Consider the following 57,671-nt stretch of genomic DNA (forward strand, 5'->3'; position numbering starts at 1 on the left):
ATAGCTGTAGAACGTGTTTTTACGAAAGAGATTTTAAAAAGAGCAGCGGGTTTGTTTCATGTAACAGTAGAAGAAAAGCCACTTGGAGATTTTGAGAATTATATTTTTAAGGCGAAGGGTGATAATGATGAAGATTATGTATTACGTTTAACACATTCTTCTCATCGTTCTAAACAAGAGGTAGAGGCTGAACTAGATTTTTTACGATATGTTGCGGAGAATGGGGCAAAGGTAGCAGGACCTCTTTATTCAACGTCTCGAAATCTCGTAGAAGAAATCGCAGCAGAGGATGGGACTTTCTTTTTCGCTTCTTTATTTATATATGCAAAAGGTGAGCAAGTAAAAGGAGCAGAATCGCCTTATTGGGGAGATGCTTATTTTGAAGCGTGGGGAAAAGCGATTGGGCAACTGCATCGCCTTACAATGGATTATCCTAAAACAGACTACCGTGATACGTGGGAAGAAGACGAAAGTGGAATTGTTAATGAATTAGAAGATGGTCAAGTGAAAGAGATTGCAGCGGTATTAATGGATGAAATTAAGGCTCTTCCAGTTGAAAGAGAAACGTTCGGTCTTATGCACGGTGATATTCATCAAGGTAATTTTCATTATGATGGTAAAGAGCTAACAATCTTTGATTTTGATGATGCTGCTTATAATTACTTTATACATGATTTAGCGATGGTTTTATACTACTCTGTTCTATTTACACCGTGGACAGCAGAAGAGAAGACAGATTTTGCTCGTAAACAGTTACAAGTGTTACGAAAAGGATATGAGTATGAGCACAGGCTGGCGGATAGTTGGTATGAATCGTTACCACTATTTTTACGTTTACGTGATATAGGTTTATATGGAACGCTTCAAAAGAAGTTTAAAGGGAAAGATATGCCTGATAACTTTTTGAAATTATCAGAAGAGCTATACGAAAGAATTATAAAAAGAGAAGCAATTGTGAATATATAATACATTTAGTTCAAAACAAAGTATATAAAACAAATATATACTTTGTTTTTTTATACAAAAATATGTTTACTTTATTAAAATAATATTGTCCTAGACTCAGTATACACTTATAATTTTATATATATTCTGAATATTCTTTATAAAGAAGGAGGGGGAATGTTGGAAACTTTCGTAAATTGGTTAAATAATATTGTTTGGAGTCCAGCACTTGTTTATTTATGTTTAGGAGTAGGTTTATATTTTTCTATTCGAACGAAGTTTTTACAAGTAAGACATGTAGGAGAAATGGTGAAGCTGACATTTCAAGGAGAAAAATCGGATGCTGGTGTTTCTTCATTCCAAGCGTTAGCACTTTCGTTATCAGGACGTGTTGGAACAGGAAATATCGCTGGTGTAGCAACAGCCGTTGCATTCGGTGGACCAGGAGCTGTATTTTGGATGTGGGCAGTAGCCTTTTTAGGAGCAGGATCAGCTTATGTAGAATCAACACTCGCGCAAATATATAAGACGAAACATCAAGGACAATTTCGTGGTGGACCTGCTTATTACATTGAAAAAGGTTTAGGTGTGAAATGGTATGCTTTAGTATTCGTTGCAGCGACAATTCTTGCAACGGGGCTTTTACTACCAGGTGTGCAAGCAAATAGTATTGCTGTAAGTTTAGAAACTGCTTTTGGTATTAATACTACCGCATCAGGGGCTATATTAGTTGTCGTATTAGCTCTTATCATTTTCGGTGGAGTAAAGCGAATTGTTAACGTAGCGCAAGTTGTCGTACCGTTTATGGCAATAGGCTATATTTTAGTAGCTTGCGTCATTGTTGCTATGAATATTGAAAAATTGCCAGAAGCATTTATGTTAATTATAAGAAGTGCATTTGCATTAGAAGCTGCTTTCGGTGGTATTATCGGTTTAGCAATCTCTTGGGGGGTAAAACGTGGTATTTATTCCAATGAAGCAGGACAAGGGACTGGACCACACGCAGCAGCTGCAGCCGAAGTATCACATCCAGCTAAGCAAGGTTTAGTACAAGCATTTTCCGTTTACATTGATACATTATTTGTTTGTTCAGCAACAGCATTTATGATGATTATTACAGGCATGTATAACGTATTTGATGCAAGCGGAAAAAACTTTATCGTTAATAAACTAAACGGCGCTCAGCCAGGACCAGGATATACACAGGCGGCGGTAGAATCTGTTTTCCCTGGATTTGGAAATGGTTTCGTTGCAATCTCGTTATTATTCTTCGCGTTTACAACAATTATGGCGTATTACTACATTGCAGAAACGAATATTGCGTACTTAAATCGCGATAAAGACCGTCCTTGGATGTCTATGGTACTAAAGTTTGTATTTTTAGGAGCTGTATTCTATGGATGTATAAAAACAGCAGCAACGGCTTGGGCTTTAGGCGACATTGGGGTGGGAATTATGGCATGGGTAAATATCATTGCGATTTTATTGTTACAAAAACCTGCATTAGTCGCATTAAAGGATTATGAAAAACAGAAAAAAGAAGGAAAAGATCCAGTATTCGATCCAGGGCCATTAGGAATTAAAAATGCTGATTTTTGGGAGCATGAATACGGGAAAGATAAGAAAGAAGAAGTATCTTAATCGAATAAAAATGAAGAAGCAAAGGGGAAACCCTTTGCTTTTTTTTATGGACAAATTGAAGCTAAAAGTTATTTTTGGGACTATTTTTGAATATAAAAAGAATGTACATGCATTGTTAGGGGAAGGGGGAGTATGTTGATAGAATTTCGTAATGTAAATAAATATTATGGTAACTTTCAAGTTTTGAAAAATATTAATGTGCAAGTGAAAAAAGGGGAAGTGGTAGTAGTTGTCGGGCCTTCAGGATCAGGAAAAAGTACATTGCTTCGATGTATAAATCAATTAGAGGCAATTACAGATGGAGAATTAATTGTACAAAATACAGAGGTACACAATAAAAAAACGGACATGAATGAATTGCGGCGAAATATTGGGATGGTCTTTCAACATTTTTATTTATACCCACATAAAACAGTTCTGCAAAATATTACATTGGCACCGATTAAAGTAAATAAAGTTTCCAAAGAAGAAGCAGAGAAAACAGCGATGTTTTATTTAGAGAAAGTAGGAATCCCGGAGAAGGCTAACGTATATCCGCATCAATTATCCGGAGGACAACAGCAACGGGTGGCAATTGCTAGAGGACTTGCAATGCAGCCGGAAATTATGCTATTCGATGAGCCTACGTCTGCTCTTGATCCAGAGATGATCGGGGAAGTACTTGATGTTATGAAAACGCTAGCTAAAGAAGGGATGACGATGGTCGTTGTCACGCATGAAATGGGATTTGCGCGAGAAGTAGCTGATCGGATTTTATTTATGGATGATGGTGAGATCATTGAGGATACAACACCGGCGCAATTTTTTGCGAGTCCTGAACAAGAAAGAGCACGTTTATTTTTAAGTCGAGTGTTAAATCATTAAAGGAGGAATTTTATGCTTAAAATGAAAAAGTTGTTCACCTTAATTGTATTTTCATGTTTATTCGTACTTGTCGTTGCTGGGTGCGGAAGTAAAAAAGATGAGGCGAAAGAAACGAATACGAAGCAAGGCGGGGCCGTTGAGCAAATTAAGAAGCGCGGGAAACTAGTAGTTGGGGTGAAGAATGATACGAACTTATTTGGATTGAAAAACCCTTCCACAGGGCAGGTAGAAGGATTTGATGTTGATGTTGCAAAGGCGCTTGCGAAAAAAATCCTCGGAGATGAAAAGAAACTAGAATTAAAAGAAGTAACGTCTAAAACGCGTATTCCACTCCTGAAAAACGGTGACATTGATGCAATTATCGCAACAATGACAATTACGGAAGAACGTAAAAAAGAGGTTGATTTTTCAGATGTATATTTTAAAGCAGGGCAGTCGTTACTCGTGAAAAAAGGGAGCAATATTAAAAGTATTGATGATGTGAAAAAGGGTGTGAAAGTGTTAGCCGTAAAAGGTTCAACATCGACAAATAACATTCGCCAAAAATCACCGGAAGCGACTGTTTTAGAATTTGAAAATTACAGTGAGGCATTTACGGCGTTAAAAGCAGGAAAAGGTGATGTTTTAACGACAGATAATGCAATTCTTTACGGCATGGCAAAACAAGATTCAAATTATGAAGTTGTAGGGAAAATTTTTACGGATGAACCATACGGAATTGCAGTGCAAAAAGGTGCAGATGATTTGACGAAAGAGATTAATAGCTTACTAAAAGATATGAAAGCGAATGGAGAATACGATAAATTGTATGAGAAATGGATTGGTCAAAAACAAGAGAAGTAAAGTGAAACTCTAATTAGTGGGGCTTTATTCTTATTGAAGAGTAAGAGGATGAGGGATGCTCATCCTCTTCTTGTAAAGAAAGAGGGGAGAATATGTGCCTGATTTTTCTATACTAACGAATAACATTGATATGTATTTAGAGGGCTTTAAATATACAGTGATGTCTAGTGTAATTGCATTAATAGGAAGCTTTATTTTAGGAGTAATTTTGGCGGTAATGCGTATTGCACCGATTCGCATTTTAAATTGGTTGGGAGCTGCTATTGTAGAATTTGTAAGAAATATTCCGCTCGTATTAATTGCATTTATATTTTATTTCGCTTTACCTGTAGTAGGAATTACTTTAAATGGTTTTGTAGCAGGAACAGCTACGCTTACCGTATATACGGCAGCTTTTATTGCTGAAGTCATTCGCGCTGGTATTTTATCAGTTGCGAAAGGGCAAATGGAAGCTGCTCGCTCTTCAGGGCTAACGTATGTGCAGGCGATGTATTATGTTGTGTTACCCCAAGCTGTGAAAATTGTAATTCCCCCTTTAGGAAACCAGTTTCTCAATTTAGTTAAAAACTCCTCAATACTTGGAATTATCGCTGGTACGGATTTAATGTATCAAGGAGATTTAATTTCAACGAAGACATTTGTTACGTTCGACGTCTATATATTTGTCGGGATGTTTTATTTAATATTAACAATTCCGCTCAGTATGCTAGTGCGTTATTTAGAAAAACGCTTAGCAAAGGAGGCGGTATAAATGGATTTTAAGGGAGCAATTACAGGAGATCATATTCTCTTTTTATTAAAAGGATTACTTATAACGTTAGAGGTAGCGCTCGTAGCAATTATACTTAGTTTTATTATTGGTAGCGTAATAGGAATATTGCGCTACATGAAAATCCCTGTCGTCTCACAAATATTAGGAATTGTCGTTGAAGTGATTCGAAACTTACCACTACTTTTAATTATATTTTTCACGTATTTTGCACTTCCAGAAGCAGGATTGAAATTAGAAATTATAACAGCTGTAATTGTTGCTTTAACAATATTTGAAGCAGCAATGATATCTGAAATTGTTCGAAGTGGCCTATTATCTATTGAAAAAGGACAGATTGAGGCCGCAAGATCTTCAGGATTAACGTATGTTCAAGCACTTTGGCATATTATTTTACCGCAAGCATTAAGAAGAATGGTCCCGCCGCTTGTTAGTCAGTTTATTTCATTGCTGAAAGATACATCACTAGCAGTCGTTATATCACTGCCAGAGCTTATGCATAATGCTCAAATTATTAGCGGACAAAATGTGAATTATACGATTCCAACGTTTATAGTAGTAGCTTGTATGTATTTTATCGTAAATTATAGTTTATCAATTTTATCGAGAAGGTTAGAACTCCGTTGACTCTTACAATATATGTAAGGGTTTTTTCCTTGTTTCTCCTTATTTTCCTCTAAATAGAATCTAAATCTTGCAATAATTCGATTTTTTATATTATTTTATCAGAAAAGTTTTAATTTTATATAGAAAATGTAATCGCTTTCGTGTATATTTTTATTATCAGAAAATTTTAACAAGATATAGGGGTATTGGTAGGGGGAGGATTTAGATGCAGCAACCAACGAATGAGAAATTACATCGTACGATGAAGAGTAGACATTTATTTATGATCGCACTAGGTGGTGTAATCGGAACTGGTTTTTTCTTAGGTTCAGGTTACACCATTAATCAGGCTGGACCAGGGGGAGCCATCCTTTCATATTTAGTAGGCGGATTTATTATGTATTTAACAATGCTTTGTCTTGGAGAGTTAACGGTAGCAATGCCAGTTTCAGGATCTTTCCAAAAGTATGCGACGAAGTTTATTGGACCAGGAACGGGTTTTATGATCGGCTGGCTATATTGGCTTGGCTGGGCAGTAACAGTAGGATTAGAATTAACGTCAATCGGTTTAATGATGAAAAGATGGTTTCCGAATGTTGATGTTTGGGTATGGTGCCTTGTATTCGGCGTTATTTTATATGCTTCAAACGCAATTTCGGCGAAAAGTTATGCTGAATTAGAATTTTGGTTCTCTAGTATTAAAGTAATTACAATTCTTGCATTTGTTGTTCTTGGTGGTAGTGCATTATTAGGGTTTATATCATATGACGGAAAAGAAGCAGCACCTCTTTTCTCTAACTTTGTAAGTGATGGTGGATTATTCCCGAATGGACTAGCTGCTGTATTACTTACAATGATTACAGTTAACTTCTCGTTCCAAGGAACAGAGTTAATCGGGATTGCAGCGGGAGAAAGTGAAAATCCAGAAAAAACAATTCCACGTGCGATCCGTAATACAGTATGGCGCATTATGTTATTCTTCATTTTAACAATGACGATTTTAGTAGGATTAATTTCTTGGAAAGAAGCAGGCGTAATTGAAAGTCCATTCGTAGTCGTATTTGATAAAATTGGTATTCCATACGCAGCTGATATTATGAACTTCGTTATTATTACTGCGTTATTATCTGTAGCGAACTCTGGATTATATGCAGCGACGCGTATACTATGGTCACTTGCAAATGAAGGAATGGCACCAACTTCCTTCCAGAAAGTAAATAAGCGTGGTATTCCAATTACAGCGCTAGTTGTAACGATTGCTGTAGCTGGCCTTTCTTTATTCACAAGTTTCCTTGCAGAAGATACAGTATACATGTACTTATTATCTATAGCTGGTTTATCGGCTGTTTCAAGTTGGATCATTATTGCTTTATCGCAACTTCGCTTTAGAAGTCAGTATATAAAAGGCGGAGGAAAGTTAGAGGACTTAAAGTATAGAACACCACTATACCCAATTGTCCCAATTTTAGCCTTAATTACAAATAGCATCGTTGTTATTAGTTTAGCGTTTATTCCTGAACAAAGAATGGCGTTATACTGTGGTATTCCATTTATCATTTTCTGCTATATATATTATTATATTAGTAAGAAACGGCAGAAACCGATGAAAGTGGAGATGGAAAAAACAAATGAAACTAACAATCAAACACGATGATATAGAAGCAGATTTATCGTATGGTCAATTAGCGATTGGAAAAGAAAACGGGTATTCACCTTTACAATTACTCATTTCTTCTATCGCAGGATGTAGTGCAATTGTCTTTCGAACAATTTTAGAAAAGAAACGTATTCCATATGATACGTTTACAATCGAAACTGAAATTGGTAGAAGTGAAGCTTTATCGAAGCCAGTTGAAAGTGTTCATTTGCACTATAAAATTAAAGCGCAAAACATTACAGAAGAGCAGCTGGACAAGGCGCTGCAACTTGCAGTGAAAAATTGTACGATTGTTCAATCTGTAAAAGATAGTATAAAGGTTACGGAAACAATTGAATTAATAAAGTGAAACTGTAATCAGTGGGAGTGTTTATCCCCCACTGATTACTAGTTGAACCAATCGGGCTTTTACGGGCAGTTGATCTCCTATTTCACTTCTTTGCTTTACAGCAGAATTTTGAGATAGGGATCTTACTGCCCGTTAATGCGGGATAAAATGAAACATAAAAACGTGAGAATACGGCTCTCACGTTTTTATGTTTTTAATAAAGGGAGAAAGTATGATGGAATGTTTAGGTTGTAAATTAGCAAACGAAGAGGAAAAAATATATAAAATATATGAAGATGACTATGTAACATGTTTTTTAGATCATGAACCTTTCTATCCGGGACATACTTTAATTGTGCCGAAGCAGCATGTTGTAGAAGTAGACGAATTAGATGATGTTGTAGCAAAATCCATTATGGATGCTTCTAAGCTGATTGCAAAAGCGATTAAGGTATTATATAAACCTGACGGAATTACGATTTGTCAAAATGGTGGAATCTTTAATGAACTTACGCACTATCATATGCATGTTGTACCAAGATATAAAGAGCGTTCATTTGCTGAGTTTTATACGGTACAATCGGGAGAAAAGAAGAATCATAATTTGGAAGAAATAAAGACGTTGTTAAAAGAAGAGATAGAGAAAATACTGCACACTAAAAAGGCGTAAGAGAATTTCTCTTACGCCTTTTTAGTCTTCATACATACTTAAAACTTCTTTCGCACGCATACGTAAACCATCTATCAATTCTGTCGGTTCTAAAACTTTTGCATCTTTTCCGAGTCTATAAAATAAAGGGGTAATAAAATTGATTTCTCCTTTATCAATTGTTGAATTTATATATCCTGTCCCATCCTCGTTTATTATAACGAATTCCTCAAGATAAGGGACGCTTTTACATTGGCGTACGCCTTCTGTTGTCAGTAAAACATGTAACTGAGTAGGGATGTGTACTACGTTAGAGTTAGAGGCAAACCACTCTTCTAAATTCATGAATGTATCCTCATTTTCTTCCGTTGATAATATGGAAAGAATACGATCGATGCGATACAGTAATACTTTTTTTCTACTGAAGTCATAGGACGGTAAATACCATAGCCCGTCATGAGCATATACACCGATAGGATGAACGTGTTTTGTTTTTAACCCCGATTTAGATTCGTATTGAAAGTGTAAATTTTTATTTTCAATAGCCGCGGTTAACACTTCGTTTAAAAGAGGTGTATCAATTGTGCGCTTAGGATTCCAAAAAGCGATGTAAGAACGTATTTTATCAACTTTCGTTTTTGCATCATGTTGTAGGGAGCTATACAGTTTATGTGTAACGGAATTGATTTCTGTGTTAAAAGGTAAGTCGCGATAGTAACTTAAAGATTGAAAAGCAAAAAAGATAGAGACTGCTTCTTCTTCCGTAAATAAAATAGGCGGAATTACTCTATTCGTTAATACTTTATAGCCGCCGTTACGACCTTGTTCTGCGTAAATGGGCAACCCCATATCACTTAAATCTAAAATGTATCTATGGACAGTACGAACGGAGATATTAAATTCATCAGCTATTTCTTGCGCTGTAAATGTCTTTTTGGCAGAAGCAAATATAAGAATATCTAATAAGCGTTTAGCTTTTGACAAATGTATCACCTTTTTTCTTTTTAACATGACATAAATTGTCATGTTTTATTGTTAGTATATTGTTTACATCATATGTTATCAAGATGAGATGCAAGGAGGAAAAGATATGTCACGTGAAATAGTTTTATTTATTGCGGCGAGCTTAGATGGATATATTGCGAAAGAAAATGATGATTTAGAGTGGTTAATGGAAACAGAAGGAGAGGGAGATAACGGTTATACAGAAATGTATGAAACAATTGATACAATAATTATGGGAAAGAAAACGTACGACTATGTAGTAGAGCATACGGAAACATTCCCGTACTTAGATAAATCATGTTATATTTTTTCTCGTTCAGAAAAAGGTTCAGACGGAAACGTAGAGTTTGTAAATGAAGATGTAGTGGAGTTTACAAAAAGGTTAAAAGCAAAAGAAGGATCTAAAATATGGATGGTTGGTGGAGGAGAGCTACTGAGAGAATTCTTTAAGAATAATCTAATTGATGAATATATTGTTACGATTACACCGCATATATTAGGTTCTGGAGTTCCGTTATTTCAAGACAAGAACCCAGAAATTAATTTAACTTTGACGGATACGAAACGTTTTGGGCAATTTGTAAATTTATATTATAAAGTAAAATGATAAAGTGAAACTTTAATCAGTGGGGGTTTTGTTCATCTCCCACTGATTATTAGTTGAACCAATCGGGCTTTTACGGGCAGTTGATCCCCCACCTAACTTCTTTGCTTCCGCTGAATTTTGATGTAGGGGTCTTACTGCCCGTTAATGCGGGATAAAGAAACACGACTACTGATGGTAGTCGTGTTTCTTTACAGATGGTAATGAAATGATAAAACAAGATCCATGATCAACTTCACTCGTGACAGTAATCGTCCCGCCGTGTAGCTCTACAATTTCTTTCACGATAGATAGTCCTAAACCAGTTCCGCCTGTAGCTCGTGATCTTGCTTTATCAACTCGATAAAAGCGTTCGAAAATGTGAGGGAGGTCTTCAAGCGGAATACCTTCGCCTTCATCTTCAATTGCAATGGAAATATGTTTATGTTCTTCTGTAACAGAAATGTTTATATGAGAATGCTCTTTTGAATGTCTATAAGCGTTATTTAAAATATTCACCACAACTTGTTCGAATCGTTGTTCATCTAAGTTTACTAGCAGTGTAGGAGGACAAGAGAAAGAAACTTTAATGTACCTTTCTTTATACATGGCGTTTACTTTTTCACATATACGCGTAAGGAAGGTGTGTAAATGCACTTCCTTTACTTGAATAGAAAAGTTATGTTGTTCCATTTGTGCAAGTGAAAATAAATCTTGAACTAAGTTTGTAATGTAATCAGACTCATCTTTTATAATTGATAAATATCGCAAACGTTGTTCAGAAGGGGTGCTTTCTTTTAAAGCAATGTCAGCATAACCTCTTACGTATGTTAACGGTGTTCGTAATTCGTGAGCAACACTTGCTAGAAATTCACTTCGCTCTGTTTTCATATAATGCAAATCATTTGCGAGCGTTTGAATAGATGATGCCAGTTCACCAATTTCATCATTACGAGTAGTCGTTAACGAAACGGACAAATCGCCTTTACTCATTTTTTCAGTTGCATGTTTCATGTGTAACAATGGTTTTGTTAATAAACGTGATAATAGGAAAATTGTGATGACTGTGAGTAGAAATGTGATGGCACCAGCAATAATGAATTGTTTCGTTAATCCATTAACTAACTTTTCAATTGATTCTGTTCCAAGAAACATGTACACATAGCCTTCATGTTTTCCATCTACTACAATGGGGCTAACTGTACATATATAATTAGATGTTTTCCAATGATTTTCTATAATCGCTCCATTATGGTCTGTTCGAGTTTGCATTTTACTAATATGATCGTTTATAGTCGTGTTTATTTCGTTAGATTTAGCTAGTATTTCTTTATTTGCATTTGTAATAACGACAGTTGTTTCAGCTTCAGATTCCATTAATGCTACGTGAGAGATGGTTTGCTCATCGTAATATTTTTCAAGTACATCTCGATGACTATTTCCTCGCTTTAATAAAGCTGTCATTTCTTCATTTACTCTAGTGTTGACAAGACTATAATAGAGCAAAATAAAGAGAACACTTTCAATTAAAAGTGTAACAATTAAAAAATAAAATCCGAATTGAATTGAAATTCGTTTCATCGTTTTGCCCCTTACTGTTCAGTATCAATCCATCGATAACCTATTCCATACACGGTTTTTAAATGATGATCAATAGGGAAATTTGCTTTTCGCAATTTATCACGTAAATTACGAATATGTGAATCGACTGTGCGATCTTCTGTATTTGTGTTTAATCCCCAAATTCGTTCGATGAGCTGATCACGGTTTAATACGTAGTTCACATGGCGTAAAAATAATCCGAGTAAAGAAAATTCAATTGGTGTGAGAAGGAGTTCTTCATTATGGACAGAAACGAAGTGTTTTGTTTCATCCCATACAATACCGTGATATTGGATTTGTTTATGTTCATTTGTACGTCTTAAAACGGCTTCAATTCTTGCGAAAAGTTCTTCTTCATGGAAAGGTTTCGTTACGTAATCATCGGCTCCAATTTTTAATCCTTGAACGACATCTACTGTTTGATCACGAGCTGTAACCATAATAATAGGAATGTTACTAAAAGATCGGATTTTTTTGCACGTTTCCCATCCGTCCATCTTTGGCATCATAATATCGAGTAAAACAAATTTAAAGTTTCGATTTTCTATATGTAAAATAGCTTCTTCTCCTGAAGTCGCACATACGCAGTTATATCCAATTGGTGTAAGATAAAGCGTTAATAATTCAAGCATTCTCGGTTCATCGTCTACGAGCAGTATATCAATCATAGAGAGCCCTCCATATTTATAATCGTTACTTAAAGTGTAATGCAAAATCATGAAGAAATGGTGCAGATTATGATGTGTCTGCATAATTTCTTCAGAATTGCTTGTTATTGTGGAGTTGAAATTACATTTTAGGTAATCATATTGGCTCAAAAATGATTAATACGGAGGCGGTATAGTGAAAAAAATGACCCGAATTTTTGGGATAACAATAATTACAGCAGTTGGTCTTGCTGCATGCGGACAAACGAATACAGACCATAAAAACCATGAATCTACAAAAGAGAAGAAAACAGAGCAAAAGGAAATGAAAATGCATCAGGAGGTAACGGCGCCAAAAGAAATGAACCAAGGTGCATCTAATGATTTATTAACGACAAGTTTAAAAAATGTAACGAGATTAAACACAAATGATCCTTCGCAAATGGCAGTATTAACTTCGCAAACGATATGGCCAGCAACTCATAAGGAGAACCAGCCAGGTGCTGTTATTTTAGTACCAGCAAGCGAGTGGCAATTAGGTATTGCGAGTGCAGATCTTATTCATCATCCGAATAACGGGCCCATTTTATTTATAGAAAAAGAAAAGATACCGGAAATGACGTTAAAAGAAATAAAACGATTAAATCCAATCGGAACGAAAGATGGAACACAAATTATGGTGATGGGAGATGTGGGTACTAGCGCGCTTGAACAATTAAAAGGTTATAAAGTAAAACAAATAAAAGAAACGGACCCAGCTATATTTGCGAAGGATGTTGATAAGGAGTATGCCGATATAACAGGAAGCTACCCAAATAGTGTTATTATCGGTTCGTCTGCAGAAGAAGGACGTTTATATACAACCCCCGCTGTAAATTGGATTTCTCATATGCCGGAACCACTACTCTATACAGAAAAGAATAAAGTGCCAGAAGCGACAATAGAGGCACTAAAAATGAGAAAAGATAAAGCAAATATATATGTATTAGGGCCAGAAAAAATTGTTTCAAAAGAAGTAGAAAAAGAGCTAAGCAAATACGGGAAAGTAACGCGTATTAGTGGAGAGACCCCTACAGAAAACTCGATTGCGTTCGCTAAATTTAAAGATGAAAAAACAAAATTTGGCTGGGGATTCACAAAACCTGGTCACGGTTTATCATTTGTTTCAAGTAAAACACCAGATTTAGCAGTTGCTGGGGCACCTTTTTCACATATGGGTAAACATGCACCTGTTGTATTATTAGAAGAAGGTAAAGCTTCACAACCAGTGTATGACTTCCTTGCTACTATTCAGCCGAAATTTAAAGATGATCCAACGCTTGGACCGTATAATCATGGTTTCTTATTAGGAAGTACGAGTGATATTTCATTTGAAACACAAAGTATATTGGATGAGAGGTTAGAGATTGTACAAGAAAGTGGTCAAGGGCACGGTGGACATTAATGAAATGAGAGAAGACGCTATGAAGGTAGCGTCTTTTTTTAGGAAACTTTTACATAGCGCAAAATCCTCTACTCGTTATATAATAGCCTTCGTGCAGTCGGCTTAGATTTTCTTATGGAGAAAATCAAATGAGAAAAGAGTAGAGGAGTGGTATTTTGTTTCAAACGATAAAAAATGATTGGTTCTCCAACGTGAAAGGAGATGTGCTATCAGGAATTGTCGTTGCTTTAGCGTTAATTCCTGAAGCGATCGCTTTCTCAGTTATTGCAGGTGTGGATCCGACCGTTGGATTATACGCAGCCTTTTGTATTGCAGTTACCATTTCATTTGTTGGCGGAAGAACTGGGATGATTTCAGCTGCAACAGGTGCAATGGCATTGTTAATGGTGACGCTCGTGAAAGATCATGGTTTGCAATATTTATTTGCTACAACGATATTAACGGGGATTGTCCAAATTATTTTTGGTGTGTTCAAACTGAGCTCATTTATGAAGTTTGTTCCGAAATCTGTTATGAGTGGTTTTTTAAATTCACTTGGAATTTTAGTTTTTACAGCGCAATTGCCACATTTTAAAAATGCCGCTTGGCAAATGTATGCACTTGTTGCATTAGGACTTGTAATTATATATGTATTCCCACGTATTACGACGGCTGTACCGTCTACACTTATTTCTATTATTATTGTGACAAGTATTGCAATTATGAGCGGATTACAGTTAAAAACAGTAGGGGATATGGGAAGCTTGCCGAAAGAATTACCGTTCTTTAGCATGCCTGATGTGCCTTTTACACTTGAGACATTAGGGATTATTTTACCGTACGCAGTTATGCTTGCAATTATCGGTTTACTAGAGTCTTTATTAACAGCGTCAGTTTTAGATGATATGACGCATACGGAAAGTAATAAACATAAAGAAGCACGTGGGCAAGGTATTGCAAACATTGTTGCTGGTTTCTTCGGAGGAATGGCAGGATGTGCAATGATTGGACAATCTGTTATTAATATTAAATCAGGTGGACGCGGTCGTTTATCAACATTTGTAGCAGGCGGATTTTTAATCGTATTACTATTCGTTTTAGGTGACTATGTCGTGCATATTCCGATGGCAGCATTAGTTGCAGTTATGATTATGGTTTCAATCGGAACATTTGATTGGAACTCTGTAACAACGATTCATAAAGTACCAAAAGGGAATGCATTTGTTATGATCGTAACAGTTGTGATTGTCTTAATTACACATAATTTAGCATTAGGTGTAATTATCGGAACAGTAATTAGTGCGGTTTTATTTGCATTCAATATGGCAAAGATTCACGTGAAACATTTATATATTGAAAATAAGAAAATATACGAAATTCATGGTCAACTTTTCTTTGCATCTACAGCGGACCTTATAAATCACTTTTCATTTGAGAAAGATGTAAAAGAAATTGAGTTGAATTTTACTCGCGCACACGTATGGGATGATTCAGCGGTAGCAGCAATTGATAAAGTTATTATGAAGTATGAACAAAGTGGCGTGAAAGTAAGTATAACGGGATTAAATGAACGAAGCTCGAAGATTATTTCAAATTTAGCTACTTATAATAAAAGAATTGCTAGTTAGAAGCCTCCTTTTTAGGGGGCTTTACTATATAATATGAGTAGGATAACGAAAAGGGGATTCAGCATATGTACAAACAAATTATATTAGCATGTGACGGTTCTGAACATGCACTTCGAGCAGCGGAACATGCAACATATATTGCAAAATGTAGCGAAGAAACAAATGTTGAAGTTGTGTACGTAGTAGATAATAGAACGGCAAAATCAGATATTATACAAGGTCAAACAGATTTAGAAACAATATCAGCTAGTCGAAAAGATAAATTAAAAGAGATTGAAGGTTTATTAAAGAAAGAGAACATTTCTTATACAATTACGATATTACATGGTGATCCTGGAGATACAATTGTTCAATATGTAAATACAGGAGATATAGATCTTGTCATTGCTGGAAGTAGAGGGCTCAATACACTGCAAGAAATGGTGCTGGGAAGTGTAAGTCATAAAATAGCAAAGCGTGTGAAATGTCCAGTGATGATTGTAAAATGAAATAGAATGTAACGAAGATCTTAGTATAACTGAGGTCTTTTTTTATGTATAAATGACTCTTATTTGTGGAAATACTAGATATATAAGTTGAAAAGATGTTAACTTACAAATTTGTAAGTTAGTTGTTAGAGAAATCGATGTTATGAGATTTTTCCCATTGGTAAAATAAAAGTATCAAAGGGGAGATAGGGAGGATGGAAGTAATGAAATCATTTCAAAATTTGTCATATAGTCAAGGGGTAAGCTTAATTTGTCTAGGGGGATTTGCTGCATCTGTTACGTTAGCTGTTTTAATAAAGGTGTTTCATCAAATCTTTTAATTTTATAGTAGGGAAGGAATTGGTTGTTATCATTAGTAGGAACAGCAATGAAAATAAAAAATAGCTCTTAGCATGTATGTAAATGCTAAGAGCTATTTTTATGCTTGTTATATGTTATTTAAGCTTGCTTTTGTTTTACTGACCCTGTATTTAAAGTAAGAGCAAGGAAGAACATTGCAAGTACGCAAGATGCAAGTAATAAGATGAATCCGCCATCCCATCCGAATGCATCTACGATAAAGCCCATAGCTGCACTAGCGAAAGCAGCTCCGCCTAAGTAACCGAAGAATCCAGTTAAGCCTGCTGCAGTTCCAGCAGCTTTCTTTGGTGCTAAATCTAGAGCGTGTAGACCAATTAACATAACCGGTCCGTAAATTAAAAATCCAATTGCGACAAGTGCGATACTATCAACCATTGGATTACCAGGAGGGTTTAACCAGTAAACAAGAACTGCGATAAATACACCAACCATAAATAAAATACCAGCAGGTGCACGACGTCCTTTAAATAGTTTATCACTCATCCATCCGCAAAGAAGTGTACCTGGAATACCAGCCCATTCATATAGAGCGTAAGCAGTACGTGAGCTACTATGAGTAAAGCTTTTTTCTTCTACTAAATAAGTAGGAGCCCAGTCTACAACGCCGTAACGTACGAAATATACGAAAACGTTCGCAATAGCGATGTACCATAAAAACTTATTGTTTAATACGTATTTAAATAAAATTTCCTTTACTGAAAGCTCGCGTTCGCGGTCTTTTACTTTTTCATCTGGTGGATATTCTCCAGTATGTTCTTCAATAGAAGGTAGTCCACAAGATTGAGGCGTATCTTTCATCGTAATTAATACATAAATACCAACTAAAATTGAAAGAATACCTGGGAAGTAAAAAATACTTTTCCAGTCATCTGCGAAGAAGTATAAGCCTAATGTTACAAGTGAAGGCATAAGCGCTCCGCCAACATTATGAGCGACGTTCCAAATAGACATTTTTGTACCACGTTCGCTAATAGAGAACCAGTGAACCATCGTACGACCACAAGGAGGCCATCCCATACCTTGTACCCATCCATTTAAAAACTGAAGTACAAACATAAGTATAATGCTCGTTGTAATGAAAGAAAATGAGCCGAAAATAATATTAATGATACCTGATAAAAATAGCCCAGCTGCTAAAAAGTAGCGAGGATTACAACGATCGGATACGATACCCATAAGAAATTTACTTAATCCGTAAGCGATAGAAACTGCTGAAAGGATAACCCCAAGTTCCCCTTTACTAAAGCCTTGCTCGATTAAGTATGGCATTGCTAGTGAAAAGTTTTTTCGAACAAAGTAGTAACCTGCATAACCGATGAAGATACCTAAGAATACTTGTAAACGTAATTTACGGTATTCGCTATCAACGCGATCAGCTGGTAAGCGTTCCGCGTGGGGCGCAGGTTTAAATAATTGTGTGAAAAACATAAAATGAAAATCCTCCCCTAATTAATTCGAAGCGTTTTAAGACAGAGAACATAAAAAGGCCATGAAATATAAAAAAGTTTCCTTTTTTATGATTCATAGCCGTGTACTCCGTTTCTCCGTGACTGTCAATATTAACTTCGTCGAAAATTATACAACTTTGTGACAAAAATGTAAACGTTTTTATGAATAAAAGTATTGACGGATTTTGTTCGTGGGATTAATATTTAAATACATTAAATATTTTATTGTTTAAATAAGAGGTGGATAACATGCCAAATGATATGACGCATATCGATAAAATTCAAGCTCTTGCCTTTTCGATTGGAAAGAAAATGCAGACGGAGTTATTAGAACAAATGCAAGCGACAGGACTTACACCACCGCAGTTTTATATTTTAAAGATTTTAGATCATTATGGGGCTTCAAGAGCGACAACATTAGCGAAAAAGATGTATGTGAAGCCTAGCGCGATTACAGTGATGATTGATCGTCTAATCGATCAAGAACTTGTAGAACGCTATCACGACAAAGATGACCGTCGCGTTGTCATCATCGAGTTAACAAAAAAGGGGAAAGCTAGAGTAGAAGAGGCAATGACAGCTCGTAACGAGCATATTGCAAAATACTTTTCACATTTAGAGTTGCAAGAAAGAGAAGATTTATTACGTCTCTTTGAGAAGTTAGAAACCATTATTTGCGGGACACAAGAGAAAAAAGAGAATAACTAAGAGGAATTGAGGAGATTACATGGAGCAACAAGAAAATCAAAATAGAAAGTTGTTGTTAATCGGTTTAGTAATCGCGATGCTATTTGCTGCATTAGATGGAACAATTGTTGGTACAGCAATGCCACGTATCGTCGGTGACCTAGGCGGATTAAGTTTAATGACATGGTTAACGACAGCTTATATGTTAACATCAACGACAGTTGTACCAATTGCAGGTAAATTAGCGGATTTACTTGGTCGTCGTAACGTATATATAACAGGGCTAGTTATTTTCATGATTGGTTCGGCGTTATGTGGTATGGCAAATGGTATGACAGAATTAATTATTTTCCGTGGTATTCAAGGTCTTGGTGGCGGTATTATGATGCCAATGGCTATGATTATTATTGGAGATATGTTCACGGGAAAAGAACGTGCGAAATGGCAAGGTATTTTTGGGGCGTTATACGGCCTTGCTTCTGTAATTGGACCACAAGTTGGTGGTTGGATTGTAGATGCAGTGAACTGGAGATGGGTATTCTACATTAACTTACCGGTTGGTATTTTAGCAACAATCTTTATTGCAATGGGATTAAAATCACATAAACAAACAGGACCAATTAAAATTGATATCGCTGGAATCTTTACGATGATTCTCGGTGTTGTAAGTTTATTACTTGCGCTAACGTTTGGCGGAAAAGATTATGCATGGGATTCTTGGCAAATTATCGGTTTATTTGCACTAGCTGTAATTGGTATCGTTAGCTTTGTTATCGTTGAAACGAAAGCTGAAGAGCCAATTTTACCAATGCACTTCTTTAAAAATCGCACATTTACAATACTGAATGCGATTGGATTCTTTATGAGTATTGGAATGTTCGGTGCGATTATGTTCGTACCATTCTTCATGCAAGGGATTGTAGGAGTAAGTGCTGCTGAATCAGGAACAATTATGACTCCAATGATGATTACAATGATTGTGATGAGTATTATCGGTGGGCAACTTGTATTAAAAGTTGGTGTAAAACCACAAATTATCGCAGGTATGCTTATTATGGCCGGTGGTTTCTGGTTATTAACAACGATGGATATGCACACAACGAAGCTTACAGCTACTTCTTATATGATGGTTATCGGTTTAGGAATGGGTCTTGTAATGCCTACATTAACATTAGCGTTACAAGAAAGCTTCCCGAAAAAAGACCTTGGTGTCGTAACGTCATCAAGTCAATTCTTCCGACAAATCGGTGGTACATTTGGTATTACAATTTTAGGGTCAATTATGAATAACACTTCAGGTACGACATTAACAAAAAATTTAGTACCTGTATTAGATACATTCCCGAAAGAAGCGGGACAAATGGTAACGAAATTTAAAGATATGATTCACACAGATCCACAAGGTTTATATTCAATGCTATTTAGCCCAGAGGCATTAAAACAAATGCCAGAAGCGTTCGCTAACAGCATTGTACCTATTTTGAAAAACTCTTTAGTAGACTCGCTTCATACTGTATTCTTAACAGGATTAGTATTTATCGTAGTAGGTGCCATCTTTACGATTTTCTTACAAAAAATTAAATTATCAGATCGTAAAAAAGATGCTAAAGAGCCTGTTGTAGAAGAAAAAGAAAAAACTGTATCATACTCGTAATGAAGAAGCATCGCCTTATGGCGGTGCTTTTTTGAGTATAACCTTAAAAGCTTTTTAGTGAGAAATGATTGACGTATTTTTAGAAATACGTTATATTATTTTCTGTAAACGGTTACATGAAATGAGGAGAAAAGAGAATGAGTACGATCAAAGACGTTGCGAAATTAGCGGGAGTATCTGTTGCGACCGTTTCCAGAGTTCTAAATAAAAATGGATATGTTCACGAAGATACATTAAAAAAGGTAGAACGTGCAATTGAGATGTTAGATTATAAGCCTAGTACAGTAGCGCGTTCACTGTATAATAAAAAGTCTCGTTTAATTGGCTTAGTTGTTCCAAATATCGTGAATCCATTCTTTCCGGAAGTTGCACGTGCCGTAGAAGATGTAGCACATAAACAAGGTTACACAGTTGTCCTTTGTAACTCTGATGAAAGTTTAGAAAAAGAGAAACAATATATTGATGTACTTAGACAAAATAATGTAGATGGATTTATTGTAGCAACGAATCCACAAAATAGTGTTAATTACATGAATTTATCTGTTCCAGTTGTTGCGATTGACCGTATGTTTAATGAGCGTATTCCTACTGTATATGCAGATAACTATGCAGGAAGTCAGGCTGCGACAAAGTTGTTACTAGATAAAGGATGTAAACATATTGCACATATTCGCGGTCCACGTGATGTGAGTACTGCAAATGAACGTTTTGAAGGTTTTGTAGACGTTATTACGCAAAATAATCTTTCGTATATGATTGCAGAGAGTACGTTTGATCCAGCAAATAGTGAGCGTGTAGCGATGGAATTATTAGAAGAATACCCGCATATTGATGGTATTGTCGCTGGGAATGATTTAATTGCGATCGGTATTGTAAAGGCGGCACTTCAAAAGGGGATTGCCATTCCAGATGATTTACAAATTATCGGATTTGATGGCATTTCTTTAACGGAAATGATGTATCCATCTATTACGACAGTTGCACAACCGATATATGAAATGGGGAAAATTGCAACAGAGTTGTTGTTAGAGCAAATGGAAGGAAATACATTAGAAGAGAAACATTATCGTTTGCCGATTGAAATTATAGAACGAAATACAACGAAGTAAGGAGATGAAACAGATGCCAAATATTGCAGTAGTAGGAAGCATTTCAATGGACTTAGTGGCTGTTTCAAAAAAACGCCCGAAAGCAGGAGAAACAGTAATTGGTGAAGCGTTTCATACAATCCCAGGAGGGAAAGGGGCAAACCAAGCAGTTGCTGCAGCTAGGTTAGGAGCAAATGTAGCAATGGTTGGAGCGGTAGGAAATGATGATTATGGAACAGTAGTTAGAAAAAATCTAGAGAACGAACGCATTTTTATCGATTATGTGGTACCGGTTACAGATGGAACGACAGGAATTGCTCATATCGTTTTAGCAGAAGAAGATAACAGTATTGTTGTCGTACAAGGGGCAAATGCTCTTGTAAATAAGTCAGTTGTAGATCGCTCCAAAGACCTTCTTGTAAAAGCGGATATGGTTGTGCTTCAACTAGAAATTCCACTTGAAACAGTAAAATATGTATTGGCTATTTGTGAGGAACATAATATTCCTGTTATGTTAAATCCAGCGCCAGCACAAGTTTTATCAGAAGACATTTTAGAAAAGGCAACTTATATTACGCCAAATGAACATGAGTGCCGCATCGTATTAGATGATTTTACATCACCAATTGAAGATTTATTGGCGAAGTATCCCAATAAATTATTGATGACAGAAGGTTCTAACGGTGTTCGTTTCCATAATGGCACGGAGATTGTACATGTTCCTAGCATTGCTGTTGATGTAGTGGATACAACTGGAGCTGGTGATACATTTAATGGTGCGTTAGCAGTTGCACTTTCTGAAGGAGAGACACTTCAAAAAGCAATTCGTTTCGCGAATATTGCCGGTGGTCTTTCTGTAACGAAACTTGGAGCACAGGGCGGTATGCCAACGAGAGATCGAGTACGTGAAGTGCAGGTGATTGTTGGATGAAAAAGCATGGTGTATTAAATAGTGAAATCGCGGCAGTCCTTGCTTCACTTGGGCATACAGATACGGTTGTAATTGCTGATTGCGGGTTACCGATTCCGGATGGAGTAAAACGAATTGATTTAGCTGTTGAGATTGGAAAACCGAGTTTTTTAGAAGTGTTACAAGTTGTAGCTGATGATATGGCAATCGAAAAAGTGACGTTAGCAGAAGAAGTCATTATAAATAATGCGGCAGTAAATAAAGAGATCGAGCAGAAATTAACAGAGCCAGCATTTGAGTATGTATCTCATGAGCAATTTAAAGAGCATACAAAGAAAGCGAAGGCGATTATTCGTACAGGCGAGGCTACGCCTTATGCAAATGTAATTTTACATGCAGGCGTGATTTTTTAATAAAGGGAAGTGATGGGAATGCATATTGAAATGAAAAACATTTCAAAGGCGTTCAATGGAAATCCTGTTCTGAAGAATGCACAGTTTATGATTGAAACAGGAGAAGTCCATGCATTGATGGGGGAAAATGGAGCGGGTAAATCAACGCTCATGAAGATTTTAACAGGTGTATACAAAAAAGATGGTGGGACAATCACAATTGATGGGCAAGAGCGCACCTTTAAAAATGCGAAAGAAGCTGAAGAGTACGGCATCGCATTTATACATCAAGAACTAAACATATTGCCGAATTTAACAGTAGCTGAAAATATGTTTCTCGGTAAAGAGTTAATGTATGGGAAAACAGGTATTTTACGCACTCGACAAATGAACGCGATTGCGCAGCAGCAACTAGCGGAGTTAGGGTTGCATGTAAGAGGCGCTATGTTAGCAGAGGAATTATCGGTTGGACAACAGCAAATTATTGAAATTGCGAAAGCATTAATGACAAACGCGAGCGTTATTATTATGGATGAACCTACTGCGGCACTGACGGATCGTGAAATCGAAACGCTCTTTACAGTAATCAATAAGTTACGTAAAGAAGGTGTTTCATTCGTGTACATTTCGCATCGTATGGAAGAGATTTTCTCAATATGTGATGCTATTACGATTTTGCGTGATGGAGAATACGTGGGAAAGAGATTAATTCCAGAAACATCATTTGATGAAGTAGTGAGTATGATGGTGGGGCGCAGCATTGGTGAACGTTACCCAGAGCGAAATAGTCAAATTGGTGATGTCATTTTTGAAATGCGTAACGGAACGAAGAAAGGGAAATTTGAAAATGTTTCGTTTCAAGTGAGGAAAGGTGAAATCCTTGGTGTAGCTGGTTTGATGGGGGCTGGTCGCACTGATATTATGAAAGCGATATTTGGTTATGAACCTTTAGACTCTGGACAAATTTTTATAAATGGACAAGAAGTAAAGATTGATAGTCCAATAGATGCAATTAGACAAAGAATTGCTTTCATTACAGAAGATAGAAAGTCTGAAGGATTAGTGTTAGATTTTTCAATTCGAGAAAATTTAGCTTTACCGAATTTAGAAAGTCTTTCAAAGGGAAGTGTTCTAAGCAACGAGCTAGAACAACAGTTTACAGAGGATATGATGAAGCTTCTTAATGTGAAAGCATCTAGCGGAGAGCAGGCAGTGAAATCTCTTTCTGGTGGAAATCAGCAAAAGATTGTAATCGCAAAATGGTTAGGCATTCATCCGCAATTACTCATTTTAGATGAGCCAACAAGGGGTGTTGATGTTGGAGCGAAAAAAGAAATTTACTCTATTATGAATAAGCTTACAGAGCAAGGCGATGCCGTTATTATGGTATCATCTGAGCTTCCGGAAGTTTTAGGGATGAGTGATCGAGTTCTTGTTATTCATGAAGGAAAAGTTGGCGGAGTTTTAGGGAAAGATGAGGCATCACAAGAGTCTATTATGGCACTAGCTACAGGGGGAGAGTAAGGATGGCTAAGAAGGGGAATGTATTACAACAACTTGGTTCTTTAATCGGTTTAGTATTAATTATCGTCGTAATTACAGCTTTAAATCCAGCGTTTATTGAAATTCCAAATTTATTTAATATACTGCGTCAAGTATCGATTAATGCGCTTATTGCATTCGGAATGACCTTCGTAATTTTAACAGGGGGTATTGACTTATCGGTAGGTTCTATTTTAGCATTATCAAGTGCACTTGTAGCTGGAATGATGGCAAGTGGCATGGATCCGTTCCTTGCAATGGCAGTTGGACTATTAGCAGGTCTTGTAATGGGAATTGTAAACGGTATCATCATTGCGAAAGGAAAAGTAGCTCCATTTATTGCAACTTTAGCAACAATGACTATTTTTCGTGGGTTGACGCTTGTTTATATGGACGGACGTCCGATCACTGGTCTTGGTGATCATTTAATGTTCCAAATGTTTGGCCGTGGTTATTTTCTTGGTATTCCGGTACCCGCTGTTACAATGATGATCGCTTTCGCAGTACTGTACTTCATTTTGAAGAAAACGACATTTGGTCGCCGTACATTTGCAATTGGTGGAAATGAAGAAGCAGCAGCACTATCAGGTATTAATGTTACGAGAATTAAAGTAATGATTTACGGTCTTTCCGGAATTTTGGCAGCGCTTGCAGGTATTGTCTTAACATCACGATTAGATTCTGCACAGCCGACTGCAGGTACTTCTTACGAATTAGATGCAATTGCAGCAGTTGTATTAGGTGGAACAAGTCTTTCTGGGGGAAGAGGATGGATTGTTGGTACATTCATCGGTGTACTTATTATCGGTGTACTAAATAACGGTTTAAATTTATTAGGTGTATCTTCTTTCTTTCAACAAGTTGTAAAAGGACTTGTAATCTTACTAGCTGTATTAATTGATCGCAGAAAAGAAGCGTAATGGAGGGACAGTTCATGAAGAAATGGTTACTTATACTCGTTGCATGTATTATGGTCATTACTGCTGGTTGTTCAATGGAACCGCCAGAATGGGCAAAGGATTCTAGCGATAAAGGTCGAAATAAAACTATTAAAGTTGGATTCTCTGTTTCAACTTTAAATAATCCCTTCTTTGTAACTTTGAAAAAGGGTGCAGAAAAGAAGGCGAAAGAAAGCGGCATTGAATTGATTGCTGTTGATGCGCAAAATGATGCAGCAAAGCAAACGAACGATGTTGAAGATTTAATTCAAAAGGGTGTCGATGTAGTTGTTATTAACCCGACCGATTCAGATGCTGTTGCTTCAGCGGTAAGTGCTGCAAATGCAGCGAACGTTCCTGTTATTACAGTAGACCGCGTTGCAAATTCAGGTAAGGTTGTTTCTCACATTGCCTCTAATAACATCGAAGGTGGTCAAATGGCTAGTGATTACATTCGTGAATTAGTCGGCGAAGGAGCAAACGTTGCTGAGTTAGAAGGAATCCCTGGATCCTCTGCCGCTCGTGAACGTGGGAAAGGATTCCATAACGTAGCCGATAAGTCTTTAAAAGTAGTTGCAAAACAAGCGGCTGATTTTGATAGGGCGAAAGGATTATCTGTTATGGAAAACATTTTGCAAGCAAATAGCGATATTAAAGCCGTGTTTGCTCATAACGACGAGATGGCATTAGGTGCACTTGAAGCGTTGAAGTCTGCTGGAAAAACAGATGTAGTAGTTGTTGGATTTGATGCAACAGAAGATGCTGTGAAAGCGGTTAACGATGGGCGTATGGCTGCAACAGTCGCTCAAAAACCAGAATTAATCGGAGAGAAGGCGATGCAAACAGCAAAAGAGATAACACAAGGTAAAAAAGTGGACAAATCTATTCCGATTGAATTAGAGCTTATTAAGAAAAATAAATAAATATAAAATGAAAATTAGGAAGGAAGAACAACAAATGAAATTCTTTATTGATACAGCAAACATTAACGAAATTAAAGAGGCAAATGCATTAGGCGTATTAGCTGGAGTAACGACAAATCCATCACTTGTAGCAAAAGAAGGCGTAGATTTTCACGAGCGCATTCGTGAAATTTGCAACGTTGTAGAAGGTCCTGTAAGTGCAGAAGTAATTAGCTTAGAAGCTGATAAAATGATCGAAGAAGGAAAAGAATTAGCGAAAATTGCTCCAAACGTTGTTGTAAAAGTTCCAATGACAACAGAAGGTTTAAAAGCAGTAAAAGCATTCTCTGACTTAGGAATTCGTACAAACGTTACATTAGTATTCTCAGCAGTTCAAGCGTTACTTGCAGCTCGTGCTGGTGCAACATACGTTTCACCATTCTTAGGTCGCTTAGACGATATCGGTCATAACGGTATGGACTTAATTCGTCAAATCGCAGAAATCTTTGCGATTCATGGCATCGAAACAGAAATCATTGCAGCATCTGTACGTCACAGTGTTCACGTAACTGACGCAGCATTAAACGGTGCACATATTGCAACAATCCCAGCAAACGTAATTGCTTCATTAGTGAAGCACCCATTAACAGATCAAGGAATTGAGAAATTCTTAGCTGATTGGGAAAAAACACAAGAGAAATAATAGAAAAGCAAGAATCCTAGTTTAATTGACTAGGATTCTTTTTTATTTAAAAGAATTTTCATGCAATTTTGCATATTGTCTTTTAAATTTGTTATATAAGATATTTAATATATATCACATAACTCTTTATTTTTCATATTTCGATATAAAGTGAAACTTTAATCAGTGGGGACTTTGTTCATCCCCACACTGATTATTAATTGAACCAAGGGATAAAAAGATAGAGGGTCTGACCAGAAAACTGGAGGGCATGATTCTATAACAGAAAGCTTAACGTTTATAGAATTATGCCTTTTTATATAGGGAGGGTAGTAAACGGGGATTTCGACAAAAATGTACTTATTTATCTGAATTTTAAGTTTTATAAAAGGAGAGAAATGGAATGAGAAGAAAAGCGCCATTTAAAGTGTTATCGTCATTAGCAATTGCGGCAATTATCGGATGCACATCTGTAATGAGTGCTCCATTAACATACGCAGAAACGCCAGCAAAAGAGAAAGATAATGTATCTACAACACCAATTGATTACAATTTAATTCAAGAAGATCGTTTAGCGGAAGCACTGAAAGAAAGAGGAACAATTAATCCAGCATCTTCTAAAGAAGAGACGAAAAAAGCTGTCGAGCAATATATTGAAAAGAAACAAGGAGATCAGGCGAATAAAGAAATTCTTCCAGATGCTCACTCACAAGAAACGTCTGATTTCACAAAAAAAGTAAAAGAGAAAAAGATGGAAGAAAAGGAAAATGTAAAAAAGGCTGAAAAAAATGTTAGCCTTGAGCAAAAGCCAGAACCAAATAAAAAGCAATTGAATGGGCAAGTTCCAACTTCAAAAGCAAAGCAAGCTCCATATAAGGGAACTGTTCGATCGGATAAAGTATTAGTGTTACTCGTTGAATTTAGTGATTATAAACATAATAATATTGATCAAACACCAGGTTATATGTATTCGAAAGACTTTAGTAGAGAACATTATCAAAAGATGTTGTTCGGTAATGAGCCGTATACTTTATTTGATGGTTCAAAAGTAAAAACGTTTAAACAATACTATGAAGAGCAGTCTGGTGGTAGTTATACGACAGATGGATATGTAACGGAGTGGCTAACTGTTCCAGGAAAAGCATCTGATTATGGAGCTGATGGTAGCAGTGGTCACGATAATAAAGGTCCAAAGGGTGCACGTGATTTAGTGAAAGAAGCTTTGCATGCAGCTGCTGAGAAAGGACTAGATTTATCCCAGTTTGATCAATTTGATAGATATGATACAAACGGGGACGGGAATCAAAATGAACCTGATGGTGTAATTGATCATTTAATGGTAATCCATGCTGGTGTTGGTCAAGAAGCTGGTGGCGGTAAATTAGGTGATGATGCGATCTGGTCACATCGTTCAAAATTAGCAGTAGATCCAGTAGCGATTGAAGGTACGAAATCAAAGGTAGATTACTTTGGTGGTAAAGTAGCAGCACATGATTACACAATTGAACCAGAAGATGGAGCTGTAGGTGTGTTTGCACATGAATTTGGACATGATCTTGGATTACCAGATGAATATGACACGAAATATACTGGAAATGGTTCACCAGTCGAAGCTTGGTCATTAATGAGTGGAGGTAGTTGGACAGGGAAAATCGCAGGAACAGAGCCGACTAGTTTTTCACCACAAAATAAAGATTTCTTACAAAAGAATATGGGTGGCAACTGGGCAAAAATATTAGAAGTAGATTACGATAAAATTAAGAGTGGTGTGGGAGTTCCTACCTATATTGATCAAAGTGTTACGAAATCAAATCGTCCAGGAGTTGTACGTGTTAACTTACCAGGTAAAAGTGTTGAAACGATTAAACCGGAGTTTGGAAAGCATGCATATTATAGTACAAGAGGCGATGATATGCATACAACGTTAGAGACACCATTCTTTGATTTAACGAAAGGAACAAATGCAAAATTCGATTATAAAGCAAATTATGAGTTAGAAGCAGAGTGCGATTTCGTCGAAGTACATGCAGTAACAGAAGATGGAACGAAAACATTAATTGATAGACTTGGGGAAAAAGTAGTCCAAGGAGATAAAGATACAACAGATGGGAAATGGATTGATAAATCATATGATTTAAGTCAATTTAAAGGCAAAAAAGTGAAACTACAATTCGACTATATTACAGATCCGGCTGTAACATATAAAGGTTTTGCGATGGATAATGTAAATGTAACTGTTGATGGACAAGTTGTATTTTCTGATGATGTAGAAGGACAGTCTAAAATGAATTTAAATGGTTTTGTTGTTTCTGATGGGACAGAGAAGAAAGCTCATTATTACTACTTAGAGTGGAGAAACTATGCGGGATCAGATAATGGTTTAAAAGCAGGAAAAGGTCCAGTGTATAATACAGGCCTTGTCGTTTGGTATGCAGATGATAGTTTCAAAGATAACTGGGTTGGGATGCATCCAGGTGAAGGATTCCTGGGTGTTGTAGATTCTCATCCAGAAGCGCTAGTTGGTAATTTAAACGGAAAACCAGCATACGGTAATACGGGCATGCAAATTGCAGATGCTGCATTTTCATTTGATAAAACACCAGCATGGAGTGTAAATTCATTAACACGTGGTCAGTTTAACTATTCTGGATTACAAGGTGTTACAACTTTTGATGATTCAAAAGTATATAGTAACAAGCAAATTGCAGACGCAGGAAGAAAAGTTCCAAACCTTGGACTTAAATTCCAAGTTGTTGGACAGGCAGAAGATAAATCGGCAGGCGCTGTTTGGATTAAACGTTAATAACATAAAAGCACATTCTTCATATGAAGAGTGTGCTTTTTGATTTGTACAGTAAGTTATTATTTTAGTTTATCCCGCATTAACGGTCAGTAAGATCCCCACCTCAAAATTCAGTGGAAGTAAAGAAGTTAGTTGGGAGATCAACTGCCCGTAAAAGCCCGATTGGTTCAACTAATAATCAGTGGGGAGGAACAAAACCCCCACTGATTAAAGTTTCACTTTATGTAATACAAGTGTTTATTCATGTGTACTGTATCAAATTATGTGGGGAAAGGAAATATTTCCGAGGAAATTGTCGAAGTATCGTCAGTATTTATAAACTTTCTGTTTAAAAGAAGAGATGTATTATTGCCTCTACGGCTCAATTTATTTACATTGTTATTTGGTTATACACAAAAGTAATATATTGGGCAAAAAGAGTTCTATTCGATAGGGCTCTTTGGTTTTGTATTTGATATACAAATATTAACCTCAATTGTTTGGAAATGTATCTTCTTGTTTAGCGTCATTTGGACTTTAACTACAGTTTTTGTTTTTCGTTTATATGAAGAAGGAGATGAGCGGTTACCTTTTATATTTAAATTAATTGGCATTATTCCAACGCTTCCATTATATTACGAGTTATATCAATATGCATTTAAAAAAAGACAACGATGGATTATCCCATCATTGTCTTTTTTACTTTGCTTCTTACATAAATCATCCCAGCAAATGTTAATAAAAATGCTGTCCCGATAATGAAGCTGACGCTAGGTGATGCTCCGATTGCGCCGACTGTAAAGGAGCCAGCAACAACTCCTAATGAGAAGAAGGCATAAAATAATCCGAATGCCTTTCCGCGATTATCGTCTGTAGTATTTTCAACGAGTAAAGCGTTAATAGATGGAAAGAGGATTGCGAATCCAATTCCATAAATCATCATTACGATAAAGAGCATACCTTTTGTAGCAAATAATCCGATTAAAGATAATGCGAATGCCATAACTGCAATTCCGATTAGCATTAGTTTCGAACGATTAAATCGATCATAAATACGATTTGTTGGAAGTAAGAAGAAGAGGATAGCAGTTATACCAAATACACTTAACATCATGCCTGTTGTGGATGCTTTAAGCGCTAATGCCTCAACTTTTACTGGTAACATGTAAGTGACAATTCCTTGTGAAAACATTAATGTGAAAGCACCAATATATGCTTGTAATAACGGTTCTGATTTTAAAAGTTCAACCATATCTTCTTTGTTCATCATTTGTGTTCTTGATGTATCTTTTCTTGATACGTTATTTGGTAAGAAGAATAGAGATACGATCGTACCAAGAGCCATTAAAATAGAAATAGTAATGAAGACCCATTCTACGCCAGCTGTTGCTTTCATAATACCGCTGAAAGCAGGTCCTACGATTGCCGCTGTTCCAACAGCAGCACCAGATAGAGCCATTGCTTTTCCTTGTCTTTTTGCATTTGTTTGTTTTGATAAAAATGTAAAGGCAGCAGGAATTAAAAAGCCATCACTAAATCCATGCATAAAGCGAACAACTAATAGTTGTTCGCCACTTTGAACAACGGTGTATAACAAGACTATGAAACTCGTAATTCCCATGCTTATATAAAGGATTTTTTTTGCACCAAATTTATCGACAGCGGCTCCAGCAATAATATTACCGATCATATTAGCGAATGAGTACATACCGACAACTAGCCCGATAATAAGAGGGGTTCCTCCAAGGCTTTGAGCGAAAGTACTCATAATAGGTAATTGTGAAAATGTATCTAAAAATGCCACGATAACGATAAAGTAAATAAAATATTTCAAGCGATATTCACCTCTCCTATGCTATTATGGCATAATGCTAATTTCACCTGCAATGAAATTGAATTAACAGATGTGGAAAAAAGTACAAAGTGACAAAATATTGAACGTTATTTGTAAAAAATTAGTAGGAATGTGATTGTTTTTTTGAAATATATGGATAGAAGTATTATAATAGAATTGTAAACTTCACCAGGTTAAGTATATACATAGAGAGGGATGTATAAAATGAAAGCACTACTTTGGCATAATCAACGTGATGTACGAGTAGAAGAAGTACCAGAACCAACAGTAAAACCAGGAACAGTGAAAATCAAAGTTAAATGGTGTGGTATTTGTGGGACAGACTTGCATGAATATTTAGCAGGGCCTATTTTTATTCCAACAGAAGAACATCCATTAACACATGTGAAAGCACCTGTTATTTTAGGTCATGAGTTTAGTGGTGAGGTAATAGAGATTGGTGAAGGAGTTACATCTCATAAAGTGGGAGACCGCGTTGTTGTAGAACCAATTTATTCTTGTGGTAAATGTGAAGCTTGTAAACATGGACATTACAATGTTTGTGAACAACTTGTTTTCCACGGTCTTGGCGGAGAAGGCGGCGGTTTCTCTGAATATACAGTAGTACCAGAAGATATGGTTCATCACATTCCAGATGAAATGACGTATGAACAAGGTGCGCTTGTAGAACCAGCAGCAGTAGCAGTTCATGCAGTACGTCAAAGTAAATTAAAAGAAGGGGAAGCTGTAGCAGTATTTGGTTGCGGTCCAATTGGACTTCTTGTTATCCAAGCAGCTAAAGCAGCAGGAGCAACTCCTGTTATTGCAGTTGAACTTTCTAAAGAACGTCAAGAGTTAGCGAAATTAGCAGGTGCGGATTATGTATTAAATCCAGCAACTCAAGATGTGTTAGCTGAAATTCGTAACTTAACAAATGGTTTAGGGGTAAATGTTAGCTTTGAAGTAACAGGTGTTGAAGTTGTACTACGTCAAGCGATTGAAAGTACAAGCTTTGAAGGACAAACTGTAATTGTTAGTGTATGGGAAAAAGACGCAACAATTACTCCAAATAATTTAGTATTAAAAGAAAAAGAAGTTATTGGTATTTTAGGATACCGTCACATCTTCCCAGCCGTTATTAAATTAATTAGCTCTGGTCAAATTCAAGCAGAGAAATTAATTACGAAAAAAATTACAGTCGATCAAGTTGTTGAAGAAGGATTTGAAGCACTTGTAAAAGATAAAACCCAAGTGAAAATTCTTGTTTCACCTAAATAAGATAGAATCGAATAAAGTAGCCCTTTTCTAGAAATAGAAGAGGGCTACTTTTTTTCTATACTGAAAGGTGATAGACTTTCCTTTGACTAAATGTATTTTTGTTTGGAAGGGAGAATCTAATGCTTTCATTTTTGTTAACTTTAAAGCGAATGTTAAGAGCCTGTTTACGAGCGTGGAAAGATAAAGAATTTCAAGTATTATTTATATTAACAATTTTGACTTTAATATCGGGTACGATTTTTTATAGTACAGTTGAAGGATTACGTCCTATTGACGCTTTATATTTTAGTGTGGTCACGTTGACGACTGTCGGTGATGGGGATTTTAGTCCGCAAACTGATTTCGGAAAGATATTTACAATCTTATACATATTTATTGGGATTGGACTAGTGTTTGGATTTATTCATAAGTTAGCAGTTAATGTACAATTGCCAAGTATATTATCGAATAGAAAAAAAGAGTAAAGCATTCAGATGCTTTACTTTTTTTTACATTAGTTTAGACAAGCCTTAATAATAGTTTATTAAAATGAAAGTGTATTCATTCATTATATTCACTGTGTATAAAGTTATAATGATATGAACATTTGCATATTTTAATTTATTGATAGAAATTTCATGAAAGGTGGGATATTCTAGTCATAGGTTAACCGGACGACATCATAGGATCCTAACAAAATGTTTACAATAATTCAATTATAAAATGGAGGATTTTATATGAAAAAGAAAGTACTTGCTTTAGCGGCAGCTATTACATTAGTTGCTCCATTACAAAGTGTTGCATTTGCTCATGAAAATGATGGGGGACAGAGATTTGGAGTTATTCCGCGCTGGTCTGCTGAAGATAGACATAAAGAAGGCGTGAATTCTCATTTATGGATTGTAAACCGTGCAATTGATATTATGTCTCGTAATACAACACTTGTAAAACAAGATCGAGTTGCACTATTAAATGAATGGCGTACGGAGTTAGAGAACGGTATTTATGCTGCTGACTATGAAAATCCTTATTATGATAATAGCACATTTGCTTCACATTTCTATGACCCTGACAATGGGAAGACTTATATTCCGTATGCAAAGCAGGCAAAGGAAACTGGTGCTAAGTATTTTAAATTAGCTGGTGAGTCTTACAAAAATAAAGATATGAAACAAGCATTCTTCTATTTAGGACTATCTCTTCATTATTTAGGGGATGTAAACCAACCAATGCATGCGGCAAACTTTACGAACCTTTCGTATCCACAAGGATTCCATTCTAAATATGAAAACTTTGTAGATACGATAAAAGATAATTATAAAGTAACGGATGGAAATGGATATTGGAACTGGAAAGGTACGAATCCAGAAGATTGGATTCATGGAGCGGCAGTAGTTGCGAAACAAGATTACGCTGGCATTGTAAACGATAATACGAAAGATTGGTTCGTGAGAGCTGCTGTATCACAAGAATATGCAGATAAATGGCGCGCTGAAGTTACACCAATGACAGGTAAGCGTTTAATGGATGCACAACGTGTTACTGCTGGATATATTCAGCTTTGGTTTGATACGTACGGAAATCGTTAAGTATTTAAAAAAGGTCAAATCTCAGAATAGAGTATTTGGCCTTTTTATCACTATACAATACATGGAGGTATGAAACGTGAAAGGTAAATTGCTAAAAGGTGTACTTAGCTTAGGTGTTGGTTTAGGAGCTTTATATAGCGGAACGTCAGCTCAAGCAGAAGTGTCTACAAATCAAAATGATACATTAAAAGTGATGACGCATAATGTATATATGCTATCAACAAACTTATATCCGAACTGGGGACAAACTGAGCGTGCTGATTTAATCGGGGCGGCAGATTATATAAAGAATCAAGATGTAGTTATATTAAATGAAGTGTTTGATAATAGCGCTTCAGATCGTTTATTAGGGAATTTGAAGAAAGAATATCCAAATCAAACAGCAGTATTAGGTCGTAGTAGTGGAAGTGAATGGGATAAAACGTTAGGAAACTATTCATCTTCAACTCCTGAAGATGGTGGCGTTGCGATTGTGAGCAAATGGCCAATCGCTGAAAAGATTCAATATGTATTTGCAAAAGGATGCGGGCCAGATAATTTATCGAATAAAGGATTTGTATACACGAAAATTAAGAAAAATGATCGTTTCATTCATGTGATTGGGACGCATTTGCAGGCTGAAGATAGTATGTGCGGAAAAACTTCACCAGCATCTGTACGTACGAACCAATTAAAAGAAATTCAAGATTTTATTAAAAATAAAAATATACCAAATAATGAGTATGTGTTAATTGGCGGTGATATGAACGTAAATAAAATTAATGCAGAGAACAAGAATGATTCAGAGTATGCATCTATGTTTAAAGCATTGAACGCTTCTGTACCATCTTATACTGGACATACAGCGACTTGGGACGCAACAACAAACAGTATTGCAAAATATAATTTCCCTGATAGTCCTGCTGAGTATTTAGATTATATTATTGCAAGTAAAGACCATGCGAACCCATCATATATAGAGAATAAGGTGTTACAGCCGAAATCTCCACAATGGACTGTTACATCATGGTTCCAAAAATATACGTATAATGATTACTCTGATCATTATCCAGTAGAGGCGACTATTTCTATGAAGTAGTTTCAAAAAGTTTCTTCGTAAAGAAGAAACTTTTTTTATTTGCAAACAGGAAAATCACACTTTCTTTCCAATATGTATAAGACATATTGAGAAGAGGAGAGAAAAATGTGGATAGAGGAATTTTTAAAGAAGTTCCATTACCGTGTGCATTTTTGGATGAAATGGCTTTAGATAGAAATATTCAATCGATTATAGAGTTAAGTGGAAATAAAAAGATTCGTATAGCGAGTAAATCGTTACGCTCTGTTCCGATTATGCAAAAGATACTAGCTGCAAATGATCGATTTCAAGGTATTATGTGCTTTTCACCTAGAGAGATTTTATTTTTAATAGAACAAGGATTTAATGATTTATTGCTTGGATATCCTGCTTACGATGAAAGAGCTCTGTATGAAATTAGTTTGTTAACAAAGAAAGGTTTCATTATAACTTGTATGGTGGATTGTGAAGAGCATATTGTGTATTTAGAAAGCATTGCTGAGAAATCTAAAGGATGTTTTCGTGTTTGTTTGGATATTGATATGAGTAGTCGTTTCTTTCAATTTCATTTTGGTGTACAAAGGTCCCCAGTAAAAAATGTGCAGGATGCGTTGAAAGTAGTAGAAAAGGTGAGAAGGTCATCATATTTAATGTTAGATGGTGTAATGGGTTATGAAGCTCAAATTGCTGGGGTGGGAGATCATATACCGAATCAATGGTTGAAAAGTAAAATAATTTCATATTTAAAGCAGAAATCAGTGCTAGAAGTGAAAGAAAGAAGAGAACATATTGTAAAAGCAATACAAAACCTTGGTATTGAGCTAAGGTTTGTAAATGGAGGCGGAACAGGAAGTATAAAAACAACCGAGAAAGATAATTCAGTTTCAGAGATTACAATAGGTTCTGCTTTTTATTCTCCGAAGCTGTTTGATTATTATAAAGAGGTGAAATTTTATCCAGCGGTCGGATTTGCCTTACCAGTTGTGCGTAAACCAGTCCCGTTTATTTACACTTGCCTAGGTGGTGGATATATTGCTTCAGGAGCAGTTGGAAAAGATAAAGAGCCTGAAGTTTGGAGACCGAAGGGTGCAAAACTATTAGCTTTAGAAGGTGCTGGCGAGGTACAAACGCCAATTTTTTATAAAGGTGAGGAACGAGTGGATATAGGAGAGTCCATTTTGTTTCGCCATAGTAAAGCTGGTGAGTTATGTGAGCGTTTTCCCTTTTTGTATCGTGTTAAAAAAGGAGAGATTGTTGGGGAGTATTCAACATATCGGGGGGATGGCCAATGCTTTCTATAGAGGGACAAAAGTGGAGAAATTGGACAGGGAATGTAGAAGGAACGCCGCATTATACGATGTATCCAGAAAGTATACAAGATGTAGTAGAAGTTGTGGGACTTGCGCGAAAAAAGGGGAAGAAAATTCGTGTTGTCGGTTCAGGACATTCGTTTACACCCCTTGTGCAAACGGAAGAAGTTTTAGTTTCTTTAGATGAATTGAAGGGTATTGTGAATATTGATGCAGAGAAGATGGTTGCTGAAGTATGGGCAGGAACAAAGTTATATGATTTAGGGAAGTTACTTGAGGAAAAAGGTTATGCGCAAGAAAATTTAGGGGATATTGATTCGCAATCTATTGCAGGAGCGATTAGTACGGGGACTCATGGAACGGGTATTACCTTTGGGAGCTTATCAACACAAGTTATAGAGATTACGGCAGTTCTATCTAATGGTGAGAGTATAGTTTGTTCGGAAGCTGAGAACGTAGAATATTGGAGAGCGTTTCAGTTGTCACTTGGAATGTTAGGTATCATTGTAAAGATAAAATTGAAGGTTATTCCAGCGTATTCACTCGTTTATGAAAGTGAAAAACAGTCATTATCCACTGTAATGAACAAACTAGAAGAATATAAGAAGCATCGTCATTTTGAATTTTTCGTTTTTCCTTATTCTGATGAAGTACAAGTAAAACTTACGAACGAAACAACGAATCAAGGCAGTGATTTGAAATGGCATAAACTAAAGGTGGAGTTACTTGAAAATAGGATGTTCTCTTTACTATCTAAAGGGTGTAAATGGTTTCCTTCTATAAGTAAAGGAGTGAGTCGATTATCAGCTAAAGCTGTACCAAACACAAAAATAATTGGCCCGAGCTATGAAGTATTTGCTACATCACGTACGGTACCATTTTATGAAATGGAGTATAGCATTCCTTCAAAGTATATGAGGACGGTTGTAGAAGAAATCTCAAATCTTATTGAAAAGAAAAAGTATAAGGTGCACTTCCCGATCGAATGCCGTTATGTAAAAGGGGATGATATATGGCTTAGTCCAGCCTATGGAAGAGATTCAGCGTATATCGCTGTTCATATGTATAAAGGTATGAAATATGCTGCTTACTTTGGCGAAGTGGAAAAAATTTTTCTGAAGTATGAAGGGCGTCCGCATTGGGGGAAAATGCATACATTATCATATGAGCAATTACAAGATATATATCCAGAGTTTCATTCGTTTTTACAGGTGAGGAAATCTCTAGATGAACTTGGAATGTTTTTTAATCCTTATGCAGAAAAATTATTTATCCCGTATTAACTGGCAGTAAGACCCCCGCTGATTAAGGTTTCACATTATGTATATGAAAAAGCTGACAAATAATTATTTGTCAGCTTTTTTTAGCGTAATTGCATTTCTTGTATGACTAATATGTTCATAAAATAGTAGTTTATCACGGCTAAATACATGCAGTAAAACATGAATAATAAATAGGCCGTTAATGATAAATAGGAATAACAATGTAACGAGTAATACTAAAGGCTCTGTGTGATTTAAAATAGAGCTACTAGAAAGAATATAATTGATTCCGCCTAGCGCAAAATAAAATATACCGTAGCGAATAAATAGTTCTTTTAATGTAATACGATTTGATTTTCCTTTCACGTGAATGCGAAGCAATGCTTTCCCAATTGTTTTTCCATTCGTAAAGTATGGAATAATAATAAAGTAAATAAGGATTGAACACGTAATGAAAATGAGTTCATACATATTGGTGTAAGATTGCATATTAGAAACGAAGAAAGAATTTCCTTTGTTTTTAACGACAGGTACGACGATAGATAAGAAAATCCAATCAATTTGCATTGCGATAAGGCGACGAATGAATCCGACTGGTTTCGTTTCCAAATTAATATGACTATCTAACTCGTTTGTCTTCGGAAGGAAGTACGTAAATATTGGTGCAATGATAAAACCAATTACGCCACCTAATGTATTTAAAAACAAATCATCGATATCAAATAATCGGTATGCACAATTGTATATACCGTATAATCCAGTCACTTGTGTTAGCTCAAAAAATAGTGAAAGGAAAAAGGAAATGCAAATTGTTTGTAAGAAACTACGTCGGAAATAATAACGTAAGTAAATGCCGAATGGAACAGTTAATAGAACATTAAAGGCAACTTGTAAAAACGCAGACTCTTTTAATAAGTAGAAATAAGTAGTTGGTTTCGTTAAAACTGCCGATGTATGACTACTAATCTCTTGTATGAAATAAAATGGTGAGAGTTGCATGTGTTGTGTATTAGCCGGTTGTAGGCTACAAGTATCAAACGTTTGTGGCAACGGCAAAATAACAAGAAAATAGGCATTTAATAAGTAAAGTAATAATGAGTATAAAATAAATGAGCGCCATTTATTTAAATAACCGTATTTTCGATAATTAAATATTAAAAAAGGAATTAAAAGAAACATTGCTAAAAAGGGAAATAAAATAAATGCTGTTTTCACTGGAAATAAATATGCAGTCAAAGTAAAACTCCTTTCAATAAAAATTCGTTTATCATTATAGCGCTAAAAATATTTAAATACAAAGTTAAAATCTTTCGAAATAGAAATAATTACTAATTTTATAGGAATTAAGTTATAATAAATTTAATATAAGGATATTATGATTATATAAGTTGAGAGAGGGTACAAGAGATGCGATATGAACTTTTTTCTGTAAGTGGGGATCATATTACGACTTTTGAAAGTGCATGGCGTTTTCAGGAGGGAGAACAGATTTTTGTTCATGATGATCAAACAAAACGAAACTTTATTATTATTCGGCTGACGCATGATGTATTTCAACAAAATAAACATGTTATTCGTTTGTATTGTCAAGAGAAGAAAGTGTATGCATAAGAGAAGCCCTCTTACAGTATGAAAAGTAAGAGGGTCCTTACCTCGTTATTTGTGAACAGCCCAATTGATGAGGGCTGATTAAAGTTTCACTTTATCATTTTGTCCCTCGTAAGGAATAAAAAGAGAAGGGTTAATGCACATAGGTAGCATTTGATTTGGAAGAAAGGATATAGCCTTGTATTTTGTGCTTCAAAGTTTCATTGCCTTCTTTTTGAGAAAGCCATGTATGGTAATCTTGTTGTGTTTTCCATAACATACGAATCATATATTCTGCCTTATCATTTGTACGATGAACATGTGAAAACTCTATGTTAATACAACCGTTCGTTCCAGGGGAAGGATAATATTGTTTAAGCCCATAAAATAGCTCATTTTCATATCCGTACTTAATGTGAATGAGTTTAGTAACTATAAACATATAAACACCTCTTTTACGATAATAGTAGGAAAGATAGAATTACTGTAATAGTGAACTTAAATAATATTATACTATTCAGAAAATTCAAAGTAAATGATAGGTTTTAACTTAATAAAGGTATAAAAAAGCGAGTCATTCTATTACACTAGATGACTCGCTTTCAATTTGTAAGTTTTACTTTATAAGAAAATAAGAGTAAGTACACCTACGATAATACAATAGAAAGAGAAATATTTTAAATTTCCTTTTGCCATAATGTTCATAAACCATTTTAGTGAAATATACGTCATGATAAATGTTGCGATGAATGCAACGACATATGGTACGAATAATGTGTCTAGATTTGGATCATTTGCAATGTCTGTAATGCTTAACAACAAGCCACCTAAGCTAACAGGAATGTATAGTAAGAATGAGAAGCGAAGAGCTGTTTCTTGCTTCATACCAAGTAACATTGCTGCTACGATTGTGGCACCAGATCGGCTTATTCCGGGAATCAGTGCGCAAGCTTGTGCTAATCCGACGATGATTGCATCTTTCATAGAAAGGTCGCCATCATTTTTACGACCGCGTAAATTTCTAATAATCCAAAGGCCGACAGCAGTAATAAGAAGGGAAATCCCAACCATCTTCACACCTTTTAAGTACTGATCGATGTAATCTTTAAATAAAACACCAATAACACCTGCTGGAATGGTTGCAATAACAAGATAAATAATAAAGAAGAAATCTGATTTTGCGTCTTCTGCTCTTGTAAATATATAAGAGAGACCATTCTTCGTTAGACGAATTAAATCATTTCTATAAATAAGTAATACAGCTAATAATGAAGCTGAATTAACAAGTAGTTCGAAGCTAAACCCTTCTATTTTTAGTCCTAGCAAATGTTGTGCTAAAACGAGATGACCACTTGAAGAAATCGGAATTGGTTCTGTTAGTCCTTGGAACAGACCGAGAATTAAATATTTTAAAACGTAGTAAAATTGTTCCATAATAACCTCCTTGTTTATTAGTTGAAACAAACAACTTTTCCATTATAACAAAGATATGGATGAATATTGAAAAGAAATAAATATTCAAAATAAAATAAAAATCCCTTATAGCAGTATAAGGGATTTTTATTTTTAATTAAGAAGTTACTGTTTCTTGAAGACTTTTAGACAATTGAACATCGACTTTTTCAGCATCATGAATATGATTCATAATAGTAGTATTTAATTTTTGGAACATTTGTTGTGTGTTAGCGAATTCTCGTAATATGTCATCATTACAAGACTTTTGGTTTTCGATAGCCTTAATAACATTTGTAGCACCATTTTGTAACGTTTGAATCATAACTAAAATATTTTCAATTCTAGCATTTGTATCGGCGCTCATTTCTACACCTTCATCGACTAAATGTAAATTATCTTTTGTGTTATCATATGCTTTTTCAATTTCTTCTTGAATTTTTTTCGTTAAGTTGCCGATGTTTTTTGTACTTTCTGCTGTACTTTCCGCTAGTTTTCTTACCTCATTGGCAACGACAGCGAATCCTTTACCGTGCTCCCCAGCACGTGCGGCTTCAATACTCGCATTTAATGCAAGTAAATTTGTTTGTGCTGCAATGTTTTGAATGACTTCTACAATTTGCTCGATTTCCTTTGAGCGTTCGCTTAGATGATTCATACTATTAGACGTGCGTTGAGATTGTTCACCTAATTTATTAATTACAATAAGTAAGCGGTGAACGGATTCTTTTCCTTCATTAGAGCAGTCAATAATTTCTGCAATAGACTGAATTAAGCTTTGTTCCTTTTGTAACATTTCATTATTTAACTCATTGGAATGTGTCGTACGTGTTGAAACATTTTCGAAACATGAACTTAATTGTTGAACTAAATTTTGAAGTGTATTGTGTTGGTTATTTACAAGTTGATGCTCTTGGACAACGCTTTGTACACGATCGTGGATAGTAGAAATAGTCTCTTGCTTTTCAATATCCTTTTGTTTTAATTCTAATTCTAATTCTTGTATACGCTCTTCTAATTGAGCAATTGTATGTTGGAGTGATTTTTTTTGAGTAAACATGTATTTATTTCAACCGCCTTCGAAAGTTATATTTTCTCTATATTTGGATTTTAGCATCTTTTGTATTTTTTAAATATAGGAATTGTTAAATATTTAAGAATCTATTACATTTTATTCATAATTCTCTTTTTTTCGTCACGAAAAATAAACTGTATTTAATCGTTTTGTAAACAAACTGTAAAATAAATCATGTATAACTGTATAAGAAGGGAGTCGGATTATGAACTATTTTAAGCGAATCAGCTGTCTAGTATTAGCAGGAATTATCGGTCTTTCTAGTACAGTCGCTGTTAAAGCAGAGTCAAACGACGAGAAACTTAACAACATGCAACAGCAATTGCAACAAAACGATGCAGAAATGCAAAAGAAAGAGCAAGAAAAGCAAGCTGTTAGTAAAGAAATTAAAGGTATCGAAAACGAACTACATAATTTAAATAATACAATTGCAAAAAATAAAGAGGATCAAGCTGCTATTCAACGTAAAATTGATGAAACACATAAGCAGATTGAACAAAAAAAGGAAGAAATTATCGTTTTAGAGGATAAAGTCCTTGCTCGTAAAGATATTATGAGAAAACGTATGGTTTCTGTTCAAAACAGTTCAAATACAAGTTTAGTAGTAGAAGTTGTAGTAGAGTCAAAAAACTTTGCAGACTTCTTACAACGTATGAACGCAGTTTCTACTATTCTAGAAGCTGATAAAGAAATTTTACGTCTACAAGAACAAGATCTTCGTCAAATTGAAGAGGACAAGAAAACAATTGACGAAAAAGAAGCATCTTTAGTAGTAGACAAACAAAAATTAGCAAAAGCGCAAGCTGAACTGCAAGATAACCTGAAAAAACGTCAAGATAACTTGCAAACAGTTCAAGCTAAATATAATGAAGTTGCAAGCCAACTTAATTTAGCAGCGGAAGAGAAAGCTAAAATTGAATCAAATATGAAGGCAGTACAAGAAACAATTGCTCGTGAACAAGAAGCAGCAAGAATCGCAGCGGAAGAGCGTGCAAAAGCAGAAGCGGCTGCAAAAGCAGAGCAAGAAGCTTTAGTGAAAGCACAAGCAGAAATTGCTGAAAAGCAAAAACAAGAAAAAGCTAATAAACCAGCTGAACCAGTTGCTAATAATAATTCGAAGGTAGAACCTACAAAACCTGCACAACCTGAACCACCTTCTAAGCCAACTGCTGGTGGGAAAGAAATTTATGTAGAAGCTACAGCTTATACAGCTGATCCAGCGGAAAATGGTTATGCACCAGGTCAACAAGTATTTTCTGCATGGGGACACTATAACTTAACTGCAAACCCAGGAATGAAATTAATTGCTGTAGATCCAAATGTTATTCCATTAGGAAAGACTGTAAATGTTGAAGGTTATGGAGTAGCAATTGCAGCCGATACTGGTGGAGCTATTAAGGGGCATAGAATTGATGTTTTAATGCCAGATAAAGGTTCATCAAGTAGTTGGGGCAGAAGAACAGTTAAAGTTACAATTTTAAACTAAAGCGTAATCCAACTTTACAATACGTAAAGTTGGATTTTTTTATAATAATAATGTTAAGTTGAGTTTACATTTTGTTAAGGATAGCATACAATAATGGTGAGAGGTGGTAAATTTGACCATTTTAAATAGAGTAAAAGAATTAAGAGCTCGTTTTAACTTTACGCAAAGTGTATTAGCAGAAAAGGTTGGAGTAACGAGACAAACAATTGCTGCAATTGAAAAAGGGGATTACGTTCCTTCGTTGTTATTAGCACTTACAATTTGTGATGTGTTTCAGTTAAAGATGGAAGATGTGTTTGTTTTAAATAAGGAGGGGGAAGAGGATGAATAGAATTGTTTTTTCTTATATCATAAACGTGCTTTATACTGCTTTAGCATGCTGGACATTTGTTGAATTTTATAGTGTCATTACAGAGTTAGCAGATATAATTAAAAACGAGAAATTCCCATTTGAAGTATGGTTTAATGGAGTACCATTCATTTTATTATTTATTGGAGCAATTATAGTTACAATTTTTTATAGAATTCAAAAGAAAAAATATAAGAATTTATCTTTTTGGATGTATCCATTATTATTTCCGCTAGAAGATGAACGTGAAAAAGCGATTACGGATAAAGCTTGTCGAACAACATTTGTATCGTTATGGTTTGTGTTACCTTGTGCAGTTGGATTTTTAACTTTTTCGCCTATTATTAATGAATATCTTCCTGGATACCCATTATATATTCTATTTTCTATTTTCTTTATTCAAATGACAGTATTTCACGTATCACTATACAGAAATAAATTAGCTTAAAAAGAAACCTTCTTGCACTGGCAAGAAGGTTTCTTTTTAAGCTAATACTTGTACATATAGCGATATTATTTTATCATTTTATATAGAGTAAGATTTTGTAAGGGAAAGGAACTGTGTATGAATAAGCAAAGAATTTATAGTATAGTAGCAATTCTGCTATTTGTTGTAGGTGGCGTATTAATTGGAAAGCCATTTTATGATGGATATCAGGCTGAAAAGAAACAGACTGAAAATGTGCAGGCTGTTCAAAAGATGGATTATGAAAAGCATGAGACGGAATTTGTAGATGCTTCCAAAATTAATCAACCAGACTTGGCGGAAGTAGCGAATGCATCATTAGATAAGAAACAAGTAATTGGTCGTATTTCGATTCCAAGTGTTTCAGTAGAACTGCCTGTTTTAAAAGCTTCTACTGAAAAAAACTTATTATCAGGTGCAGCGACAGTAAAAGAGAATCAAGTTATGGGAAAAGGAAATTACGCATTAGCAGGACATAATATGTCTAAAAAAGGTGTTTTATTTAGTGATATAGCTTCTTTGAAAAAAGGCGATAAAATCTATTTGTATGACAATGAAAATGAATATGAGTATACGGTTACTGGTGTATCTGAAGTAACTCCTGATAAGTGGGAAGTTGTAGAGGATCATGGGAAAGATGAGATAACGCTTATTACATGTGTATCTGTAAAGGATAATTCTAAGCGTTATGTTGTTGCTGGTGATTTAGTAGGAACGAAGGCGAAGAAGTAAAAAAGAAGGTGAACTCTTTAAAGAGTTCACCTTCTTTTTTTACTAATGTTGAGAAATAATAGAATATTTTGGTTTGTATTCAAATATTATTCTATTTATGTATAATAAAGTTAGGATTCTATATTTTAGGAGGAACAAGAGTGAGACAACAGGTGAAGAAACTTCTTTTAACAACGAGTATAGCGTTATTGGTAGCTCCAATTTCAGCTTATGCACATCCAGGGCGTACAGATGCTAATGGCGGACATACGTGTCGTACAAATTGTGAGAAATGGGGATTACAGTACGGGGAATATCATTATCACAATAAACCAGCTTCTAGTAGTGGCGCAACGAGCCCAGCTCCTAGCCAGAATAATAATAGTGCTGTAGAAGCTGAGAGACAAGCAGAAGCACAGCGCAATACTGAGGCGGAAAAACAACGTGCTGCAGAAGCGCAACGCAACGCTGAGGCGGAAAAACAACGTAATGCAGAAGCACAGCGTAAAGCTGAAGAAGAGAGACAACGTGTAGCCGAGGAACAAAGAAAAGCTGAAGAGGCACGTAAGCAAGAGGAAGCGCAGCGCCAAGCTGATATGGAAAAAGGTCAACTTGAAGGTCAAAAGAATGGAGAAACTGATTTTAAAGCAGGAAAAAATGATGCAGAAGTGCATGTAGCTGGAAAATCTGATGCATATAAACAAGCGTTTAAAGCGACTTATGCAGCCGTATGGTCTTTAGAAGAGCAGAAGAAAACGCATTTTGAAAAAGGAAAAGAACAAGGTTTAGCACAAGAGACGATGGACGATAGTCAAGTTGCTCCAGAGTTTAAGGTAAACTTTGCAGACGGATTCAAAGTAGGGAATAAAGAAAGAACAGAAAAAATTGAAAAAGAGCAAGCTGAGTTAGGGGAAAAGACAGGGAAAGAACTAGCTGAAAAGAATCCTGGGAATAGAGAGAAAGAAGTATACGTGAAGGCATATGAAACAGCGTATGAAAAAGGCTATAAGTCTACAAAAAAGGCAGTAGAAAAGGCTGGCTATAAGTATGCATTTGAAAACTATGATTTAAAAGTTCCTGCTAAGTATGAAAGAAATGAATTGTTAAAGAAATGGTTTACTGAAGGATTTAAATCGAATAAAAAAGCAGCGGAAATTCGAGAAGAAGGGTATAAAAAGGGAGACAGCTGGTTCTCATTCTTCTATAAGAGTTTCGTACCAAGTGAATATAAAGAACATAAAGAGCTGTACGAACAAGCAATTGAAAAAGGTAAAACAGCATAAAAAAAGATGAGGAGAAATTCCTCATCTTTTTTAATCCATCCATTTCACTAATTTCTTAGAAATTAATAATAAAACACAACCTAGTACAATTGCCACAGCGCCAATAACCGTGAATACTTCAGCGTATCCAAGTGAAGTTGTGAAGCTTGCAAGTTGTCCGCCTAAAATGTTGGCGATACCTGAACTTGCTAGCCATACACCCATTAGTAAAGATGCTAATTTTACCGGAGCAAGCGCACTAACCATTGATAGTCCGACAGGTGATAAGAATAGCTCACCTAACGTATGGAAAAGATACGTAAAGACGATAAACAGTAAGTTTGCTTTTTCTGTAATGTTATGTTCATCACTACCTGTTTTTAATGTAGCGATAACGAGAATGATATAACCGATACCGAGCAAGATCATACCAAGTCCCATTTTAGTTGGGATTTTTAAATCACCCTGCTTGCGAGTTGCAAGTTTTGCCCATAATGCAGAAATGACTGGAGCAAGCAAAATAATAAATAATGGATTGACCGATTGGAACCAAGATGTTGGAACTTCCCATCCGAACACAGAGCGGTCTACAAATTTGTTTGTATATAATGTTAATGAGCTACCAGCTTGTTCAAAGCCAGCCCAGAAGAAGACAACGAAGCATGTTAAAATGACGATAACTGCGGTACGTTGTTTTTCTTTTTTTGTTAACGGTGTATCTCCTACTGATGGTTGTCCAGCAGCTGTTTGTAAATCGCGAGTTGGTTTTTTACCGATATTACCAAGGAAGCGATTTGATAGTGTTGTAAATAAAATTTGTCCAATGATCATTCCGATTGAAGCGGCTAAGAAACCGTAACGGAATCCGTAATGTACAACGCCATCAACTGTTGTTTTGAATAAATTTTCTGATAAAAATCCGCAAACGAGTGGAGCTAAAAATGACCCGACGTTAATACCCATATAGAAAATGGTAAATGCACTATCACGTTTTGGATCGTTCTCTTCGTATAATTCCCCAACCAGTGTAGAGATGTTCGGTTTGAAGAATCCGTTACCGATAATAATAAGCGCTAATCCGAGGTATAGGCCTAATTGGTTTTGCAAGGCAAATAGTGTAAGGTTACCGATTGCCATTGTTATACCACCAATTGTAATCGCTTTTCGTCTACCTAGAAAACGATCTGTTAAGTATCCACCAATCATTGGTGTGAAATAACAGGCTCCAGTGTAAAATCCGTAAATAGAGAGTGCCCATGCGGGACTAAACCCAAGACCACCGCTTACTAAAGCTGTCGTTAAATATAATGTTAATAATCCTCGTAATCCATAGTAACTAAATCTTTCCCACATTTCTGTAAAGAAGAGTAAGTATAAACCTGGAGGATGTTTCTTTTTTCTTTGTTGTTCTCTTTCTAGTTGTATCGCTGATTCCATGTTATTTTCCTCCTGACACAAACAAAAACAAAGTTAATAATTTTGTACATTTAATATTTTACTTTATTAACTATTATAAGTCAATAAAGGTTGATTTTTCAGAAGAAATTGGAAAAGAGGAATAGCTATAGAATGGGTGTTTCTTTTGTGATAGACTATGGACTATGTTTTCTTTGTAAGGAAGCGGGTTATTGTACTTTTTTATATGTGAAATTGATTTCATAAAAGATGAAATTAAAGAAGGAGAAAGAAATGAAATTGTTACAGAAAAAAGAAATTTTACTTATTAGCCTTATGTTATTCTCTATGTTTTTTGGAGCAGGGAATCTTATATTTCCACCTTTCCTTGGGTATGAAGCAGGAGAACATGTTTGGATTTCATTAGTAGGGTTTATTATATCAGCAACAGGTCTTCCTATATTAGGTGTTACCTCTATTGCAAAAGCAGGAAGTTTTCAAACGTTAGCGGGTAGAGTTCATTCTTCATTTGCAATTATTTTTCCATGTATCGTGTATGTATTTATTGGACCTGGGCTTGGTATACCACGTGCGGGAAGTTTAGCCTTTGAAATGGGGCCAGGTCAGTTATTCCCTGAAGCAGGAAGCGGAGTATTATTGTTTTACACAGTTATTTTCTTTAGTATTGTTTACTGGTTAAGTTTATCACCATCTAAACTAATGGGGTTGTTTGGAAAAGTCTTGACGCCGTTATTATTATGCATGATTGCACTTATTTTTATAAAGAGTATGTTTACAACAGTAGGAGATATGAAAGAACCAATAGGGAACTATGGCCAAGCTCCTATGTTTCAAGGGTTTTTAGATGGATATTTAACAATGGATGCGTTAGCTGCTTTAATCTTTGGAATTGTTATTGCAAATGCATTACGTGCAAAGGGTATTGAAGATGATAAAGGTTTAGCGAAATATATGAGTATTGCTGGAATTGGGGCAGGACTATTATTATCTATTATTTATGTCATCCTTGGATATGTGGGGGCAATTAGTGGCTCATTAGGAACATTTGATAACGGTGCGAAAGTGTTAGTACAAGTTATGATTACATTATTTGGACAGGGCGGAGTCGTTTTATTAGGTCTTATTTTTACTATCGCTTGTTTATGTGTTTCAATTGGACTTGTTACGTCTTGTAGTCAATTTTTTGCGAGTGCATTTCCGAAAGTATCTTATAAAGTGTGGGCATTTATAGTAAGCGTTGTTAGTATGATCTTAGCTAATTTAGGATTAACGCAAATTTTAAAAGTATCAGTACCAATTCTTGGATTTATTTATCCAATTGCATTAACGCTTATTATTCTAGGGTTATTCCATAAGTATATTGGGAAGTATGCATACGTATATGCAGTAACTGTTTGGATTGTAGCAATATTTAGTGCAATTGATATTTTAAATAAAAATGTAATGATGAATCAGTGGACGTCAGTATTAAAATACATTCCGTTTTATACAGAAGGTGTTGGGTGGATTGTTCCAGCTATTATAGGCATGTGTCTTGGTTTCATCGTTAGTATTGCTTTAAATAAGAATAAATGAGTAAAAAGGTGTTTTCCTATTTTGGGAAGACACCTTTCTTTTTTTGGAAAAATACTATTGAAAATGAATAGACTAAGAGTATGATAAAGATAATTGGTAATATATAGGTTTAATGAGAGTTACGAATAAGGGGGTAGCATATGAAGAAGGATTTGGATAAGAAAATAGAAGCACTCGAAACGGCAATTGAAACGATTCAAGAAGCACTTGCTGAATTAAAGGTGAAGCAAAGGGAAATCGAAGTAGAAAACGCTCAGCAACATGTTAGTAAGGAAAAGAAGGAATATATTGAAACGGTAATGGAGGAAAAGCCAAAAGAAGAAATAGTTACGATAAAAGAGCCTGTGCAAGAACGTGAGGTAAAACAAGTAGATATATCTGCTTTTAAACCAGAGCCATTTAATATTATTAAGTTTTGTCAAACGTGGTTACCTCGTGTATTTGTCGGTATTATGTTGCTTGGAGTGATCTGGTTATTTAAAGCAGGGGTAGATGCTGGTTTATTAACACCAGCGATACGAATTGTGTTTGGTATCGCATTATCTATCGGGTTGTATTATATAGGAGATATTCAAATTAAAAGAGAGCGGCAAGCGTTAGGATTAGTATTAGCTGGAGGAAGTATTACCGGGATTGTTCTAACGACGTTTGCAGCACATTATTTATATGGATTTATTCCGGCAAGTGTCGCGTTTCTCTGTAATATTGCATGGGTTATTTTAGGTATTTATTTAGCGAAAAGATATCAATCGGAATATCTCACTATTTTCGTAGCGGTCGGTGCGTTCTTCGTACCATTCTTGTTAAATAGTACGACTCCTAATCCTTATATTTTCTTTGGATATGAGACAGTATTAACACTTAGTTTATTATGGTATGCGTTGAAAAATCGTTATAAATACTTATATATGATTTCTTACGCTGTTGCTGCTATTGTCCTTTTCGTTTTCTTTGCTGTTATGTCAATGTTAGTAGAGAACTTGCAAATACAGTTAACGATTGTATATGGTTTGATTCATTTACTATTATTTTGGCATATGTTTACGGAGAGAAGTTTTATACTAGAACCACGTTTGGCGATATTTAGTGCGAATGCAGTGTTCTTTATACTAGCTATTTCAAAAATACCTGATTTTACAACATGGGGATTGATTATTAGTGCATTCGTACATGCCGCTATGTTCGTATGTGAATATAGGAAAAATAGACATTCTACATTTACAAATCTCTTATTTGGTTTCGCAATGGGAGCATTTAGTTTAGCAATTTTATATGAGTATAGTTTAGTGAATGCAGCGATTGTACTATTGTTACAAGGTTTCCTCGGCATGGTCACTTCTATTAAAGTAAAACAACAGATAAAATTGTATGTTAGTGCGACGGTTTACGCAATTGGAATGATACAGACTATTTTTAGCCCGTTTGATCAATTTATTTCGGCAGGCTTTGTTGCTCATCTTATTTTAATAGGAACGTTCTATTATTGTATGAGAGAAGCGAAAGAAGTATTAGCGAGCTTCGGCAAATATATGTATTCTATAGTGCTCTATTGGTTTATGATAATTGTATTTATTACAATTACGAGAATCGGTGAAGTTTTATCTACAGATGGAAGCGTAATTAGTGTATCAGTATCGTTATTATGGATGGTATATGCATTATTTGCGGTTTGGTTTGGAAGAAATAGGGATATGAATGAAATATTATATGCTGGTTTAGTCGTTTTAGTCGTAACGGTAGGGAAGTTATTCTTACTTGACTTACCAGAGGTATCGATGATGATTAGGGCAGTGTTATTCCTAATCGTCGGTAGTATAGGTATCGTTATTTCAAGAATGTTTTTCTCGAAGGAAGAGAAGTGAGAAGAAGGCAATCCATGTATGGATTGCCTTTTTTATTATTTCTTATTAATCGTTACAGTTTCATTATATTTCGTTGTTGTATTTTGGCGTAGACGAAGCGTTGCTTGTCCAGTTGTATTTGAATCAATCTGTACATTTACAACTTTCTCAGCAGAGCCTAAGCTGTTTGTTGTGAAAGAAAATGCACTACTATATCCGAAAGTAGATGGCCAAGTGCCGTTTGCATTTTGTACTTTAGCCACTTGTGTTCCACCAGTAGTGAAGATACCTAAAGAATAGTTGTTATACGTTGTATTAGGTAGTAAGTTATTTACTTGAATCTTCATTTGGAAAATTTCATTGTTTGGTAGAATGCTAGGGTGTGTAACGACGTAGTCGCTTGTTGTTACCGCACCGTTATAACCGTATGAACCTGGTTTAAAAGTATTTGTATTAAACCATTGATAACCTGCATTTGGTGCACTCCAAGGTTCAGGTTGTGGTTCTGTTGATAAGCTTGGCTGTTCAAATGTTTGTAGAGCTGTAGGTGAATCAAGTTGTAAACCATTTACTTGATCTAAACTTGTAAATGTCTCTTTATTTGACAACCAATTTACGATGTTTTCTAATAAAATCGCATCGTTTTCTTCTTTATAACCATCGTAAGTTTTCTTTGTTTGGCCAGAATCTTCACGAACGTATTTTGGCGTAGCATCTTCAACAGGAGAAGAGTCACCAATAAAGGCAGCTTTTCCAAGTCCTACTTTTGCGATAGCAGCATATGGGCCTTCTGCAATACCACCGCCATTATAAACGCCACTATCAACAGCGTTATTCCATTTTGATGGATTTTCTGGAAGGTAAACAAGTCCTTTTGCTAGTTTTGGGTTTGTAATTGCTAGAGTAGAACCAGCATGCATTGCTACAGACGAAACACCTTTTGTAATTCCGAAAGATTGTTCAGGCGATACAATTGTTTTCGCTGAAACATCACCAAGTGCATTGTAGCGGAAGCGAATACCGAAGTTGTCAGAGAGCCAATCAGAGCTTTCTACTCCTTGCATAGCTTGTGAATTTGCTTCTTCATTAGACATTCCTTTTGCTGGATTATCCCAAGCACCGCGTCTATATCCATTAAATACTTCAGAAGAGTCCCAGCGATTTTTATTACGATCTGCATTGTAATGATCAGCAATAAAGAAGATACTACCACCATTTTTTACATATTGTAACATAGCGTCCTGCTCAGATTTTTTGTAAGGAATATTAGCTTCTGGAACGATAAATACATTGTAATCTTTTAAGTCTTCGTACGTAATAGGTGTTGATTTACGAAGTTCCTTTACGTGATATCCGTTTTTTGCAATGCCGTTTCCGAAGTCAGAAAAGCCGCCGTCAATAACCCAGTCAGCTGTCCCAGCAGTTTGACCGTGTGTATTATCGAATAATACTTTCTTCCCATTGTTTTGATTTACAACTTTTGCAGCAATTTCAGGAGCTGGGTCTACAGAGCTTTCGGCATAAGTAGACGGTATGAACGAGGTCCCTATACTTAGTGTAATTGCTGTTGCTAAAGAAAATGTAATCCATTTTTTATTCTTCATAGAAGAATCCCCCTAATAATAAATATATGTGCTTTAATAATGTAATTTATTTTTCTGTAAAAATAAAGACGGAAAACATAAAAAATATTAAAAAATTGTAAAAATACCGTGAATTTTGTTGAGAAATATTTATATAGATATAAAAACATCCCTTCCAAGTAATAAGGAAGGGATGTTTTGCTTAACTAATTTTTGAGTTAGGTGTTTCATCCATCTTATGAAACCCTTTCATGTAATATACGATTGCTAAGCCGATAAGCCAAATTGGGCCGACAATCAATGCAATTCGTGTATCTTCTGAATACGCCATTATACCTAATACTAATACAAGGAAAACGAGTGAGAAATATGAGCTTAATGGGTATAAAGGCATTTTATACGATAACTTTTGTTTATTTTGAGTAGGCAAGCTTTTACGGAATTTAATTTGAGCGACTAATATAATTCCCCAAGTCCAAATTGCACCGAAAGTTGAAATGCTAGTAAGCCATGTAAATACCTTTGCAGGTACGAGATAGTTTAATATAACACCAATTAGTAAAACGATAGCAGTTGCTACAATTCCTTGGCTTGGAATGCCATTTTTATTTAAACGACCAAATCTTTCAGGAGCTTTTTTCTGCTGAGCTAATGTATATAGCATACGGCCTGTACTAAATAAACCACCGTTACAAGAAGAAAGAGCTGCTGTTAATACGACAAAGTTAATAATACCTGCTGCTTTTGCGATACCAATTTGTTGGAATGTTAATACGAATGGACTGCCTTTCTCACCAAGTTCGTTCCATGGATAAATTGCCATCATAACGAATAATGCCCCAACGTAAAAGAGTAGAATTCTCCAAAATACGTTATCGATTGCCTTTGCGAGTGTTTTCTTCGGATTTTGAGCCTCACCAGCTGTAACACCGATTAATTCAACGCCTAAATAAGCGAATAGTACCATCTGCATGGAGAGTAGTAACCCAGAAAATCCATTTGGGAACCAGCCACCATGTGACCAAAGATTTGAAATACCAGTAGCGATACCACCGTTTCCGAATCCGAATAAAATAATACCAGCTCCGACTACTATCATACAGATAATTGTGACAATTTTAATGAGAGCAAACCAAAACTCAAGTTCTCCAAATACTTTTACCGATAAGAAGTTAAAAGCGCTCATTAATAATAGAGCAAGTAATGCCCAAATCCAGCGCGGGATATCTGGGAACCAGTACTGCATGTAAATACCAGCTGCTGTAATTTCAGCCATACAAGTAACAACCCATAAGAACCAGTAATTCCAGCCAGTAATATAACCAGCGAGTGGTCCAATATAATCATATGCATATTTACTAAAAGAACCAGCAACAGGTTGTTCAATTGCCATTTCCCCAAGCGCTCGCATAATGAAAAAAATAACGAGACCGGCAATCATATAGCCTAGCAAAATAGAAGGACCTGCTAGTTTAATGGCGGAAGCGGATCCTAAAAATAGTCCAACGCCAATAGCTGAGCCCAGTGACATTAAAGTAATATGTCGTTCTTTTAAACCACGATTTAAAGTTCCAGATTTGTTTGTGTGCTGCATAAGAAGAATCCCCCTTGTAGAGTGAACGATATTTGAATGCGTTTGCTAAATATTTAACTATTTCAAATTATAAAACATTTCTATCTGTTATGCTACAAAAATAATCATAATGAACTGTACTACATCTGTACTTGTCAGACTTAAACTTAAAATTCGAACTATTAGGGAATATATTGACTCTTCTTTTTATTGATTGTTAAGATTAAGTATTATATTTTCTCACATACTAGTAAGAAAAAGAATGTGTGATAATAATTCAGGTGTAGGAAGGGTACATAAGCATGTTTCAATTACAAAAATATAACACTTCTGTGAAGCAAGAGTTTTTAGCTGGCATCACAACTTTTTTTACATTTGCGTATATTCTTGTCATCAATCCAAAAATATTATCTGATGCAGGTGTACCATTTGACCAAGCGTTTACAGCAACAATTATTGCAACCGTTGTTGGAACAGTAGGTATGGCGATTTTCGCGAATTACCCGATTGTTATTGCTCCAGCTATGGGAATGAATGCATATTTTGCTTATTCTGTTGTACAGAAGGCAGAAGGGATTACATATGTAGTTGCCTTTTCAGCTGTATTTGTAACGGGGATTATTTTTCTTTTATTATCTTTTACTTCGTTTAGGCAAAAGTTAATTTTAGCAATTCCTGATAGTTTAAAGCATGCAATTGCAGGTGGAATTGGACTATTTATTGCTTTTATTGGATTGCGCCTTTCTGGAATTATCGTGGATCATCCGTCTAATTTAGTTACGATTGGTGATTTTCATTCCCCAGCTGTTATTTTAACTTTAATTGGTTTAATATTAGCGGCGGTATTAATGACATTGCGTGTGAGTGGTGCATTATTTATTAGTATGATTGTGACAGGAATTATTGCCTTCTTTACAGGGCAATTGAAGTTTGCTGATAAAATTGTGGCGATGCCTCATTTACCAGAGGGTATCATCGTTTCAAACCCAATCAATGCCTTTTCAGATGTAATTGAATACGGATTATACGGCGTTGTATTTTCATTTTTACTTGTACTTTTATTCGATACAACAGGTGCATTACTTGGTTTAATTAAACAAGCAGGTTTAATTACAGACAATACAGAGAAGCGTTTTGGTAAAGCGTTTATTGCAGATGCAATTGGCGGGACTACAGGTTCTATCTTTGGAACAAGCCCAACAGCAGCGACGATTGAATCGTCAGCAGGTATTGCTGCAGGTGGTAAAACTGGATTAACAGGGATTGTAGTTGTTGGTCTAACAATTATAACGGCATTTTTTAGTCCTGTTATTGCTTCTTTATCAAGTGTAGCCGCTATTACAGCTCCTTCATTAATTATAGTAGGTAGTTTAATGGCACAAAGCATTCGAGATATTAATTGGAATGAATTTGAAGATGCGTTACCAGCATTTTTAATTTTTATAGGTATTCCGTTAACATCTAGTATTGCGAATGGAATTGCAATTGGATTTCTAGTGTATCCAGTCTTGAAAATTGTGAAAGGGAAAGGGATGGAAGTGCATCCGTTACTATACTTATTTACAATTTTATTTGGATGTCATTTATTCTTATAATATAGGAGAGGGGGCTTCTTATGAGGGGCTCCTTTTTTGTGTATAATAAAGTGAAACTTAAATTAGTAATGTAAAATATAAATTACTTATTGGAATATATATTATAATAAGGGTGGAGGAGAAAGAAACAGTAAACAAAAACATAGACAAAAGTAGGCATATATAGTGAAAAGTAATTATGAAACAATATAAACCGAAAGAATTTTCAGAAATGCTTAATGTCTCTGTTAAGACATTGCAAAGGTGGGACAATCAAGGTGTTTTACCTGCTTACCGAAACCCAAAAGGAAGAAGATATTATACAGAAGAACAGTATAAGAAATATATGGGTATTCAAGAAGAACTTGTTCAGGATTTAATATCTATCATTCATGTATTTAGCTGTAGAATATATGGGTTGAGAAAATACAAAAAGAAAATGTCGGAGGATGAAGACTTATGAAAAGAGCATATTTAATAGAAATCAAACCGACAACTGAACAAATTAGTAAAATCCGTCAAACTATTGGGGTGTGTCGATATGTATATAACCTGTATATCTCTAAAAATAAAGAGGTATATGAGTCGGAGGGGAAATTTCTTAGTGGTTATGACTTTTCCAAATGGTTAAACAACATTCATACAAAAGAGTGTGACCAGTGGATTAAAGAAGTGTCGAGCAAAGCGGTAAAACAAGCGATTATGAATGGAGATAAAGCTTTTAAGCGGTTTTTTAAAGGTTTATCTAAGTTTCCACGATATAAAAAAAAGAAGAAGCAAGATGTGAAGTGCTACTTTCCGAAAAACAACAAAACAGATTGGACAGTAGAAAGACATAGAGTAAAAGTCCCTACAATTGGTTGGATAAGGTTAAAAGAGTATGGATATATTTCAAAAAATACAACTGTAAAAAGTGGTACAGTATATCAAAGAGCAGGAAGATACTATGTGTCTATACTCTGTGAAGTGAAAGAGGTAAAACCAAATGCAACTCTCAATACAGTAGGTCTAGGAATTGATTTGGGAATTAAAGACTTCGCTGTACGTAGCGATGGAAAAACTCACAAAAATATAAATAAAACAGTACAAGTAAAAAAGATAGAAAAACGGTTAAAACGTGAACAACGCTCTTTATCACGCAAATTTGAAAATATAAGGAAGAGAGGTGAACAACCTGTTACTAATAAAAGAGCGAATATAAACAAAAATATTCTTAGGGTGCAACAACTACATGCTAGGCTAGCAAATATTCGATTAGCGTATGTAAAGTCTATTGTAAATGATGTGGTGAAAACCAAGCCAACGTTTATTGTAGTAGAAGATTTGAATGTGAAAGGTATGATGAAGAACAAACATCTATCTAAAGCTGTAGCGCAACAATGTTTTTATGCTTTTAAAACATGGTTATTAACGAAATGTAGGGAATATGGAATTGAACTACGGCAAGTGGACAGATTCTATCCATCTTCTAAAATGTGTTCATGTTGCGGTCAAAAAAAGTCGGATTTAAAGCTGTCTGACCGAGTATATACATGTGAATGTGGCAATGTAATAGATAGAGATTTAAATGCGTCAATCAACCTTTTACAAGCAAAAAAATATACAATACTAACGTAAATAGATTGTATATATGTACGGTGGGCTACATCGGAATTTACGCCTGTGAAGTGTCACAGCAAACTGTAGTAGCAAGTGATTAGCGAGGCAGGGCACGTAGAAGCAGGAATACTCTAAGAATATACATTTGTCTATATTTTTAGTAGCAGGAACATGAATGGCTGTAAGTAAAATAAAAGTCGCGCGTGTTCAATTAGATTTAACACAGCAACAATTAGCAGAAAAAGTAGGCGTTACAAGGCAAACGATTAGTTTAATTGAGAAGGGGAAATACAATCCATCTTTAGATTTATGTTTAAAAATTTGTTATGCAGTAGATAAAACGTTGAATGATTTGTTTTGGGAGGAAAAGGAGTGGTAGGATGAAAATCGTGAAAGATGAACGTTTAATGATTGAAGGGTTAAAACATATTAGATTAGCTTTCATCTTACAAAATATCGTCATACTAGCTATCGTCTTTTACCGCTATGTCTTGCAAGGGGCAGGATATGAAAGTGTTTCGGATTTATTAATGGTATTTATGGGCGGGATAATAATTATTAACTTTTTAAATCTGAAAAATTCAGTGGAAGTGTATGAGCATACGGGCGGAGTGTCGCGTCGTTATTTTATGAAGCTATTATTCATTCCGGTAGGTATTATTATTGGGATTTTAGCTATTTGTATCGTTGTAACACCAGATATTTCGATAAAGGAAATTAGTATGACAGGACTTATTATGTTTGCTTGTT

The 57,671-nt window shown here is 35.5% G+C and carries 54 protein-coding genes and 2 pseudogenes (1 of these 56 running past the window's edge); 44 read left to right on the forward strand and 12 right to left on the reverse strand.

Going from position 1 to position 57,671, the window contains the following annotated elements:
• The 9 genes and pseudogenes from ACZDYH_RS26145 to ACZDYH_RS26185 all read left to right on the forward strand — a co-directional run.
• A partial coding sequence (locus ACZDYH_RS26145) for a phosphotransferase enzyme family protein (RefSeq protein WP_474887506.1) occupies window positions 1-966 on the forward strand: 966 nt, incomplete at its 5' end.
• A 159-nt stretch (window positions 967-1,125) separates the two neighbouring features.
• Window positions 1,126-2,586, forward strand: a complete 1,461-nt coding sequence (locus tag ACZDYH_RS26150) for an alanine/glycine:cation symporter family protein (RefSeq protein ID WP_434713468.1) — start codon at window positions 1,126-1,128, stop codon at window positions 2,584-2,586.
• Window positions 2,531-3,450: pseudogene (locus ACZDYH_RS26155) on the forward strand (amino acid ABC transporter ATP-binding protein). Before ACZDYH_RS26150 ends, ACZDYH_RS26155 begins: the two are co-directional and overlap by 56 nt.
• A 12-nt stretch (window positions 3,451-3,462) precedes the next feature.
• Entirely contained in the window at window positions 3,463-4,293 is an 831-nt protein-coding gene (glnH, locus tag ACZDYH_RS26160; RefSeq protein ID WP_000916488.1) for a glutamine ABC transporter substrate-binding protein GlnH, read from the forward strand.
• Between the two features lie 94 nt (window positions 4,294-4,387).
• Window positions 4,388-5,044 (forward strand): amino acid ABC transporter permease, encoded by a 657-nt coding sequence (locus tag ACZDYH_RS26165; protein ID WP_001112676.1) that lies wholly within the window; start codon window positions 4,388-4,390, stop codon window positions 5,042-5,044.
• Window positions 5,045-5,689 carry an amino acid ABC transporter permease gene (locus tag ACZDYH_RS26170; protein WP_000345965.1) on the forward strand — a complete coding sequence of 215 codons (645 nt, stop codon included), beginning with the start codon at window positions 5,045-5,047 and terminating at the stop codon, window positions 5,687-5,689.
• Between the two features lie 205 nt (window positions 5,690-5,894).
• Window positions 5,895-7,322 carry an amino acid permease gene (locus ACZDYH_RS26175; protein ID WP_001187097.1) on the forward strand — a complete coding sequence of 476 codons (1,428 nt, stop codon included), beginning with the start codon at window positions 5,895-5,897 and terminating at the stop codon, window positions 7,320-7,322.
• Window positions 7,297-7,674: an OsmC family protein gene (locus tag ACZDYH_RS26180; RefSeq protein ID WP_069604275.1), complete on the forward strand. Its 378-nt coding sequence runs from the start codon at window positions 7,297-7,299 to the stop codon at window positions 7,672-7,674. The genes ACZDYH_RS26175 and ACZDYH_RS26180 overlap by 26 nt, the downstream gene beginning before the upstream one ends.
• Window positions 7,675-7,861: 187 nt before the next feature.
• Complete coding sequence (locus tag ACZDYH_RS26185) at window positions 7,862-8,323, forward strand: HIT family protein (RefSeq protein WP_434713471.1); 462 nt, start codon at window positions 7,862-7,864, stop codon at window positions 8,321-8,323.
• A 21-nt stretch (window positions 8,324-8,344) separates the two neighbouring features.
• On the opposite strand, the gene ACZDYH_RS26190 is transcribed toward ACZDYH_RS26185, so the two are convergent.
• Entirely contained in the window at window positions 8,345-9,328 is a 984-nt protein-coding gene (locus ACZDYH_RS26190; protein ID WP_171009799.1) for a helix-turn-helix transcriptional regulator, read from the reverse strand.
• Window positions 9,329-9,392: 64 nt separating this feature from the next.
• Between ACZDYH_RS26190 and ACZDYH_RS26195 the strand changes: the two genes are divergently transcribed.
• Window positions 9,393-9,914, forward strand: a complete 522-nt coding sequence (locus ACZDYH_RS26195; protein WP_000085782.1) for a dihydrofolate reductase family protein — start codon at window positions 9,393-9,395, stop codon at window positions 9,912-9,914.
• Between the two features lie 165 nt (window positions 9,915-10,079).
• On the opposite strand, the gene ACZDYH_RS26200 is transcribed toward ACZDYH_RS26195, so the two are convergent.
• Together ACZDYH_RS26200 and ACZDYH_RS26205 are read right to left on the reverse strand one after the other, a co-directional pair.
• Window positions 10,080-11,471 (reverse strand): sensor histidine kinase, encoded by a 1,392-nt coding sequence (locus ACZDYH_RS26200; RefSeq protein ID WP_000822528.1) that lies wholly within the window; start codon window positions 11,469-11,471, stop codon window positions 10,080-10,082.
• Between the two features lie 11 nt (window positions 11,472-11,482).
• Complete coding sequence (locus tag ACZDYH_RS26205) at window positions 11,483-12,160, reverse strand: response regulator transcription factor (protein ID WP_006918011.1); 678 nt, start codon at window positions 12,158-12,160, stop codon at window positions 11,483-11,485.
• A 175-nt stretch (window positions 12,161-12,335) separates the two neighbouring features.
• Between ACZDYH_RS26205 and ACZDYH_RS26210 the strand changes: the two genes are divergently transcribed.
• From ACZDYH_RS26210 to ACZDYH_RS26225, 4 genes are all read left to right on the forward strand, one after another.
• Complete coding sequence (locus ACZDYH_RS26210; RefSeq protein WP_434713475.1) at window positions 12,336-13,583, forward strand: cell wall-binding repeat-containing protein; 1,248 nt, start codon at window positions 12,336-12,338, stop codon at window positions 13,581-13,583.
• A gap of 155 nt (window positions 13,584-13,738) precedes the next feature.
• Entirely contained in the window at window positions 13,739-15,190 is a 1,452-nt protein-coding gene (locus ACZDYH_RS26215; RefSeq protein ID WP_434713477.1) for a SulP family inorganic anion transporter, read from the forward strand.
• 65 nt (window positions 15,191-15,255) lie between these two features.
• On the forward strand, window positions 15,256-15,678 hold the full coding sequence (locus ACZDYH_RS26220; protein WP_000277999.1) for a universal stress protein: 423 nt from the start codon (window positions 15,256-15,258) through the stop codon (window positions 15,676-15,678).
• 203 nt (window positions 15,679-15,881) lie between these two features.
• Window positions 15,882-15,998 (forward strand): DUF4027 family protein, encoded by a 117-nt coding sequence (locus ACZDYH_RS26225; protein WP_000834733.1) that lies wholly within the window; start codon window positions 15,882-15,884, stop codon window positions 15,996-15,998.
• Window positions 15,999-16,116: 118 nt separating this feature from the next.
• Here ACZDYH_RS26225 and glpT read toward each other — a convergent pair whose 3' ends face one another.
• A complete protein-coding gene (glpT, locus tag ACZDYH_RS26230) occupies window positions 16,117-17,466 on the reverse strand; it encodes a glycerol-3-phosphate transporter (RefSeq protein WP_000466384.1) in 1,350 nt (449 codons plus the stop codon).
• A 269-nt stretch (window positions 17,467-17,735) separates the two neighbouring features.
• On the opposite strand from glpT, the gene ACZDYH_RS26235 reads away from it, so the two are divergent.
• From ACZDYH_RS26235 to ACZDYH_RS26285, 11 genes and pseudogenes are all read left to right on the forward strand, one after another.
• Window positions 17,736-18,194 carry a MarR family winged helix-turn-helix transcriptional regulator gene (locus ACZDYH_RS26235; protein WP_001132365.1) on the forward strand — a complete coding sequence of 153 codons (459 nt, stop codon included), beginning with the start codon at window positions 17,736-17,738 and terminating at the stop codon, window positions 18,192-18,194.
• 19 nt (window positions 18,195-18,213) lie between these two features.
• Entirely contained in the window at window positions 18,214-19,827 is a 1,614-nt protein-coding gene (locus tag ACZDYH_RS26240) for an MDR family MFS transporter (RefSeq protein ID WP_000437646.1), read from the forward strand.
• Window positions 19,828-19,964: 137 nt separating this feature from the next.
• Window positions 19,965-20,936, forward strand: a complete 972-nt coding sequence (gene rbsR, locus ACZDYH_RS26245) for a ribose operon transcriptional repressor RbsR (protein WP_000104047.1) — start codon at window positions 19,965-19,967, stop codon at window positions 20,934-20,936.
• A 13-nt stretch (window positions 20,937-20,949) separates the two neighbouring features.
• Window positions 20,950-21,846 (forward strand): ribokinase, encoded by an 897-nt coding sequence (rbsK, locus tag ACZDYH_RS26250; RefSeq protein WP_001132860.1) that lies wholly within the window; start codon window positions 20,950-20,952, stop codon window positions 21,844-21,846.
• Entirely contained in the window at window positions 21,843-22,238 is a 396-nt protein-coding gene (gene rbsD / locus ACZDYH_RS26255) for a D-ribose pyranase (protein WP_000716150.1), read from the forward strand. Before rbsK ends, rbsD begins: the two co-directional genes overlap by 4 nt.
• Window positions 22,239-22,256: 18 nt before the next feature.
• Window positions 22,257-23,741 (forward strand): ribose ABC transporter ATP-binding protein RbsA, encoded by a 1,485-nt coding sequence (gene rbsA / locus ACZDYH_RS26260; protein ID WP_006918021.1) that lies wholly within the window; start codon window positions 22,257-22,259, stop codon window positions 23,739-23,741.
• A 2-nt stretch (window positions 23,742-23,743) separates the two neighbouring features.
• Entirely contained in the window at window positions 23,744-24,679 is a 936-nt protein-coding gene (locus ACZDYH_RS26265; RefSeq protein ID WP_001074641.1) for an ABC transporter permease subunit, read from the forward strand.
• Between the two features lie 14 nt (window positions 24,680-24,693).
• Window positions 24,694-25,620, forward strand: coding sequence for a ribose ABC transporter substrate-binding protein RbsB (gene rbsB / locus ACZDYH_RS26270; RefSeq protein ID WP_000758989.1), 927 nt, complete (start codon window positions 24,694-24,696; stop codon window positions 25,618-25,620).
• A 34-nt stretch (window positions 25,621-25,654) separates the two neighbouring features.
• On the forward strand, window positions 25,655-26,302 hold the full coding sequence (gene fsa, locus ACZDYH_RS26275) for a fructose-6-phosphate aldolase (protein WP_000667661.1): 648 nt from the start codon (window positions 25,655-25,657) through the stop codon (window positions 26,300-26,302).
• 382 nt (window positions 26,303-26,684) lie between these two features.
• Entirely contained in the window at window positions 26,685-29,084 is a 2,400-nt protein-coding gene (gene inhA2 / locus ACZDYH_RS26280; protein ID WP_349561620.1) for a M6 family metalloprotease immune inhibitor InhA2, read from the forward strand.
• Window positions 29,085-29,513: 429 nt separating this feature from the next.
• Window positions 29,514-29,723 (forward strand): annotated as a pseudogene (locus ACZDYH_RS26285) (hypothetical protein); the annotation flags it as partial.
• Between the two features lie 19 nt (window positions 29,724-29,742).
• Here ACZDYH_RS26285 and ACZDYH_RS26290 read toward each other — a convergent pair.
• Complete coding sequence (locus ACZDYH_RS26290; RefSeq protein WP_434713485.1) at window positions 29,743-30,897, reverse strand: MFS transporter; 1,155 nt, start codon at window positions 30,895-30,897, stop codon at window positions 29,743-29,745.
• Between the two features lie 225 nt (window positions 30,898-31,122).
• Between ACZDYH_RS26290 and bdhA the strand changes: the two genes are divergently transcribed.
• From bdhA to ACZDYH_RS26320, 6 genes are all read left to right on the forward strand, one after another.
• Window positions 31,123-32,175, forward strand: a complete 1,053-nt coding sequence (gene bdhA, locus ACZDYH_RS26295) for a (R,R)-butanediol dehydrogenase (protein ID WP_000645827.1) — start codon at window positions 31,123-31,125, stop codon at window positions 32,173-32,175.
• Between the two features lie 119 nt (window positions 32,176-32,294).
• A complete protein-coding gene (locus ACZDYH_RS26300; RefSeq protein ID WP_000948206.1) occupies window positions 32,295-32,639 on the forward strand; it encodes a potassium channel family protein in 345 nt (114 codons plus the stop codon).
• A 252-nt stretch (window positions 32,640-32,891) separates the two neighbouring features.
• On the forward strand, window positions 32,892-33,743 hold the full coding sequence (cerA, locus tag ACZDYH_RS26305) for a phospholipase CerA (protein ID WP_000730998.1): 852 nt from the start codon (window positions 32,892-32,894) through the stop codon (window positions 33,741-33,743).
• A 76-nt stretch (window positions 33,744-33,819) separates the two neighbouring features.
• The gene (gene sph, locus ACZDYH_RS26310) at window positions 33,820-34,821 is read left to right on the forward strand and encodes a sphingomyelinase C (protein WP_434713488.1); all 1,002 of its coding nucleotides are present in this window, start codon (window positions 33,820-33,822) and stop codon (window positions 34,819-34,821) included.
• Window positions 34,822-34,928: 107 nt separating this feature from the next.
• Window positions 34,929-36,101, forward strand: coding sequence for an amino acid deaminase/aldolase (locus tag ACZDYH_RS26315; RefSeq protein ID WP_000373736.1), 1,173 nt, complete (start codon window positions 34,929-34,931; stop codon window positions 36,099-36,101).
• Window positions 36,089-37,393: a D-arabinono-1,4-lactone oxidase gene (locus ACZDYH_RS26320; protein ID WP_434713490.1), complete on the forward strand. Its 1,305-nt coding sequence runs from the start codon at window positions 36,089-36,091 to the stop codon at window positions 37,391-37,393. The genes ACZDYH_RS26315 and ACZDYH_RS26320 overlap by 13 nt, the downstream gene beginning before the upstream one ends.
• A gap of 63 nt (window positions 37,394-37,456) precedes the next feature.
• Here the strand turns inward: ACZDYH_RS26320 and ACZDYH_RS26325 are convergent, their stop codons facing one another.
• Window positions 37,457-38,608 carry a VanZ family protein gene (locus ACZDYH_RS26325; RefSeq protein ID WP_000128028.1) on the reverse strand — a complete coding sequence of 384 codons (1,152 nt, stop codon included), beginning with the start codon at window positions 38,606-38,608 and terminating at the stop codon, window positions 37,457-37,459.
• A 171-nt stretch (window positions 38,609-38,779) separates the two neighbouring features.
• Here ACZDYH_RS26325 and ACZDYH_RS26330 point away from each other — a divergent pair, with 171 nt between their 5' ends.
• Entirely contained in the window at window positions 38,780-38,983 is a 204-nt protein-coding gene (locus ACZDYH_RS26330; protein ID WP_001268332.1) for a hypothetical protein, read from the forward strand.
• 130 nt (window positions 38,984-39,113) lie between these two features.
• On the opposite strand, the gene ACZDYH_RS26335 is transcribed toward ACZDYH_RS26330, so the two are convergent.
• From ACZDYH_RS26335 to ACZDYH_RS26345, 3 genes are all read right to left on the reverse strand, one after another.
• A complete protein-coding gene (locus tag ACZDYH_RS26335) occupies window positions 39,114-39,401 on the reverse strand; it encodes a hypothetical protein (RefSeq protein ID WP_000471249.1) in 288 nt (95 codons plus the stop codon).
• A gap of 179 nt (window positions 39,402-39,580) precedes the next feature.
• Entirely contained in the window at window positions 39,581-40,393 is an 813-nt protein-coding gene (locus tag ACZDYH_RS26340) for an undecaprenyl-diphosphate phosphatase (RefSeq protein WP_000434794.1), read from the reverse strand.
• Between the two features lie 136 nt (window positions 40,394-40,529).
• A complete protein-coding gene (locus tag ACZDYH_RS26345) occupies window positions 40,530-41,471 on the reverse strand; it encodes a methyl-accepting chemotaxis protein (protein ID WP_000495036.1) in 942 nt (313 codons plus the stop codon).
• Between the two features lie 220 nt (window positions 41,472-41,691).
• Between ACZDYH_RS26345 and ACZDYH_RS26350 the strand changes: the two genes are divergently transcribed.
• From ACZDYH_RS26350 to ACZDYH_RS26370, 5 genes are all read left to right on the forward strand, one after another.
• Entirely contained in the window at window positions 41,692-42,972 is a 1,281-nt protein-coding gene (locus tag ACZDYH_RS26350) for a 3D domain-containing protein (RefSeq protein WP_149214794.1), read from the forward strand.
• 112 nt (window positions 42,973-43,084) lie between these two features.
• Window positions 43,085-43,303, forward strand: a complete 219-nt coding sequence (locus ACZDYH_RS26355) for a helix-turn-helix transcriptional regulator (protein WP_000154019.1) — start codon at window positions 43,085-43,087, stop codon at window positions 43,301-43,303.
• Window positions 43,296-43,769, forward strand: a complete 474-nt coding sequence (locus ACZDYH_RS26360; protein WP_001080043.1) for a DUF2178 domain-containing protein — start codon at window positions 43,296-43,298, stop codon at window positions 43,767-43,769. Before ACZDYH_RS26355 ends, ACZDYH_RS26360 begins: the two co-directional genes overlap by 8 nt.
• Before the next feature lie 117 nt (window positions 43,770-43,886).
• Window positions 43,887-44,519, forward strand: a complete 633-nt coding sequence (locus ACZDYH_RS26365) for a class A sortase (protein WP_001041727.1) — start codon at window positions 43,887-43,889, stop codon at window positions 44,517-44,519.
• A gap of 140 nt (window positions 44,520-44,659) precedes the next feature.
• Window positions 44,660-45,781: a YHYH domain-containing protein gene (locus tag ACZDYH_RS26370; protein WP_048558574.1), complete on the forward strand. Its 1,122-nt coding sequence runs from the start codon at window positions 44,660-44,662 to the stop codon at window positions 45,779-45,781.
• 30 nt (window positions 45,782-45,811) lie between these two features.
• Here ACZDYH_RS26370 and ACZDYH_RS26375 read toward each other — a convergent pair whose 3' ends face one another.
• The gene (locus tag ACZDYH_RS26375) at window positions 45,812-47,197 is read right to left on the reverse strand and encodes a peptide MFS transporter (protein ID WP_000443143.1); all 1,386 of its coding nucleotides are present in this window, start codon (window positions 47,195-47,197) and stop codon (window positions 45,812-45,814) included.
• A gap of 252 nt (window positions 47,198-47,449) precedes the next feature.
• On the opposite strand from ACZDYH_RS26375, the gene brnQ1 reads away from it, so the two are divergent.
• Complete coding sequence (brnQ1, locus tag ACZDYH_RS26380; RefSeq protein ID WP_474887523.1) at window positions 47,450-48,751, forward strand: branched-chain amino acid transport system II carrier protein BrnQ1; 1,302 nt, start codon at window positions 47,450-47,452, stop codon at window positions 48,749-48,751.
• Window positions 48,752-48,891: 140 nt separating this feature from the next.
• A complete protein-coding gene (locus tag ACZDYH_RS26385; RefSeq protein ID WP_434713497.1) occupies window positions 48,892-50,613 on the forward strand; it encodes a DUF2339 domain-containing protein in 1,722 nt (573 codons plus the stop codon).
• Between the two features lie 35 nt (window positions 50,614-50,648).
• On the opposite strand, the gene ACZDYH_RS26390 is transcribed toward ACZDYH_RS26385, so the two are convergent.
• Together ACZDYH_RS26390 and ACZDYH_RS26395 are read right to left on the reverse strand one after the other, a co-directional pair.
• Window positions 50,649-52,196 (reverse strand): DNA-binding protein, encoded by a 1,548-nt coding sequence (locus tag ACZDYH_RS26390; RefSeq protein ID WP_000791509.1) that lies wholly within the window; start codon window positions 52,194-52,196, stop codon window positions 50,649-50,651.
• Between the two features lie 181 nt (window positions 52,197-52,377).
• Window positions 52,378-53,769: an amino acid permease gene (locus ACZDYH_RS26395; RefSeq protein WP_290102144.1), complete on the reverse strand. Its 1,392-nt coding sequence runs from the start codon at window positions 53,767-53,769 to the stop codon at window positions 52,378-52,380.
• 281 nt (window positions 53,770-54,050) lie between these two features.
• Here ACZDYH_RS26395 and ACZDYH_RS26400 point away from each other — a divergent pair, with 281 nt between their 5' ends.
• From ACZDYH_RS26400 to ACZDYH_RS26420, 5 genes are all read left to right on the forward strand, one after another.
• Window positions 54,051-55,343 (forward strand): NCS2 family permease, encoded by a 1,293-nt coding sequence (locus ACZDYH_RS26400; RefSeq protein ID WP_000487192.1) that lies wholly within the window; start codon window positions 54,051-54,053, stop codon window positions 55,341-55,343.
• Between the two features lie 178 nt (window positions 55,344-55,521).
• Window positions 55,522-55,785 carry a MerR family transcriptional regulator gene (locus ACZDYH_RS26405; RefSeq protein ID WP_000816201.1) on the forward strand — a complete coding sequence of 88 codons (264 nt, stop codon included), beginning with the start codon at window positions 55,522-55,524 and terminating at the stop codon, window positions 55,783-55,785.
• Window positions 55,782-56,939 (forward strand): RNA-guided endonuclease InsQ/TnpB family protein, encoded by a 1,158-nt coding sequence (locus tag ACZDYH_RS26410; protein ID WP_063535666.1) that lies wholly within the window; start codon window positions 55,782-55,784, stop codon window positions 56,937-56,939. Before ACZDYH_RS26405 ends, ACZDYH_RS26410 begins: the two co-directional genes overlap by 4 nt.
• A gap of 157 nt (window positions 56,940-57,096) precedes the next feature.
• Entirely contained in the window at window positions 57,097-57,300 is a 204-nt protein-coding gene (locus tag ACZDYH_RS26415; RefSeq protein WP_000301183.1) for a helix-turn-helix transcriptional regulator, read from the forward strand.
• A 1-nt stretch (window position 57,301) separates the two neighbouring features.
• Window positions 57,302-57,671, forward strand: the 5' portion of a protein-coding gene (locus ACZDYH_RS26420) for a hypothetical protein (RefSeq protein WP_000706629.1). 59 nt of this gene lie beyond the right edge of the window; 370 of the gene's 429 nt are visible here — the first part of the coding sequence; it begins with the start codon at window positions 57,302-57,304; its stop codon lies beyond the right edge, outside the window.

The organism is Bacillus sp. EB V-12 (assembly GCF_056158125.1).

What these genes read in the sequence shown, in the direction of transcription:
- glnH (WP_000916488.1), top strand. Translation starts at nt 3,463, where the DNA reads ATGCTTAAAATGAAAAAGTTGTTCACCTTAATTGTATTTTCATGTTTA.
- ACZDYH_RS26170 (WP_000345965.1), top strand. Translation starts at nt 5,045, where the DNA reads ATGGATTTTAAGGGAGCAATTACAGGAGATCATATTCTCTTTTTATTA.
- ACZDYH_RS26175 (WP_001187097.1), top strand. Translation starts at nt 5,895, where the DNA reads ATGCAGCAACCAACGAATGAGAAATTACATCGTACGATGAAGAGTAGA.
- ACZDYH_RS26180 (WP_069604275.1), top strand. Translation starts at nt 7,297, where the DNA reads ATGAAACTAACAATCAAACACGATGATATAGAAGCAGATTTATCGTAT.
- ACZDYH_RS26185 (WP_434713471.1), top strand. Translation starts at nt 7,862, where the DNA reads ATGTTTTTAATAAAGGGAGAAAGTATGATGGAATGTTTAGGTTGTAAA.
- ACZDYH_RS26190 (WP_171009799.1), bottom strand. Translation starts at nt 9,328, where the DNA reads ATGACAATTTATGTCATGTTAAAAAGAAAAAAGGTGATACATTTGTCA.
- ACZDYH_RS26195 (WP_000085782.1), top strand. Translation starts at nt 9,393, where the DNA reads ATGTCACGTGAAATAGTTTTATTTATTGCGGCGAGCTTAGATGGATAT.
- ACZDYH_RS26200 (WP_000822528.1), bottom strand. Translation starts at nt 11,471, where the DNA reads ATGAAACGAATTTCAATTCAATTCGGATTTTATTTTTTAATTGTTACA.
- ACZDYH_RS26205 (WP_006918011.1), bottom strand. Translation starts at nt 12,160, where the DNA reads ATGATTGATATACTGCTCGTAGACGATGAACCGAGAATGCTTGAATTA.
- ACZDYH_RS26220 (WP_000277999.1), top strand. Translation starts at nt 15,256, where the DNA reads ATGTACAAACAAATTATATTAGCATGTGACGGTTCTGAACATGCACTT.
- ACZDYH_RS26225 (WP_000834733.1), top strand. Translation starts at nt 15,882, where the DNA reads ATGAAATCATTTCAAAATTTGTCATATAGTCAAGGGGTAAGCTTAATT.
- glpT (WP_000466384.1), bottom strand. Translation starts at nt 17,466, where the DNA reads ATGTTTTTCACACAATTATTTAAACCTGCGCCCCACGCGGAACGCTTA.
- ACZDYH_RS26235 (WP_001132365.1), top strand. Translation starts at nt 17,736, where the DNA reads ATGCCAAATGATATGACGCATATCGATAAAATTCAAGCTCTTGCCTTT.
- ACZDYH_RS26240 (WP_000437646.1), top strand. Translation starts at nt 18,214, where the DNA reads ATGGAGCAACAAGAAAATCAAAATAGAAAGTTGTTGTTAATCGGTTTA.
- rbsR (WP_000104047.1), top strand. Translation starts at nt 19,965, where the DNA reads ATGAGTACGATCAAAGACGTTGCGAAATTAGCGGGAGTATCTGTTGCG.
- rbsK (WP_001132860.1), top strand. Translation starts at nt 20,950, where the DNA reads ATGCCAAATATTGCAGTAGTAGGAAGCATTTCAATGGACTTAGTGGCT.
- rbsD (WP_000716150.1), top strand. Translation starts at nt 21,843, where the DNA reads ATGAAAAAGCATGGTGTATTAAATAGTGAAATCGCGGCAGTCCTTGCT.
- rbsA (WP_006918021.1), top strand. Translation starts at nt 22,257, where the DNA reads ATGCATATTGAAATGAAAAACATTTCAAAGGCGTTCAATGGAAATCCT.
- ACZDYH_RS26265 (WP_001074641.1), top strand. Translation starts at nt 23,744, where the DNA reads ATGGCTAAGAAGGGGAATGTATTACAACAACTTGGTTCTTTAATCGGT.
- rbsB (WP_000758989.1), top strand. Translation starts at nt 24,694, where the DNA reads ATGAAGAAATGGTTACTTATACTCGTTGCATGTATTATGGTCATTACT.
- fsa (WP_000667661.1), top strand. Translation starts at nt 25,655, where the DNA reads ATGAAATTCTTTATTGATACAGCAAACATTAACGAAATTAAAGAGGCA.
- inhA2 (WP_349561620.1), top strand. Translation starts at nt 26,685, where the DNA reads ATGAGAAGAAAAGCGCCATTTAAAGTGTTATCGTCATTAGCAATTGCG.
- bdhA (WP_000645827.1), top strand. Translation starts at nt 31,123, where the DNA reads ATGAAAGCACTACTTTGGCATAATCAACGTGATGTACGAGTAGAAGAA.
- ACZDYH_RS26300 (WP_000948206.1), top strand. Translation starts at nt 32,295, where the DNA reads ATGCTTTCATTTTTGTTAACTTTAAAGCGAATGTTAAGAGCCTGTTTA.
- cerA (WP_000730998.1), top strand. Translation starts at nt 32,892, where the DNA reads ATGAAAAAGAAAGTACTTGCTTTAGCGGCAGCTATTACATTAGTTGCT.
- ACZDYH_RS26320 (WP_434713490.1), top strand. Translation starts at nt 36,089, where the DNA reads ATGCTTTCTATAGAGGGACAAAAGTGGAGAAATTGGACAGGGAATGTA.
- ACZDYH_RS26330 (WP_001268332.1), top strand. Translation starts at nt 38,780, where the DNA reads ATGCGATATGAACTTTTTTCTGTAAGTGGGGATCATATTACGACTTTT.
- ACZDYH_RS26335 (WP_000471249.1), bottom strand. Translation starts at nt 39,401, where the DNA reads ATGTTTATAGTTACTAAACTCATTCACATTAAGTACGGATATGAAAAT.
- ACZDYH_RS26340 (WP_000434794.1), bottom strand. Translation starts at nt 40,393, where the DNA reads ATGGAACAATTTTACTACGTTTTAAAATATTTAATTCTCGGTCTGTTC.
- ACZDYH_RS26345 (WP_000495036.1), bottom strand. Translation starts at nt 41,471, where the DNA reads ATGTTTACTCAAAAAAAATCACTCCAACATACAATTGCTCAATTAGAA.
- ACZDYH_RS26350 (WP_149214794.1), top strand. Translation starts at nt 41,692, where the DNA reads ATGAACTATTTTAAGCGAATCAGCTGTCTAGTATTAGCAGGAATTATC.
- ACZDYH_RS26360 (WP_001080043.1), top strand. Translation starts at nt 43,296, where the DNA reads ATGAATAGAATTGTTTTTTCTTATATCATAAACGTGCTTTATACTGCT.
- ACZDYH_RS26365 (WP_001041727.1), top strand. Translation starts at nt 43,887, where the DNA reads ATGAATAAGCAAAGAATTTATAGTATAGTAGCAATTCTGCTATTTGTT.
- ACZDYH_RS26375 (WP_000443143.1), bottom strand. Translation starts at nt 47,197, where the DNA reads ATGGAATCAGCGATACAACTAGAAAGAGAACAACAAAGAAAAAAGAAA.
- brnQ1 (WP_474887523.1), top strand. Translation starts at nt 47,450, where the DNA reads ATGAAATTGTTACAGAAAAAAGAAATTTTACTTATTAGCCTTATGTTA.
- ACZDYH_RS26385 (WP_434713497.1), top strand. Translation starts at nt 48,892, where the DNA reads ATGAAGAAGGATTTGGATAAGAAAATAGAAGCACTCGAAACGGCAATT.
- ACZDYH_RS26390 (WP_000791509.1), bottom strand. Translation starts at nt 52,196, where the DNA reads ATGAAGAATAAAAAATGGATTACATTTTCTTTAGCAACAGCAATTACA.
- ACZDYH_RS26395 (WP_290102144.1), bottom strand. Translation starts at nt 53,769, where the DNA reads ATGCAGCACACAAACAAATCTGGAACTTTAAATCGTGGTTTAAAAGAA.
- ACZDYH_RS26400 (WP_000487192.1), top strand. Translation starts at nt 54,051, where the DNA reads ATGTTTCAATTACAAAAATATAACACTTCTGTGAAGCAAGAGTTTTTA.
- ACZDYH_RS26405 (WP_000816201.1), top strand. Translation starts at nt 55,522, where the DNA reads ATGAAACAATATAAACCGAAAGAATTTTCAGAAATGCTTAATGTCTCT.
- ACZDYH_RS26410 (WP_063535666.1), top strand. Translation starts at nt 55,782, where the DNA reads ATGAAAAGAGCATATTTAATAGAAATCAAACCGACAACTGAACAAATT.
- ACZDYH_RS26415 (WP_000301183.1), top strand. Translation starts at nt 57,097, where the DNA reads ATGGCTGTAAGTAAAATAAAAGTCGCGCGTGTTCAATTAGATTTAACA.